We start from the raw sequence: 57,671 nt of genomic DNA, 5'->3' as shown, positions 1-57,671 counted from the left end.
GCGCGAGGTGCCGGCCAAGTTGTAATGCTCGCTGGCTTCATCGCCGGCAAGCCGGGCCCACAGAAAATGCGCAGGCCTTTGCATTTGTGGGGCCGCCTTGCCGGTGATGAGGCTTGAGAGGGCGCTACACCCCTTCCAGAAACCCCACGACCACGGTCTTGATGATAAAGGCCAGCACCCCCAGCCCCAGCACGAAGAACAGGATCATCGTGCCAAAGCGCCCGGCCTTGGATTTCTTTGCCAAGTCCCAGACGATGAAGCCCATGAAACCGATCAGCACGGTGACCAGGATGATCATCATCCATTCTTCAAATACAGCCGGATCCATCTGTGTGTTCTCCAGGCAAGCTCAGCAGCCAATCAACGAAGGTGGGTCAGGGGCAGTTCGGTACTCGCCAGCACCTGATTGAGCACGAAGCTCGAGCGCACGCTGGTGACGCCTTCGATGCGGGTCAGGCTGCCCAATAGCAGTTTCTGGTAGTGATCCATGTCCGGTACCACCACCTTGAGCTGATAGTCGGCATCCATGCCGGTTACAAGGCTGCATTCAAGCACCTGTGGCAAGTTGCGGATGGCTGCCTCGAAGGTCTCGAAGCGCTCCGGGGTGTGCCGGTCCATGCCGATCAGCACGTAAGCCGTCAGGCTCAGGCCAAGCTTTTTGCGGTCGAGCAGGGCGACTTGCCGTGAGATATAGCCGTCGTCTTCCAGTTGCTTGACCCGACGAGAGCAGGGTGAGGGCGACAGGCCAATGCGTTCGGCCAGCTCCTGGTTGGAAATGCGCGCATCGCGCTGCAATTCGGCGAGGATGCTCAGGTCGTAGCGGTCAAGCTTGCTCATGGAAAAGGCCTTTTCTGATCAGATTGCGGTGAATTATCGATCCAGGGTTAAAAATTGCGCAAGTGCTATTTATCTGAGCAATCTTCGCAATCCGCTGCCGCCCCCTGTCCCGTATCTTTATCAACAGAATCACTGCCCGGACATCAGTCCACGGCGACGCGCCCTAGGCGGGCGGTCGCGGCCAGCCATCCAACAGGATCCGCCAGGCCCCCGGGCTACGTACCTCCACAAGAGCGTATGAGGTGAGCCGGCGCCACAAGTGCCGAGCACGGACGACAATTCTCAAAGGGAGGCCTCAAGGCCTCCCTTTTTTCATGGCCGCGATTTCATCTGTTTGTCCGTTACAGGCACGGTAGACTGGCAGCGTGCCGTTATCTTGACCGTGAGGAACAACATGAAGTCGCGCATCTGGCAGTTGGCAGGTGTTGGTTTGCTTGGCGTGAGCATCTGCCTGGGGGCGATGGCCCAGGGCCCTGAAGACGGGCATGGTGGCAATGGCCGGCAGGATCCCAACGGTAGTTACGAAGGCCGTTCGCCGCTCAACTCGCGCGATGAAGTGCACCAGACCCAGCCCGCCCGCCAGGGCTACTACCAGGATATTCCCCGGCGCAATGCCGATTACCGGCACTGGGAGGCTGGCGGCCCTGGTCAACGGCCTGGTGGCGACTGGCAGGGGCGGCCGGATGGCCATGGCAATGGCTGGGGGCCGGGGCCGCAGTATCGCCCCGGGCACAGCATCGACCATTTCCCGGACCGCTACTGGAAAGTGCCCTACCGTGGGCAGGACTATTTTTACTCAGGTGGTTACTGGTACCGGCCGCATGGCGGCAGCTACATCGTGGTAGCCCCGCCGTACGGGGTGCGGGTCGGCTACCTGCCATCCTATGCACGTGAAGTGTGGGTGGGGGGTGCCTTGCTCTTCCTGGTGGCCGATACGTATTACCAGTACCTGGCAGACAGCCAGGAGTACGTGGTGGTCAGCCCGCCTGCGGTTGCACCGGCACCGGTGCCCGTGGCGCAAGCCCCTTCAGGCAACGCATACGATGTGGTGGCCTACCCGATGCATGGGCAAGGCCAGGAGCAGCAGGACCAGGACCGCTACCAGTGCCACCGTTGGGCGGTGAGCCAGTCCAACTTCGACCCCGCAACCGCCCCCAGCGCACCGCCGGCCAATGTTGCAGACAACTACCGGCGGGCGCTGGGGGCGTGTTTCAGTGGCCGGGGCTACAGTATCAATTGAGCCTCAGACGGGGTCGGCATGCACCATCACATCGGCCTGTGGATAACGCTGGCGGATGACTTCAGAGGCCTGAACGCACAGGGCATGTGCTTCGTGCAACGGCAACTGCCCCGGCAGCTCCAGATGCAGTTGCACGAACCACTGATTGCCCGACACCCTGGTGCGCAGGTCATGCACACCTTTGACCCCGGCAATGCCCAGCACCAGTTCGACCATGCCCTCGCCGATGTCGCCGGGCAGTTCCTTGTCCATCAGGATTGCCGTGCTTTCCCGGGCGATCTGCAGTGCACTCCACAGGATGTACAGCGCGATACCCAGGCCAAACAGCGCATCCAGCTGCGGCCAGCCGTAGCGCGCCAGCAGCAAGGCCAGCAGGATGCTGCCATTTAGCAGCAGGTCAGAGCGATAATGCAGCGAGTCGGCACGCACCGCCGTTGAGCCTGTCACACGTACCACCTTGCGTTGCAGCGCCAGCAAGGCCAGCGTCAGCACCAGCGACAGCAGCATCACGCCGATACCGATTGCAGTATCACCCAAGGGCTGTGGCGATTGCAGGCGCTCGGCGGCCTGAACCCCGATCAGTACCGCACTCACGCCGATGAACACTGCCTGGGCCATGCCTGCCAAGGCTTCTGCCTTGCCGTGGCCGAAGCGATGGTCATCATCAGCCGGGCGTAGCGCATAGTGCACTGCGAGCAGGTTGAGGAACGAGGCGACCGCGTCCAGCGCCGAATCGGTCAGCCCGGCCAGCAGGCTGACCGAGCCACTCAGCCACCAGGCCACGGCCTTGCTCAGCACGAGGATGCTGGCCACCGCGAGCGAGGCGCGGGTGGCCAGGCGTAGCAGGCGCTGGTGTTCAGCCGAGGTGATCATGCCGAGGGTGGTTTCCTTGCAGGTTTCAGGCTGCCGGCACCAGGCCGAACGCTGCCAGTTGCTCGACGCTGCCGCGATGCTGGATCAACCGCGGGTCGTCCAGCGGCAGGCGCTGGCCCAGTTCGCTTTCGAGAATGGCCTGCAGCTTGAGGTTGTCGACCTTGCCATCGGGCTTGATGGCCTCGCGCAGTTTTTCTGGCGCTACTTGTGCCGTGGTGCCCCCAGGGTAGTAGATGGCACCTGTGGCGAAGTCGACGCCAAAGGCAATCAGGCCAGGGATCACGTAGAACAGGATGCCGATGGCATCGAGGGCGACGATTACCGGGTCGACCTTGCCCTCGATCTGCCCGCGGCGTTCGGGGTAGAACAGCGTGCCGCAGGCCGTCAGCTGGGTCAGCAAGGTGGCGATGAGGGCGCCACCGATGACGCGGGATGGGATGCGCATTTGAATCTCCGAAGAAAGTTGCCACAAGGTGGGGCGATACGCCGGCACCTGATGCTAAGACCATGATAGAGCAGGCTGGGTTCGCCGTTATACTCGCCAGACTGTTCGAGGACCACCATGATTTCCTTACCGATCGATGCTGCCCTGCCGGCTTTGCGCCATGCCTTGGAAAACCGTCACGAAGCGGTGCTCGAGGCGCCGCCCGGCGCAGGCAAGACCACCCGTGTACCGCTGGCACTGTTGAATGAAGCCTGGCTGGCCGGGCAGACCATCGTGATGCTGGAGCCGCGCAGGTTGGCGGCGCGTGCGGCGGCCGAACGGCTGGCCAGCGAGCTGGGCGAAAAAGTCGGCGAAACCGTGGGTTACCGCATTCGTTTGGACAGCAAGGTCGGGCCCAATACCCGTATCGAAGTAGTCACCGAAGGCATCCTGACCCGCCGGTTGCAGGCAGACCCTGCGCTGGAGGGGGTAGGGCTGCTGATCTTCGATGAGTTTCACGAGCGCAGCCTGGATGCCGACCTGGCCCTGGCGCTGAGTCTCAATGGCCGGGAACTGCTGCGCGACGACCCGCCGCTGAAAATTTTGCTGATGTCCGCAACCCTGGAGGGCGAGCGCCTGTCCCGGCTGCTCGACGACGCGCCGGTGATCAGCAGCGAAGGCCGCATGTACCCGGTTGATATTCGTTGGGGCCGGCCGTTCCACCCTGGGGAATTCATCGAGCCACGGGTGGTGGACAGCGTGCTGCAGGCCTTGGCCGATCAACCCGGCAGTGTGCTGGTGTTCCTCCCAGGCCAGGCTGAGATCCGTAGGGTTCACCAACGTTTGCAGGAATCATTGGCCGAGCGCCCGGGCATTCTGCTGTGCCCCTTGCATGGCGAACTCGACCTCAATGCCCAGCGTGCCGCCATCGATCCGGCGCCCCAGGGCCTGCGCAAGGTCGTGCTGGCCACAAACATCGCCGAGACCAGCCTGACCATCGACGGCGTGCGCGTGGTCATCGATGCCGGCCTTGCCCGGGTACCGCGTTTCGACCCCGGCAGCGGCATGACGCGCCTGGACACCCAACGCATCTCCCGTGCCAGCGCCACCCAGCGGGCTGGCCGTGCCGGGCGCCTGGAGCCGGGCGTGTGCTACCGCTTGTGGTCAGAGGCGCAGCACGACCAGCTGGCAGCGCATGGCAGTGCCGAAATCCTCCAGGCAGACCTTGCTGGCCTGGCGCTGCAACTTGGCCGATGGGGTGTTGCGCCTGACCAGTTGCGTTGGCTGGACCAGCCTCCAGCGGCGGCATTTTCCCAGGCGCAGGACCTGCTGGCGCGGCTTGGCGCTTTCAAGCTGGGCAGCCGCGACAACCTCAGTGAACACGGCCAGGCCATGGCCGAGCTTCCGGCTCACCCGCGAATCGCTCACCTGCTGCTGCGCGGCCAGGACCTGGGCTTGGCCGCGATGGCTTGCGATGTTGCCGCCTTGTTGGGCGAGCGCGACATCCAGCGCGCAGGTGGCGCCGACCTGCATGACCGGCTGGCGCTGATCAGCGGTGACAGCAAGACCAGCCGTGGCGGCCAGGGCGGTGTGCAGCGTGCCCGGCAGTTGGCCCGCCAGTATCGGGGGCTGCTGCGCGGCAAGGCCGGTGCGGCGGTTGCCGATCCCGAGCATCCACGCTGGCTCGGCGCCCTGCTGGCGTTGGCCTATCCCGACCGGGTTGCCCAGCAGCGTCGCGAGGGCGGGGCCGAGTATCGCCTGGCCAACGGCCGTGCCGCCTTGTTCGCCGAGGCCGATGCACTGATGAAATGCCCGTGGTTGGTCATCGCCGACCTGGGCAGCCGCCAGGGGCAGCGGGAAGAGCGGATTTACCTGGCTGCCGAATTCGACCCGGCGCTGCTCGACGATGTGCTGGCCGAACAGGTCGAGCGCGTCGACATTCTCGACTGGGACGAGCGCGAGCAGGTGTTGCGTGCCGAGCGTCAGACCAAGGTCGGCGAACTGGTACTCAGCCGTGAACCGTTGCCTGGGCTGGATGATGACGCCCGCGCCAGGGCACTGCTAGGCCTGGTGCGGCGCAAAGGCCTGAACCTGCTGAACTGGACGCCAGAGTTGCGCCAGTGGCAGGCGCGAATAGCGCTGTTGCGCCAGCTCGACCTGGAAAAAGACGGCCACAGCGAGTGGCCCGACCTGGGCGACGAGGCGCTGCTGGCCAGCCTGGAGCACTGGCTGCAGCCTTATCTGGGCAAAGTCTCCCGCCTGAGCCATTTCGCCGCCCTGGACCTGCCTTCGATCTTGCGTAATCTGTTGCCCTGGCCGCTGCCCCAGCGCCTGGACGAATGGGCGCCAGCGCACCTGGCTGTGCCGTCGGGCTCCAGTATCCGCCTCGACTACAGTGAAAACCCGCCGATCCTCGCCGTGCGCCTGCAAGAGCTGTTCGGCCTGGCTGACACGCCGCGCATCGCCCAAGGTCGCCAGCAGGTCAAGCTGCACCTGCTGTCGCCAGCGCGGCGGCCAGTGCAGGTGACGCAGGATTTGGCCAACTTCTGGCGCACCACCTATGCAGAGGTGAAGAAGGACCTCAAGGGTAGATACCCCAAGCATTACTGGCCGGACGACCCGCTGGTGGCGGAGGCCACCGCGCGGGCCAAACCGCGCGGTACCTGACTGGGAGACAGTTCAGGCGTCGTTCTTGCTCTCCAGCAGCATGAACAGGCGATACAGCACCACGGTGCTGAACAACTGCAGGAAGCCGAGCAGGCTGGCCATGGCCAGCTCCAGGGCGGGGGCAGGCTCGGGGAAGGCGATCAGCAGCAGCCCGTCAATCAGCCAGATCGGTGCGAGCACGGCAAGTACGCAGAGCATGATGCGCATGAAGTGCCCGGTGGTCATGCGTGCGCTTTCGCGCATCGACTGCACCACCGGCAGGCCGCGCAGCACCAGCAGATACTCGGCGAACACCAGGTTGATCATGATCCATACCCCCGGGAAGACCAGCAGCGCCAGCCCGGCCATGATCAGCAGCGAACTGATCATGATCAGCAGCGCCAATTGCGGCCATAGCTGCATGGCGCGGGCAAACAGCTCGCGTTTGGGGATCTCCTGGCCGTTGCTGCGGGTGTCGAGGTAAAGAATCAGCGCTGCACTGTAAAGCGGGTAGAACAGCAGGCTCACCAGCATGCTGTAGGCCGGTGATGCCTGGTCGCCCAACTGCTGGTACAACAGTTGGGTTACCAGGGCTTCGAGTACGACCAGCGGCAAGCACAGCGGGATGATGTTTGCCAGGTGGCGGCGGAAGAAGTAGAGGGAGTCGCGCAAAACGCTCAGCGGATTCATCGGTCAACATCGCATGGCAGTAAAAGCAGGGGCCTAACTTTAGCCCAGAGCAGTCAATTGCTGAAAAAAGTTTCACCAGGCCAGTGATTGAATCCGCCGCCTGCGCGCCCCATCTTTGACACGTCCGATGTCCCGCTTCCCACGAGGTAGCCCATGAACACTGAAGAACAAACCCTGATCGATGGCCTGTTTGGCCGCATCAAACAAGCCGAAGACCCCAGCCAGCCGCGTGATGCACAGGCCCAGGCGCGCATCGAGGAACACCTGCGCGAGCAGCCGGCGGCGCCTTACTACATGGCCCAGGCAATCCTGGTACAGGAGGCTGCGCTCAAGCGCCTGGACGAACAGAACAAGCAACTGGAAGCAGAGCTCAAACAGGCTCGTGCCCAGGTCGAGGCTTCCCGCACCAGCAGCACCAGCAGTGGTGGCTTCCTCTCCAGCATCTTTGGCGCCAGTGGGCGTAATCCGCAGCCTGCCCAACCATCACAGCAGCCCCAGCGGCCTGCCACGCCGGTCGCTTCGGCAGGCGGTTGGCGTGAGCCGAGTGCCCCGGGCTTCTCCCAGCCGCAGGCGGCGCAACCTGGTTTCGGCGCCGCGCCGGCTCGGGGTGGGGCGAGCAGCTTCCTGGGTGGTGCGATGCAGACCGCTGCCGGTGTGGCCGGTGGTGTGTTGCTGGCACAAGGCATCAGCAGCCTGTTCAACCACCACTCGCAGCCGGAAGAGGTGGTCGAGGTGATCAAGGAAGAACCGGCCCCGGCCAGTGATACCGGGGGTTGGAACGACGAGGGCGCGCAGCCGCAGGTGGCCGACAATGGTGGCTGGGGCGCTGATCAGGGTGGTTTCGCTGACAGTGATTATGGCAGCGATGATGGCGGCTTCTTCTCGGACGACGACACCTTCGTCTGATCGGTCTGGCATACTGCTGGCATTTTCGGGGGCGCATTGCGCCCCTTCAGCCGAGGGTATGTAGTGAAGAAAATCGCACTGTTCGCCGATGTGCAGAACCTCTACTACACCGTGCGCCAGGCCCATGGCTGTCACTTCAACTACACCGCGCTGTGGTCTGAAGTCAGCCGCGAGGGTGAGATCGTCGAGGCCGTGGCGTATGCCATCGACCGTGGGGACAGCAAACAGCAGCAGTTCCAGCAGATCCTGCGCAACCTTGGTTTCGATGTGCGCCTCAAGCCGTTCATCCAGCGCAGCGATGGTTCGGCCAAAGGTGACTGGGATGTGGGGATAACCCTGGATGTGATCGATGCAGCCAGCCGTGTCGATCAGGTAGTACTGGCTTCGGGCGATGGTGATTTCGACCTGCTGCTGGAGCGGGTGATACAGCGTCATGGCGCCGAGGCGGTGGTCTACGGTGTGCCGGGGTTGACCGCCATGTCGCTGATACGAGCGGCCAGCCGCTATGTGCCGATCGAAGGGCGTCTGTTGTTGAAGCATTGAAGCTCGGCGGCGCTTGGCCGCCATTGCGCCGGATACCCCAGCCATTCCGCAAATTGTGCCGCCCAATTAATCCGGTTTTGTAACTTAATCTTGGCGGCGAGGCTCCCTAAACTCATTCCCCCGTAAACGGATTTCGAGTTTTGCCATGCCTGCCTCCCGCCGCTTCCCGTTATTGCTGATTGGTGCCTTTCTGGCCTTGTACCTGGTCTGGGGCTCCACCTACCTGTTCATTCGCATCGGTGTGGAGTCCTGGCCACCGATGCTGATGGCCGGGGTGCGGTTCCTTATCGCCGGGGGCCTGCTCTACGGGTTTTTGCGCTGGCGCGGGGTGCCGGCGCCGACCTGGCCGCAATGGCGTGCAGCAGGGGCCGTGGGTTTTCTGCTGCTCAGTTGCGGCAATGGCGGCGTGACGGTTGCAGAGCATGCTGGCGTTGCCTCCGGCGTCGCTGCGCTGGCGGTGGCTACGGTGCCGCTGTTTACCTTGGTGTTTGGCCTGCTGTTCGGCCATCGCAATTCGCGCCTGGAGTGGGCGGGCATCTTCCTTGGGCTGGTTGGCATCGGCCTGCTCAACCTCGGCTCTAACCTGCAGGCCAGCCCCATCGGTGCGGCGCTGATCCTGTTTGCGGCTGCCGCGTGGGCGTTCGGGTCGGTCTGGAGCAAGAGCCTGCCGTTACCCCAAGGCCCCATGGCCAGTGCGGCCGAGATGCTGGTCGGTGGTGCGGTATTGCTGCTGGGCAGCGCCCTGTCGGGTGAGCGTATGACTCAGATGCCCACTGCGGCAGGCTGGGGCGCGTTGGCTTATCTGGTCTTGTTCGGCTCGATCCTGGCATTCAGCGCCTATATGTACCTGCTCAAGCATGTGCGCCCGGCGGCGGCCACCAGCTACGCCTATGTCAACCCGGCGGTCGCAGTGTTGCTTGGTATCGTCTTTGCCGGCGAGCAGATCGGTGCAGAGGAATGCCTGGCGATGGCGGTGATCATCAGTGCCGTGGTGCTGATCGGCCTGCCGCAGTGGCGCAGGCCGGCGCAGCCCACTGCATCGCTTGAGGGCGAAACCTGCAAGTAGGCCGGGGTGTTGCGGTAAACTTGCCGCCTTCGCTGAACCCCCTGACGGTATTGCCATGAATTTCGCCAAACTCGGCCTGATCGAACCGTTGCTGCGTACCCTGCAGCAGCTGGACTACACCACCCCAACCCCGGTCCAGGCCCAGGCCATCCCCGCCGTGCTGGCCGGCCGCGACCTGATGGCCGCAGCCCAGACCGGCACCGGCAAGACTGCCGGTTTTGCGCTGCCTGTGCTGCAGCGCCTGGCCTTGGAAGGGGAAAAGGTCGCCAGCAACTCGATCCGTGCCCTGGTGTTGGTACCGACCCGCGAATTGGCCGAGCAGGTGCACAACAACGTGCGCGAATACGCCGAAAACCTGCCGCTCAGCACTTACGCGGTGTATGGCGGGGTCAGCATCAACCCGCAAATGATGCGCCTGCGTCGTGGCGTCGACCTGCTGGTGGCCACCCCGGGGCGCTTGCTCGACCTGTTCCGCCAGAACGCGGTGAAGTTCAACCAGGTGCAGACCCTGGTGCTCGACGAAGCCGACCGCATGCTCGACCTGGGTTTTGCCGAAGAGCTGCAGTCGGTATACGCGGCCCTGCCGCGCAAGCGCCAGACGCTGCTGTTTTCCGCTACTTTCTCCGACCAGATCCGCATGCTGGCAGGGCTGGCGCTCAATGACCCGCTGAGCATCGAGGTCAGCCCGCGCAACGCGGCTGCCACCACGGTCAAGCAGTGGCTGGTGCCGGTGGACAAGAAGCGCAAGGTCGACCTGTTCTGCCACCTGCTGCGCAAGCAGCGCTGGAAGCAGGTACTGGTTTTTGCCAAGACTCGCAATGGCGTAGACCAGTTGGTCGAGCGGCTGCTGGGCGAGGGCGTGAACGCCGATGGCATTCACGGTGACCGCCCGCAAGCCACGCGCCAGCGCGCGCTGGACAGCTTCAAGGCCCGGGAGATCCAGGTACTGGTCGCCACCGACGTTGCCGCCCGCGGCCTGGACATCGACGACCTGCCGTTGGTGGTCAACCTCGACCTGCCGATCGTGGCCGAGGATTATGTGCACCGTATTGGTCGCACGGGCCGTGCCGGCAATAAAGGCGAGGCGATCTCGCTGGTATGCGCCGATGAAGTGCAGCAGTTGGCCACGATCGAGACGCTGATTCGCCAGACCTTGCCGCGCCACGAGGAACCGGACTTCATTCCCGATCACCGGGTGCCGATGACCGATGCCAGTGGCCAGGTGATCAAGAAGCCGAAAAAGCCCAAGAAGCCGAAAGAGAACAGTGCCAAGCGCGGGCTGGGGCGCTGGATGGACAGTGGCGACGAGGCTCCGGTCAAGTCGGTGCGCAAAGTGCCCAGCTTCAATACCGGGCCGAAGAAGCGCAAGCCTTGAGGTTTTGGGGCTGCTTTGCAGCCCTTTCGCGACACAAGGCCGCTCCTACGGACAGTCGCGAAAGGGTCGCAAAGCGGCCCCCGCATCCTGTCAGGAAGACCGCGCCAGCCAATCCGCCGCCGCCCGCCCGGCCCGCAACCCACTGGCAAAGCACGCCGTCAACAGATACCCCCCCGTCGGCGCCTCCCAGTCCAGCATCTCGCCGGCACAGAACACCCCAGGCATGCCCTTGAGCATCAACCCCTCATCCAGCCCCTCGAAGCGCACACCACCGGCACTGCTGATCGCCTCGTCCAGCGGCCGGGTGCGTACCAGCGTGATCGGCAGCGCCTTGATCGCTCGCGCCAGGGCGGGCATGTCGGCAAACGTCGCCTGATCCGTCAGTTCACGCAGCAGTGCCGCCTTCACCCCGTCGATGCCCAGCTGGCTGTGCAGGTGCTTGGCCATCGACCGTGAACCACGCGGCTTGGCCAGGGCCTGGGCAATCTTGTCCACAGGCTTGTCCGGCAGCAGGTCGAGCAGCAGCGTTGCCTGGCCGTCGCGGTTGATGGCCTCGCGCAACGGTGCAGACCAGGCATACACCAGGCTGCCCTCGACACCCTGGGCGGTAAGGATGAACTCACCTTTGCGCGTTGCCGTGCCTGGCATGCCCAAGGCGATGTTCTTCAGTGGCGCGCCGGCGAACTTGTCCTTGAGCAGCGCACTCCAGCCTGCGACTTCAAACCCGCAGTTGCTCGCTTGCAAGGGGGAGATATCCACAGCCCGTTCGGCCAGCACAGGTTGCCAGGCACCGTCGGAGCCCAGCCTGGCCCAACTGCCGCCACCCAAGGCCAACACGACAACATCAGCCTTTACCTGCAGTTCGCCCTGTGGATAAGCGATTTGCAAGGCACCGTCGGCACCCCAGCCCAGCCAGCGATGGCGGGTGTGGATAACTACGCCGCTGTCGCGCAGGCGTTTGAGCCAGGCGCGTAGCAACGGCGCGGCTTTCATGTCGGTAGGGAAGACTCGGCCCGAAGTGCCCACGAAGGTTTCGATGCCCAAGCCGTGAATCCACTGGCGCAGGGCATCGGCATCGAAGTCGCCCAGCAGCCGCTTTATCTCGCTTTCGCGTTCGGCATAGCGCGCCACGAACTGGGGATAGGGCTCGGAATGGGTAATGTTCATGCCGCCGACGCCCGCCAGCAGAAACTTGCGGCCCACCGACGGCATGGCGTCGAACACCTGCACTGCCAGGCCCGCCTGGGCCAGGGCTTCGGCGGCCATCAGGCCGGCGGGGCCGGCGCCGATGACGACAGCCAGGGGAGGGGATGCGGGGCGTAGATCGGACATGGTGGTCAGCAGGCTGTGGAAAAGACCGCGCATTCTAACGCAGCAGGGGCCATGCAAGCACTGAGCAAAAAATGATCAGTATGCTGCAGGGCACGGTGGTAAAGGGCTGTAGCGGCTTTCCAGCAGGTTATCCACAGGCGGTTCCACAGTCATTGTGAACAACTGATGACCTTCGCCGCGCTGTGGTGGAGGATGCCGTGGCGCCGCGCCAAGGCTTCCCTGTCCTTGCTGTAGCCGCCGCCGATCACGCCGACCACCGGGATATCCCGCCCCAGGCAGTGGCGCATGACATGCTCGTCGCGCGCAGCCAAGCCGGCATCGGTCAGTTGCAGGTAGCCGAGGGCATCGTCCTTATGTACGTCCACACCGGCGTCGTACAGCACCAGGTCGGGTTGATACAGCGGCAACAGGTAGTTGAGCGCGTCTTCCACCACCTTCAGGTAGGCGGCGTCACCCATGCCCCGCGGTAGCGGAATATCCCAGTCACTGTGGGCCTTGCGCGCCGGGAAGTTCTGTTCGCAGTGCAACGATACGGTGATGGCGTCCGGGGTGTCCTGCAGGATGCGCGCGGTGCCATCGCCCTGGTGCACGTCGCAATCGAAGATCAGCACCCGGTGCACCCGCCCGGCTTCAAGCAGGTAGCGGCTGATCACGGCCAGGTCGTTGAAGATGCAGAAACCGGCTGGGTGGTCATAGTGGGCGTGGTGGGTACCGCCGGCCAGGTGGCAGGCCAGGCCGTGCTGCAGCGCCATTTCGGCAGCCAGCAGCGAGCCGCCCACCGCCCGCACGGTGCGCCGCGCCAAGGCCTCGCTCCAGGGCAAGCCCAGGCGGCGCTGGTCCTCGCGCGACAGCTCGCCGTGCATGTAGCGCGCGATGTAGTCGCGGTCGTGGGCCAGGGCGAGGATGTCGTTGGGGCAGATTTGCGGGCGCAGCAAAGCCTGGTCGGTGGTCAGCCCGCTCTCGACCAGGTGGTCGCGCAGCAGGCGGAACTTGTCCATGGGGAAACGATGCTCGGGTGGGAACTCCGGGCTGTAGTCATCGTGGTAGATCAGCGGCAACGGCATGGTGGGTTCGCAATCGGGGCCAGTGCTGATCTTGCCAGTTGTTGGGTTGTGGGTAAAAGTACTGCGCCGCGCCTACGCTGAACCTGTAGCACGGCAAAACCGGAGCACGCCCCATGACCCCCATCCTTGAACTGGAAAGCGCCCGCCTGGTGTTACGCCAATGGCATGACGACGACCTGCGCGAGTTCGCCGCCATGAGCGCCGACCCGCAGGTGATGCGTTACTTTCCAGCCCCCATGACGCGGCTGGAGGCGGCGGCACTGATCGGCAGGATCCGCGGCCATTTCAACGAATACGGTTTCGGCCTGTGGGCCCTGGAGCGCAAGGACAGCGGCGCCTTCATCGGCATGACCGGCCTGCTCAACGTCAACTTCGATGCGCCGTTCGCGCCGGCCGTGGAAATCGGCTGGCGCCTTGCCCGGCGCCACTGGGGCCTGGGCTTTGCCAGCGAGGCGGCGTGGACCTGCCTGCGTTGTGCTTTCGCCCAATTGCGACTGGAGGAGGTGGTGTCGTTCACTACCGAGGCCAACCTGCCGTCGCAGAAGGTCATGCAGGCCATCGGCATGGAGCAGGACCTGCAAGGCAGTTTCGAGCACCCGCGCCTGCCCGCCGGGCACCCGCTGCGGCCCCACGTGCTGTACCGCATCGACCGGCCCCGCTGGGAGCAGACCTTGCGCGCTGAATGAGCGGTCATGCGCGGTGCCGATGACAAACCCTGTATCATTTGCCTTCATGAAAGCGCCGTAGAGCTGTGATGCCTTGCTAGGAGAACCCCCGATGAGTCATGTGTTGGACGACCTGGTCGACCTGTTGAGCCTCGAGTCGATCGAGGAGAACCTGTTCCGTGGGCGCAGCCAGGACCTGGGCTTCCGCCAGCTGTACGGTGGCCAGGTGCTGGGCCAGTCACTGTCGGCGGCCAGCCAGACGGTCGAAGACGCGCGCCATGTGCATTCGCTGCACGGTTACTTCCTGCGCCCTGGCGATGCCAGCCTGCCGGTGGTCTATTCGGTAGACCGTGTGCGCGATGGCGGCAGCTTCAGTACCCGGCGCGTGACGGCCATCCAGAAGGGCCAGACCATTTTCACTTGCAGTGCGTCGTTCCAGTACGACGAGGAAGGTTTCGAGCACCAGGCGCAGATGCCTGATGTGGTCGGGCCGGAGAACCTGCCGAGCGAGGTCGAACTGGCCCGCGCCATGGCCGACCACCTGCCTGAGCGCATTCGTGACAAGGTGCTATGTGCCAAGCCGATCGAGATACGCCCGGTCACCGAGCGTGACCCGTTCAACCCCAAGCCCGGCGACCCGGTGAAGTACACCTGGTTCCGCGCCGACGGCACCCTGCCGGACGTGCCCGCGCTGCACAAGTACCTGCTGGCCTACGCCTCGGACTTTGGCCTGCTGACCACCTCGCTGCTGCCCCATGGCAAATCGGTGTGGCAGCGCGACATGCAGATCGCCAGCCTCGACCACTCGTTGTGGTTCCACGGCAACCTGCGCGCCGATGAGTGGCTGCTGTACGCCACCGACAGTCCTTGGGCCGGCAATGCCCGTGGTTTCTGCCGGGGCAGTATCTACAACCGTGCCGGGCAACTGGTGGCGTCGTCTTCGCAGGAAGGCTTGATCCGTCACCGCAAGGACTGGGCATGAGCCTGGCCGATATCCGCAACTGGGTGTTCGACATGGACGGCACCCTTACCGTGGCGGTGCATGATTTTGCCGCCATTCGTGAGGCGCTGGAGATTCCGCCCGAGGACGACATCCTCACCCACCTGGCGGCATTACCTGCGGCGCAAGCGGCCGCCAAGCATGCGTGGCTGCTGGAGCACGAGCGCGACCTGGCGGTTGCCTCGACTGCTGCTACCGGTGCCGTGGAGCTGGTGCGGGAGCTGGCCGGGCGTGGCTGCCGGTTGGGCATCCTTACCCGCAATGCGCGTGAGCTGGCGCATGTCACGCTGGAGGCGATCGGCCTGGCGGATTGCTTTGCCGTCGAGCACGTGCTCGGTCGTGACGAGGCGGCGCCCAAGCCCAACCCCGATGGCCTGCTGAAGATCGCCAGTGCCTGGGGTGTGGCGCCGAGCGAACTGGTGATGGTGGGTGACTACCGCTTCGACCTGGATTGCGGCCGAGCGGCCGGGGCGCGCACGGTGCTGGTAAACCTGCCGGATAACCCATGGCCGGAACTGGTGGACTGGCATGCGGTGGACTGCCGGGCTTTGCGGGCGTTGCTGGGCTGAGTTTTCGGTAGCCTGCGCTTGCCCTGCCGCCGGCAAGTTGATCACCGCTGCTGAAGGCTGCCCGAGCACCTGAGGGAGCCGGCTTGCCGGCGATAGGGCCGTTACTGTCTATGCTCACCCCCAGTCTTTTCCCCAAATGGAGAACCAGCCATGACCCATAAAGCCATCTACGTGCAACCTGGCGGCGGCTACGACAAGGTCGAAGTCGGCACCTGCGAGGCGGCTGCGCCCAAGCCCGGCGAGATCACCGTTCGCCTGCACGCCAGCTCCCTCAACTACCACGACTTTGCCGTGGTCAGCGGCATGTGGGGGCCGAGCGAGCGGCGCATTCCCATGGCCGATGGCGCTGGCGAAGTGACCGCTGTCGGGGCGGGCGTCAGTGAGTTCAAGGTAGGCGACAGCGTGGTCAGCACCTTCTTCCCGGACTGGCTCGATGGCCAGGCACTGGTCGAAGGCTTCGCCAGCGTGCCGGGCGACGGCATCGACGGCTACGCCCGTGAACAGGTCACCGCCCGCGCCACCTCCTTCACGCTGGCACCCAAGGGCTACAGCCACGCCGAGGCCGCCACCCTGACCACCGCCGGCCTCACGGCCTGGCGTGCGCTGATGAGCGACGATCACCTCAAGCCCGGTGACACCGTACTTGTGCAGGGCACCGGCGGCGTGTCGATCTTCGCCCTGCAGTTCGCCAAGCTGGCAGGCGCCACGGTAATCGCCACCTCGTCCAGCGATGCCAAGCTCGAACGCCTCAAGGCCCTGGGCGCCGACCACCTGATCAACTACAAGAGCACCCCGGCCTGGGGCGAGAAGGTGCGTGAGCTCACCGGCAACCGTGGCGTCGATCATGTGATCGAGGTAGGCGGGCCGGCGACGCTGGAGCAGTCGATGATTGCCGCACGGATCGGTGGCCATGTGTCATTGATCGGCATCCTTACCGGTGTCGCCGGGCAGTTGCCGCTGGTTCAGGCGCTGGTGCGGCAGATCCGGCTGCAGGGTGTGCTGGTGGGTAGCCGCGCGCAGCAGCAGGCGATGGTCCGGGCGATCGACGCCAACGGCTTGCTGCCTGTGGTGGACAAGCATTTCGAACTGGAGCAGATCGTCGAAGCGTTCCGCTACCAGGAGAGCAACCGGCATTTCGGCAAGATCTGCCTGACCTGGTAATCGCCAGCCTCAGTCCGGCAACAAGCGGTCCCGGCTGTTGGACAGATGCAGGCAGATCGCCGCCCGTGCCGCATCCGGGTCCTGCCGGCCAATGGCGTTGAGAATCGCCTCATGCTCCAGGTTGGCCAGGTAGGCATGCCGGGCCAGGTTGGCCCCGGCGCGTTCGGCGATGGCCATGCGGTTGCGTGGAATCAGGCCATTGCCCAGCTGCGCCATCATCTCGCTGAAGTACAGGTTGCCGGTGGCCTCGGCGATCAGCAGGTGAAAGCGGCGGTCCGCTTCGATGCAACTGTCACCGGCGGCGGCGAGGTCCTGATAATCGTCCAGCGCCTGGCGCATGCGTGCCAGGTGGTGTTCGTTGCGGCGCACGGCGGCGAGGGCGGCTGCCTGGCCTTCGAGGCCGATGCGCAGTTCCAGCAGGTCACGCACGCTTGCGGCATTCTCCACACCCACCCGCAACCCGGCCTGCGCCGGGCGCGCCATCACGAACGTACCAATCCCATGGCGCGGTTCTACCAGGCCAGAGGCCTGCAGCTTCGACAGGGCTTCACGCACCACGGTGCGGCTGACACCGTGCTCGCGCACCAGGGTGTTTTCCGACGGCAGTTTGTCGCCCGGCTTGATGGTGCCCAGCAGGATTTGCTGGGTCAGGCTGGAGACCAGGTCGTGGGCACGGCTGTGGCCTGTTTTGCGGGGCTGCTGGGGCATGGGCCGCTCCGGTTGGCGAGTTAGCTTGTACGACAAGTTAGTCGATAAAAATATTTTCTGCCTGTTTTTTCGCAGCGCCGGGCAACCTGAAAAGTGAACTTATTAGCTTTATCGCCGCTTTTATACGATCTATAAGCTTGTATTTTGTGTTTTTAACGACAATCGCCATCTTGTCGTACAACTTCGCCGCGCATATGCTCTGCCCACTGTCATGTCAGACCACCTCGACCCGCACAAAAACAATTAGTGGGAGATACACAAGTGAACGACACCCTCGATCCGTCTGCCCGTAACGGCGGCGACGTGCTGGCCAGCGCCGTGGCCAAGGTCAAGCGCCACGTCCTGCCGCTGTTCGTGATCATGTTCATCGTCAACTACCTCGACCGCGTCAACATCGGCTTCGTCCGGCCACACCTGGAAAGCGACCTGGGCATCAGCGCTGCGGCCTATGGCTTTGGTGCCGGGTTGTTCTTCATCGGCTATGCGCTGTTCGAAGTGCCCTCGAACATGCTGTTGCAGCGCGTCGGCGCCCGCCTGTGGCTGACCCGCATCATGTTCACCTGGGGGCTGGTGGCCACGGCCATGGCCTTCGTGCAGAACGAAACCCAGTTCTACGTGCTGCGCTTTTTGCTCGGTGTTGCCGAGGCCGGCTTCTTCCCTGGGGTGATCTACTACTTCACCCGCTGGCTGCCAGGTGCCGAACGCGGCAAGGCGATTGCCATCTTCCTCAGCGGCTCGGCGCTGGCTTCGCTGATCTCCGGCCCACTGGCCGGCGCGCTGATGCAGATCCAGGGCCTGGGCATGCATGGCTGGCAGTGGATGTTGTTCATCGAGGGCATGGCCTCGGTCACGCTGTGCTTCTTCGTGTTCTTCTGGCTCGACTCCAAACCGCACGACGCCAAGTGGCTGAGCAAGGCCGAGCAGGACGCGTTGGTCGATACCATCGACCGCGAGCAACGTGAGCGCGAAGCCACCGGCGCCGTCAAGGTATCGTCCTGGAGCTTGCTCAAGGACCGCCAGATCGTGCTGTTCTGCCTGATCTACTTCTGCATCCAGCTGACCATCTACGCTGCGACCTTCTGGTTGCCCAGCATCATCAAACGCATGGGTGACCTGAGCGACCTGCAGGTCGGCTTCTTCAACTCCATCCCGTGGCTGATCTCGATTCTGGCCATGTATGCCTTCGCCGCTGGCTCCTCACGCTGGAAGTTCCAGCAGGCCTGGGTGGCTGCTGCCCTGGTGATCGCGGCCATCGGCATGTTCATGTCGACCACGGGCGGGCCGGTGTTCGCCTTTGTCGCGGTGTGCTTTGCCGCCATCGGTTTCAAGTCCGCTTCGTCACTGTTCTGGCCGATCCCCCAAGGCTATCTGGACGCGCGTATCGCTGCGGCGGTGATCGCCCTGATCAACTCGGTGGGCAACCTGGGCGGCTTCGTCGCGCCCACCACCTTCGGCCTGCTCGAGCAGCAGACCGGGTCGATCCAGGGTGGCCTGTACGGCCTGGCCGTGACCTCGGTGCTGGCGGCCATTGCGGTGTTCTTCGTGCGCACTCGCCCAAAGGGCGTCCCCTCCAATGACCTCAAGGCCCCTTCGGCCTTGGGCCAGACCCACTGATGACTGCGAGACAACAACCATGAACATGCAGACGACTCCCGCACTCCACACCAGCACCCCCGTGGTCACCGACCTGCGCGTGATCCCGGTAGCCGGCCATGACAGCATGCTGCTCAACCTCAGTGGCGCCCATGGCCCGTTCTTCACCCGTAACGTTGTGGTGCTGCGTGACAGCGCCGGCAACACGGGCCTGGGCGAAGTGCCCGGCGGCGAGAAGATCCGCCAGACCCTGGAAGATGCCCGCAGCCTGGTGGTCGGCCAGCCGATCGGTCACTACCAGCGTGTGCTCAATGCCATGCGCCAGACCTTCGCCAACCGCGATGCCGGCGGGCGTGGCCTGCAGACCTTCGACCTGCGCATTACCGTGCATGCGGTGACGGCCATCGAATCGGCGCTGCTGGACTTGCTCGGCCAGCACCTCAATGTGCCCATGGCCGCGCTGCTCGGTGAAGGCCAGCAGCGCGACGCGGTGAAAATGCTCGGCTACCTGTTCTATATCGGTGACCGCCAGCAGACTGACCTGGCTTACCGCAATGAGGCCGACGCCGATGATGACTGGTTCCGCCTGCGCCACGAGAAGGCACTGACCCCTGAGGCCGTGGTGCGCCTGGCTGAAGCCGCCAAGCAGCGCTATGGCTTCAGCGACTTCAAGCTCAAGGGCGGCGTGCTGCGTGGCGAAGAGGAGATGGAGGCGGTGACGGCGCTGGCCGAGCGCTTCCCCGAAGCGCGCATCACGCTTGACCCCAATGGCGCCTGGTCATTGCAAGAGGCCATCGCCCTGTGCCGTGACAAGCACCACGTGCTGGCCTACGCCGAAGACCCGTGCGGTGCCGAAAACGGCTATTCGGGCCGTGAGGTGATGGCCGAGTTCCGCCGTGCCACCGGCTTGCCCACCGCCACCAACATGATCGCCACCGACTGGCGCCAGATGGGCCATGCGATCCAGTTGCAATCGGTGGACATCCCCTTGGCCGACCCACACTTCTGGACCTTGCAGGGCTCGGTACGGGTGGCGCAGATGTGCAACGACTGGGGCCTGACCTGGGGTTCGCATTCGAACAACCACTTCGATATTTCATTGGCGATGTTCACCCAGGTGGCCGCGGCGGCGCCGGGTGAGATCACGGCGATCGACACCCACTGGATCTGGCAGGACGGCCAGCGCCTTACCCGCGAGCCGCTGCGCATCGTCGACGGCCATGTGCGCGTGCCAGAGCGCCCAGGGCTGGGGGTGGAGCTGGATGAAGACCAACTGGCCAAGGCCCATGAGTGCTACCGCAGCATGGGGCTGGGAGCGCGGGATGACGGTGTGGCGATGCAGTTCCTGATCCCCGGCTGGACGTTCGATAACAAGCGGCCTTGCCTGGTGCGTTGAAGCCCGGTGCCCTATCGCCGGCAAGCCGGCTCCCACTGGGTTTGCGCTGAGCTTGAGAGCAGCGGAGTACCTGTGGGAGTCGGCTTGCCGGCGATTGGGCTGCGCAGCAGCCCCCTCACCCCGCCTCAAAAAATGCCCGAGCCATCGCCACAAACGCGCCCAGCACTGGGTTCGGATTATCCCGGCAATACGCCAGAAAGATCTCCGCCTGCTGGTCCGTCCCCACCATTGGCTTGAACACCACCTGCTCCAGCCGCAGCGCCTGCGCCGATGCCGGCACCACCGCACAGCCCAGCCCGACATTCACCAACCCCAGAATCGAATGCGTCTGCCCCAGTTGGTGCAGATAACGCGGCTGCACCTCGTGGCGGGCAAACAGATTGGCGATGCGATCATGGAAGTAGCGCCCCTCGTTGGCGCTGTACATCACGAACGGCTGCTGATCGAAATCGATCGGCTTGAGCCGCTCGCGCGCTGCCAGTGCATGGCCGACGGGGAGGGCGGCGACGAAGGGCTCGCGGTGGATCGGCAGGTACTCCACGCGCGCGCTGGGCAGTACCTGGCGCACCAGACCGACATCGATCAGCCCAGCCTCCAGGTCATGCACCTGGGTTGCGGAGATGCGCTCGCTGAGCACCAGTTCGATGTCGGGTACGGTCTTGGCGGCGTGCACCAGCAGGCGCGGGATCATGCTGTAGGCCCCGACCGCTGTGAAGCCCAGCGTCAGTCGGCCAGCCTCGCCATGGGCAATGCGCCGGGCCGACTGGCTGGCCGATTCGGCAATCTGCAGTATGCGCCGGGCATCTTCCAGAAAGCTCTGCCCGGCGAGCGTGAGCCGCGCCTGGCGGTTGTTGCGCTCGAGCAGCAGCACCCCCAGCGAATGCTCCAACAGCTGGATCTGCCGGCTCAACGGCGGTTGGGTCATGTGCAGGCGGCTGGCGGCACGGCCAAATGCAGCTCCTCGGCAACCGCTACGAAGCAGCGCAACTGGTGCAGCTCCATGATTCAATTCCTGAATTATTCGATCCACCATCTATATTAGACCTGTATCGCATGCCGGCCTAGCATCGAGTCACACCTTTGAAGTTGCCGGATATCAACGATGAACAACGACAACACCGCAGCCGTCGAGCTGCTGCTGACCCAGCCGGTACCGGATGCCATCGATGCGCAACTGGTCAGTGCCTACCAGGTGCATCGGCTGTATCGACATGACAATCCTCAACAACTGCTCGATGACGTCGGCCCTCGTATTCGTGGGGTGGTCACCGGTGGCGCCAAAGGCTTGGCCAATGCGCTGATGGATCAACTGCCAGCGCTGCAGATCATCGCCATCAGTGGCATCGGCACCGACGCTGTCGACCTGCACCACGCGGCGAAGCGCGGCATACATGTCACCACGACCCCGGGGGTGCTCACCGATGACGTGGCCGATATGGCCATGGGGTTGATCATCAACACACTACGCCGCCTGGGCGAAGGTGAACGTCTGGTGCGTGATGGCTTGTGGGGCACGGTCAACCTGCCGTTGGCGCGCAAGGTCAGTGGTAGTGCGTTGGGCATCGTTGGCCTGGGGCAAGTCGGCAAGGCCATTGCCCGCCGCGCTGCCGCCTTCGACATGCACATTGCCTACAACGGCCGGCGCGAACAGCACGGCTGTGGCTACCGCTTCGTCGCTGACCTGGTCGAACTGGCGCGTGCGGTGGATGTGCTGGTGGTAGCGGCCTCGGCTGATGGCGGCAAGGTGCTGGTGAGCGCCGAAGTGCTCGACGCGCTGGGCCCGCAGGGCTACCTGATCAACGTGGCGCGCGGCAAGTTGGTGGATGAGGACGCACTGGTCGAGGCCTTGCGCGAACGGCGCATTGCCGGTGCGGGGCTGGATGTGTTCGTCGATGAACCCCATGTGCCACCGGCTTTGTGTGACCTCAACCAGGTCAGCCTGCAGCCGCACCGAGGCAGCGCCACCCTGCAGACCCGCCTGGAAATGGGGCAAATGGTGCTGGACAACCTCGCAGCCTGCTTCCGCGGCGAGGTGCCGCCGAACTGCGCGTAACCCCATCGCCGGCAAGCCGGCTCCCACTGGGAGCCCACTGCTTTACAGCCCGGTGATGTACCTGTAGGCGCCGGCTTGCCGGCGATAGGGCCACTAGCGACACCACAAGGCCACACCTTCTCTGCACAAGAACAATCGCTTCCATCGAGAAGCAAGAGGGTACACATGAACAGCAAATCCGCCGTCGCCGCACCGCAGGCCGTCGCCGCAATCGGCCGCCATCGCTTCCTTGTCCTGGCGCTGATCTTTGTCATCACGGTCATCAACTATGCCGACCGCGCCACCCTGTCGATCACTGGCACCGAGGTACTCAAAGACCTTGGCCTGGACCCGGTCATGCTCGGCATGATCTTTTCTGCCTTCGCCTGGGCCTATGCCCTCGGCCAGGTGCCAGGCGGCTGGTTGCTGGACCGCTTCGGTGCACGCCGCGTATATGGCATCAGCCTGATTCTCTGGTCGCTGTTCACCCTGCTGCAAGGCACAGTGGGCTGGCTGGGCCTGGCCGGTGTGTCGGCTGCGGTGGCGTTGTTCTCCATGCGTTTCATGCTCGGCCTGGTGGAGTCACCGGCATTCCCGGCCAACTCGCGCATCGTCAGTTGCTGGTTCCCCACCCGCGAGCGCGGTACCGCATCGGCGCTGTTCAACTCGGCGCAGTACATGGCAGTGGTGGTGTTCGCGCCGCTGATGGCGTGGATGACCCACACGATGAGCTGGGAGCAGGTATTCATCTGGATGGGCGTGCTCGGCCTGCTGCTGAGCGTGGTGTGGTTCCGCCTTTACCATGAGCCGCACAGCGCACCAGGGTTGAGCCGTGAAGAGTTCGATTACATGCGTGAAGGCGGAGCGCTGGTCGACCTGGAAAAAGAGCGCAAGACGGCCAAGAGCAAACCGACCCGCGCGGAGCTTGCGCAGCTGTTCACCAGCCGCAACCTGTGGGCGGTCTACCTGGGGCAGTACTGCATCACTGCGCTCACCTATTTCTTCATCACCTGGTTCCCGATCTACCTGATCAAGGGCCGTGGCATGACCATCATGGAGGCCGGCTGGGTGGCCGCGTTGCCGGCGATCTGCGGCTTTACCGGCGGCATCCTTGGGGGCTTCGTGTCCGACTGGCTGATCCGCCGTGGCGTGCACCCGTCCAGGGCGCGCAAGACGCCGTTCGTGATCGGCATGGCGTTGTCCACCACCTTGGTGCTGGCCAATTACGTGGATGGCAACGCGGCGGTAATTGCCCTGATGACCTTGGCATTCTTCGGCAAGGGCCTGGCAGCGGTGGGTTGGGCGGTGCTGTCGGATGTGGCACCGAAGAAAATGGTCGGCCTGTGCGGTGGCGTGTTCAACGGCATCGGCAACATTGCCGGCATCGTCACCCCGCTGGTGATCGGCTACGTAGTGGCCAGCACCGGCTCCTTCGACAACGCACTTTGGTTCGTGGCCGCCCACGGCGTGCTGGGGATCTTCGCTTACCTGTTGCTGGCCCGGCGCTTCGAACGGACGGGGCAGGCGTAGGCAGACGCCTGAGCAACAGAGGCCCCGGGAGACCGGGGCTTTTTTGTATTTGTTACGCATACCCAGATGAAAAACAAAACCCTCAAATGGCCATCAGGCGCGTCTGGACATGCCATCCACGACATCTGACGTTTATGGAAAAGCGCTGTCGTGATCGAACAGTTGCGAGGCGTTCTCGTGTAATTTCCTGCAGCCTCAGCCGGCTTAAATGAACCCCGAACCGCACTGGCGCCCTGCTTTGTGACGCGCGCCAAAGATCAACAACAGCGCGCCAGCAAGGTGTCGACTCATTGAATCCAAAGGAGATATTTTCGCCTACGCCTGCCCGTCCTTCCTTGTGTCAGCAAAAAGAGAACAACATCAATGAACACCGTGGGAACTGATGGCAACCTTGCACAAGGTTTCAAGCCACGTCATGTAACGATGCTGTCCATCGCGGGCATCATCGGCGCCGGTCTTTTCGTCGGCTCCGGGCACGCCATCGCGGCAGCCGGGCCAGCCACCATTGTTTCTTACTTCGTGGCCGGGACCCTGGTGGTGCTGGTCATGCGCATGCTCGGCGAAATGGCCGTGGCGCACCCCGACACCGGTTCGTTCTCCACCTATGCCGACCAGGCCATCGGCCGCTGGGCCGGCTACACCATCGGCTGGCTGTACTGGTGGTTCTGGGTGCTGGTGATCCCGATCGAAGCACTGGCCGCCGGGCATGTGCTCAACGCCTGGTTCCCACAGGTGGACAGCTGGATCTTCGCCCTCGCTTCGGTGCTGCTGCTGGCGTGCACCAACCTGTTCAGCGTGGCCAAGTACGGTGAGTTCGAGTTCTGGTTCGCCATTCTCAAAGTCACGGCAATCCTTTGCTTCATCGGCTTGGGCTTTGCGGCCCTGATGGGCTGGTTGCCCAACCGCGAAGTCAGCGGGTTGAGCGGGTTGATGAGCGCCTACGGCGGCTTTGCGCCCAACGGCTGGTCTGCCGTGATCGGTGCATTCATCACCGTGATGTTCAGCTTCATCGGCACTGAAGCGGTGACCATTGCCGCCTCCGAATCCAGCGACCCGTCGCGTAACATCGCCAAGGCCACGCGCTCGGTGATCTGGCGTATCAGTACCTTCTACATCCTGTCGATCTTCGTGATCATCTCGATCGTGCCGTGGAACGACCCGCAGCTTGCGGTGGTGGGTTCTTACCAGCGTGCGCTGGAAATCATGAACATCCCCAATGCCGCCTTCATGGTCGACCTGGTGGTGCTGGTGGCCGTGACCAGCTGCATGAACTCATCGATCTATATCGCTTCGCGGATGATGTACTCACTGGCCAAGCGTGGTGATGCACCGGCCTTCCTCAACAAGACCTCCAAGGTCGGCGTGCCACGCGCTGCCGTGTTCGGCAGCACCCTGATCGGCGCGGCCATCGCCATCCTCAACTACTTCGCACCCAAGGGTGTGTTCGAGTTCCTGCTGGCCAGCTCCGGCGCCATTGCGCTGCTGGTTTACATGGTCATCGCCATCTCCCAGCTGCGCATGCGCCGCCGCCTGGAGCGTGAAAACGCGGAACTGAAATTCCGCATGTGGCTGTTCCCTTGGCTGACCTGGGCGGTGATCATTTTCATTGGCGGGGCGCTGGCGGTGATGATGTATACGCCCGAGCACCGGGTGGAGGTGACCGCTACATTGAGCCTGGCAATCTTCATTTCCTTCCTTGGCATCGTCACCGCGCGCGGTCATGAACGACAGGCGGCGGGGGTGCGCTCGCTCGGTTGAGCGGCGGCGGTGATACCTCCATGGTGGCCGGGTTGATCGGCCACCATGGACCGATGGCGTGATGTATCCGTGCCATCACTTTTTTCGTACACTCCGGTCTCCTAGCTTGCAAGGGAGTGTGCAACATGTGTCGTGGGATTCGACTGGCCTTGGCCTTGAGTATGTTGCACCTGCCACTGGCGCTGGCCAATGAAGCACCAGGCGACCCGCTGCTGGACACGCCGAGCGTCGGTAACACGGGCGGCGAGCACAGCGCCCGTGGCGTGTTGCGCGCGCGTCACCAGGCAGTGCTGGCCAGTGAGCTGGCCGGGCGTATCGTCGAAATGCCTTATGCTGATGGCGAGGCCTTCAAGAAGGGCAGCACCCTGGCGCGCTTCGACTGCTCGGCCTACCAGGCCCAGCTCAATGCCGCTCAAGCGGCGGTGCGCGCAAGCCGCGAAGAGCTCAACCACAACCGTCAACTGGCCGCATTGAAATCGGTGGGGCAGTTCGAGGTATCGCTGGCTGAGGCCAAGCAAGCCCAGGCCCAGGCCGAAGCCCAGGTCTACCAAGTGCAGGTCAAGCGCTGTGTGGTCACTGCCCCGTTCGACGGGCGAGTGGTACAACGCCGTGCCCAGCCTCACGAAAGCGTCGCCAACGGCGCACCGCTGGTGGAGGTGGTGGACAATCGTTCGCTGGAAATCCAGCTGCTGGTGCCTTCGCGCTGGCTGGCCAGGCTCAAGCCTGGGCAAAGCTTTCAGTTCACCCCGGATGAAACCGGTCAGCCGCTGGGCGCCACGGTCAAGCGTGTGGGCGCGCGAATCGATGAAGGCAGCCAGACGCTGCTGCTGATCGGCGAACTGCCCGCAGATGCTCACGGTTTGCTGGCGGGCATGAGCGGTACGGCCAGCTTTGCGCAGCAGCCATGACCGCCGCTGCCCATGGTACGGCGGAGCGGGCCTTCGCCTTGTTTCTGGGGCTGCAGCGCCAGGCGCGCCAGGCCACCAGTACCGAGCAGCTGGCGTATGCCATGGTCAACGACGGCCAGGCGATGTTTGGTTTTCGCCATGCCGCGTTACTGATCGCCGGCAAGGTGCAGGCGCTGACAGGCATCAGCGTGGTGGAAGCCAATGCACCGTTCGTGGCCTTTGTCGAACGTGCCGTGGGCAAGTTGCAGGCAGCGGGTGTCGCAGGGCAAGCCGGCGAGGTGGAACCAAGCGTGCTGGATGCCCAGACCCTCGCCGACTGGCAGGCGTTGTCGGCAGGGCAAGCCTTCTGGTTGCCATTGCACGACCGCAAGGGTGAGGCCTTCGGCGGCTTGTGGCTGGCCCGCGAGCAGGCGTTCAACGCCGCCGAGCAGGCCTTGCTGGTGCAGTTGGGGGAAACTTATGCGCATGCCTGGCAGGCGCTGAACCCGGTGCGCCCTTGGCGCCTGCGCTGGCCGCGGCGGCGCTTGCTGGCGGTGCTGGCGGCCGCGCTGCTGTTGCTGTTGCTGCCGGTGCGCCAGTCGGTGCTGGCACCGGCCGAGGTGGTGCCGCGCGGTGGCTGGGTGGTGGCGGCGCCGCTGGACGGGGTGGTGGCCGAGTTCCTGGTCAAACCCAACCAGCGTGTGACGGCGGGGGATTTGCTGGTGCGCTTCGATGCCACCGCCCTCAAGGCCCAGGCCGATGTTGCCGCACGCACCTTGGGCGTGGCAGAGGCCGAACTCAAGGTCAGTACCCAGCGCGCCTTTACCGATGCCGACTCCAGCGCGCGCCTGGACTTGCTGGCCGCACGCGTGGAACAGAAACGCGCCGAACTCGACTATGCCCACCAGTTGCTGGCGCGCAGCGAGATCCGCGCCGAACGTGACGGCATCGCGGTGTTCGCCGATGCCGAGCGCTGGACTGGCAAACCGGTGCAGACCGGCGAGCGGCTGATGCAACTGGCCGACCCTGTGCACGCCGAACTGCGCCTGGAATTGCCGGTCGGCGATGCCATCGCCCTGCAGCCGGGGGCCGAGGTGGCGCTGTTCCTTGACAGTGACCCACTGCATCGGCACGTGGCGCAGCTTGAACGTGCCGCCTACGAGGCGCAAACCACCGCCGCCGGGCAGCTTGCCTACCGGCTGGATGCGACCTTCGTCGAGGCCTCACCACGCATCGGCCTGCGCGGTACGGCAAAGCTGTACGGCGAACGCGCGCCATTGGCCTATTACCTGCTGCGCCGGCCTCTGGCGGCCCTGCGCCAAGGGCTGGGCCTGTAATGTTGCCGGCGCTGCGTGCGGACCTGCAGCTCTCGCCAGCGGCACCGGCGTTGGACGGTGCCCCGCAATGGACCTTGGCCGACCCGTTGCGCGGCCGTTATTTCAAGCTCGGCGCGGCAGCGGTGCGTTTGCTCCGCCACTGGCCGCTGGGTGAGCCGCAACGGGTGCTGGCAGCTGCCAATGCCGAGCCGGGCCTGCCCCTGGATACTCAGGCGGTAGAGGACCTACTGGCGTTTCTCGGCCACCACGACCTGCTCAGCGCCAACGATCCCAAGCAGCGCCAGAGCTATGCCGTGAAGGCCGCCGCCAGCCAACAGGGCCTGTGGCACAAAGCGTTGCACCAGTACCTGTTCTTCCGCATCCCGCTGTGGCGCCCGGATGCCTTTCTCAACCGTACCTGGCCGCTGCTCGAGCGCCATGGTGGCTGGCTGCTGCGCGTTGGCCTGCCGGCGCTGCTGGTGCTTGGCCTGTTCCTGGTGATTCGTGACTGGTCGCGCTTCATCGCCACGTTCCCGCACCTGTTCAGCCTCGGCGGCATGCTCGCCTTTGGCCTGGCCCTGGCTTTCGCCAAGCTATGCCACGAGTTCGGCCATGCCTACATGGCCAAGCGCGCGGGCTGTCGTGTGCAGAGCATGGGGTTGGCGTTCATGGTGCTGCTGCCTATGTTCTACACCGATGTCAGCGATGCCTGGCGCGTCAGCGACCGGCGCTCACGGCTGCTGATAGATGCAGGTGGCGTATTCGCCGAGCTGGTACTGGCGGTGTTGGCACTGCTGGCCTGGTCGCTGCTGCCCGATGGGCCGCTACGCACAGCAGCGTTCATGCTGGCCAGTGCCACGTGGATCACTACCTTGCTGGTCAACCTCAACCCGTTCATGCGCTTTGACGGGTACTTTCTGGTCAGTGACCTGTTAGGCGTGGAAAACCTGCAGCAACGCGCGTTTGCCCTGTGCCGGTGGCGCTTGCGCGAGGCGTTGTTCGGCTATGGCGAGACGATGCCCGAGCCGTGGCCACCGGTAATGCGCCAGCGCCTGCTGATATGGGGCTATGGCGCCTGGGTCTGGCGGGCGCTGTTGTTCTTTGGTATCGCCCTGGCGGTGTATCACCTGTTCTTCAAGGTGCTGGGCATCTTCCTCATGCTGGTGGAACTGGTGTGGTTCATCGGCTTGCCGGTATGCAAGGAGCTGCAGCAGTGGTGGCTGCGCCGTGACCAGGCCCAGCCGCGCAAGGCGCTGGGGCTTGGCCTGGGGTTGATGCTGCTGCTGGCGCTGCTGGCCGTGCCTTGGCGCAGTGCAGTGGAGGTGCCGGCGATGCTCGAGGCGTCGCGGGTGAGTGCCTTGCATGCACCTGTGGCGGCGCGAGTGAAGCAGTTGCAGGTGCACGATGGCCAGACGCTCGCTCAGGGGCAGTTGCTGCTGGAGCTGGAATCGCCGGACCTGGATTCGCGCCTGAAGATCGTGCGCCGCGAAATAGAAATTCTGCAGTTGCTGTTACGCCGTCAGTCCGGGCGCAGCGCTACCGCCAGCGATGCCGGGGTGCTCGAGCAGCAACTGGCCGAGGCAGTGGCCGAGTACCGTGGCCTTGCCGCGCAGCGTGAACGCTTGCAATTGCGCGCGCCGGGTGCGGGAGTGTGGCGCGACATGCCCAGGGACCTGCAGGCGGGGCAGTGGGTCAATACAGGCCAGGCCCTGGGGCGGGTCGTCGAACCGGGGGTGCGCCTGCGTGGTTACTTGGGCGAGGCCGATTTGTGGCGCGTGGCGGCTGGCAGTGAAGGACGCTTCATTGCCGATGACCCGGCTCGGGCGGCGTTGCCCGTGCGTGTGGAGCAGGTGGATGCTACCGGGGTTGCCGCGCTGGAACTGCAGGCGCTGGCGTCTGACCGGCATGGCCCGGTGGCCGTGCGCCGCGACGGCCAACAGCGGGCCCAGCCGCTGCAGGCGCAGTACGGGGTGCGCCTGAGCCCGCTGACGGATGTGGCTGATGTGGCCCAGCCGTTGCGTGGGGTGGTGGTGCTCGAGGGTGCCCGCGAGTCGCTGCTGGGCGCTGCCTGGCGCCGGTTGGCAGCCTTGGGAGTGCGCGAGAGTGGTTTCTAGTGCGAATTCACTGCAAGGAGCAGCCATGAGCGAAGTCTCGCTGCCGCTATGTTCCCGACTGCCTCTTGCCATGGACCTGCCGGCATTGCTGCAGGCTTTGGCACGGGTGGAGGCAGGGGCCTGGCAGGCGCATTTCAACCGCGGTTATCACGAGGGCGACTGGAGCGGTGTGGCGCTGGTCAGTGCCGAGGATGCTCCTGTGCCGCTTGCACCGGGCCGGGGCGCGCCTGTGAGGCAGGACTGGTGGCGCCATGAGACGGCGTGGCAGGCCGCGCTGGGGCCATTTCGCGCATCCCTGCAGGCCGCACGTCTGCTGCGCCTGGGCGAGGGCGCGCGGATTCACGAGCACCGAGACCCGGACCTGGGGCGCCCTGGAGGCTGCCTGCGCCTGCATGTGCCATTGCTGAGCCCACCTGGTGTTGAATTTATCGTCGACGGCCTGCAGGTCCCCATGCAGGCTGGCGAGTGCTGGTTCGTTGACCTGTCGCGTGCGCATCGGGTGCACAACCCCGGCCCCGGTGAGCGTATCCACCTGGTGCTCGACTGCTTGGCCGACAACTGGCTGCTCGGGTTGATCGAACAGGGGCGGGCACTAACCCCGGCATTGAGCCCGGGGCGGGCAGTGCAGGCTTTCGAGCGCTTTCGTGAGCAAGTGGCGCATACCCCTGCACTGGCAGCCAGCCTGCAGACACTGGACGATCCACGGGCATTCGTGGCAGCGGCCATTGCCCTCGGTGCAACCATGGGCCTGGTCTTTTCCGAAGCCGAGGTGCTGAGTGCCATGCGCCAAGGCAAGCAAGCATGGAGCGATCAATGGCGAATCTGAATGCGTCAGGCGGTTTTGACGGCTGGATGCCCATTCGCCTGTGGCGTGACAAGGCTGAGTGGCGCCTGGACTGGTGCTGGTTTGGCCAACAGCCCCTGACCAGGCCGTTTTTCCGAGACGACGTCGATCAGGCCTTACGCCTGCCGTTCAACCAGGCCCTGCGCCGCGACACCAACTTGCAGGCACTGTTGGACTGGCAAGTGCGCAGCCCAGGCCTGGCACCTTCGGTGCTGGTGTTCCATGCCTCGCGATGTGGCTCCACGCTGATCGCACAACTGTTGGCCAGCCAGGCGCGCAACATCGTGCTCAGTGAGCCGCCACCCCTGGACAACCTGCTGAGGGCATCGCTGCAGGACCCAGGCGCCAAGGACTGGCAGGCCGAAGGCGTGCGCGCACTGCTTTCAGCCTACGGCCAGCGCCGCCAGGGCGATGAGCGCCAGTTGGTGATCAAGCTTGATGCCTGGAACGTGTTCGAGGCGCCCTTACTGGCCGAACTGTACCCCGAAGTGCCGAGGATCTTCCTCTATCGCGACCCACTGGAGATCGTTGTCTCGCAGTTGCGCCAGGCCGGCATGCACCGGGTGCCGGGCCTGCTTGGCGCCTCGCTGCTGGACACCTTGCTGGGCAGCGGCAAGGGCATGGACACGGTGCAATACACCTGCCGGGTGGTAGGCGAGATCCTCAAGGCCGGCCTGCAGCTATGCCGGGAACACGGCGGCATTGCCGTCAACTACAGTGAACTGCCTGAGGCCATCTGGGGGCGCCTGGCCCCAGTGTTCGGGGTGATGCCCAGCGATGTGCCGAGGTTGCGTGAAGTGGCAGCGTTCGATGCCAAGCAACCGAGCATGAACTTCAGTGCTGACAGCCAGCGCAAGCGAGCACAAGCCAGCGAGCAAGTAATTGAAAATGTGCGTCAATGGGCGCTAGAGCCCTATAAGTGCTTGGAATTCATACGCTTGCATAACGCCTGAAAACTGGCGCCAAAAGGCTTCGAACACCTGTTTGAGGAAACTGTGTAAATCGCCCGACACAGTGGTGGCGATTTGCCTCGTCAATCGACTACGCTCTACGCCATCGTGTAGGACAATCCACTTGGAAGTGCTCCCCCACCATGGGGTAACTACAGCAGGGAAGCGTGACCCGATGTCGACCTCTGAAGTGCTTCTCCGTCCCGTGGTGGACGCTGACCAAGTGTTTCTGCGCGCCTTGTACGGTACCACCCGGGCCGCCGAAATGGCCGCGCTGGCTTGGGACCAGGCAACGATCGAGCATTTTCTCGACCAGCAGTGGCGTGCCCAGCACCTCCATTACCAGGCGCAGTACCCCGAAGCCTGCTTTCTGATCATCGAAACCGCCAACGAACGTATCGGTCGTGCTTCCCTGCAATGGGCCGACAGCCACCTGCAGATCATTGATATGGCAATTTTGCCCGCCTGGCAGGGCCAGGGTATCGGCTCTCGTCTGCTGCGCCAGTGGCTGGCACAGGCTGACCGCCAGGGCCTGAGCGCCGGTTTGCACGTCACTTCGCACAGCCCGGCAGTGCGCCTGTATCGGCGCAGTGGCTTCGCGGTTGTCGAGGACAATGGCCTGTACCTGAAGATGCATCGTTCCTGAACCCATTTCGCGGGCCACCTGGTCCGCCTTGCAGGTAGTCATAGGAGAGCAGCAAATGGATCCGTTTCTCGGTGAGATCAAGATGTTTGCAGGCAACTTCGCGCCTCGCGGTTGGGCATTCTGCCAAGGTCAGCTGATGAGCATTGCCCAGAACAACGCGTTGTTCGCACTGCTTGGCACCACGTATGGCGGTGATGGCCGGACCACCTTCGCCCTGCCAGACCTGCGCGGTCGCGGGCCAATCGGTTTCGGCACCGGGCCAGGCCTGGCCGATGTGGTGCAGGGCGAAGCTGGCGGTGTCAACGATGTCACGCTGTTGCAGTCGAACATGCCGATGCAGCAGGCGGTGATCCCTGCCCAGACCGTTTCGGTGGCCATACCGGCGGTGGAAGGCGATGCCAACGCTGCGGCACCTTCGTCTGGCAACGTGCTGGCCAAGTCTTTTGACAGTTCGGGGGCAGGGGCGGCGGCGGATATCTATTCCAGTGACGTGCCCAACACCAGCCTCAAGCCGTTCAACGTCACGGTGCCTCAAACCAGCGTCAACTTGGGTGGTGCCTCGCTGCCTGTTTCTGTGCAAAACCCCTACCTGGGCATGAACTTCATCATCGCCCTGGAAGGCATCTTCCCGAGCCGTAACTGAGTCAAGGCAGTGCAGTTCATCGCGGGGAGCATGTCGGCTCCCCGCGGTGCGTCAGGATTTTTCGACAAGGATGCGCCTTTGCCTGGCGCAGTTACAGGATCAACCAGCCCAAGGGCTGAATGAGGTTGGCATGGCATTCTGGAAGCGAAACAAGAAGAACCAAAACCCCAGCGTTTCCATGAGCCGGCCGAGCCTGATTCAGGCCTTGGAACCCCGCATGATGTTCGATGCTTCGGTGGCCGTGGTCGCCGACCAGGGCGCCCAGGCCGCTGAGGTAGCCGCTGCCACGGCCACCAGCAAGGACACCGCTACCGCCAGCGATACGTCCAGTACCCAGGACAGCGCGAGCCATGAAAGCGCGCAGCAGGCCGCACCCGCTACGGCGCCGGCTACCCTGGCTGCCGAGCGCCACGAAGTGGTGTTCGTCGACTCCGCCGTCAGTGACTATCAAAAGCTCATCGCCGGCCTGCCCGCCGGCGTCGAGGTGGTGGTGCTGGAGAACGGCAAGGACGGTTTCAAGCAGATCGCTGATTACCTCGACGGCCGTACCGATGTCACTTCCATCGATATCATCAGCCACGGTGACAGCGGCTATGTGTACCTGGCCGGCAACGCCATTTGGGCCAATCAGCTGGCCAGCCATCAGGCCGACCTGGCGCGCATCGGTGCCAGCCTGGCCGAGGGGGGCGACATCCGCTTTTTCGCCTGCAACACCGGCGAGGGCAGTGATGGTCAGCTGTTCGTCGATGAGGTGGCACGGCTGAGCGGTGCCGATGTAGGCGCGTCTTCCGACTCGACCGGCAACCGCGCGGGCGAGGACTGGGAACTGGAAACCGTCTCCGGCGTGGTCGCTACGGGCGTTGGTGTGCAGCGTGGTGACCTGACGGCATTCAACACGTCGCTGGCGACCATCACGGTGACCGACACCAATGCCTCGTCCACTGCGGTTGATAGCTTTGTCTCGCTGGCCGAGGCGATCCAGGCCGCCAACACCGACACATCGGTGAACGGCTCCGCCGCCGGCAGTGGCAGCGACATCATCGTGTTCCATCAATCGCTGAGTGGCCAGACCATCCGCTGGTCCACCGCTTCGGCCTTGCTGGTCACCAGCAACATCACCATCAACGGTGATGTGGATGGCGACGGCCGAGGCGACATCATCCTCAGTGGCGACGTCAACAACAACGGCGTGCGTGATGCGCTCGAGGCGTCGGGGCTGCAGAGCAACAACGGCGGCGTGCTGACGGTGCGCAACCTTGATTTCCGTGACTTCTCGGGCAACCTCACCGGTGGCGCGATCCGTGCCAACGGTGGCTCGATCACCGTTGAAGATTCGAACTTCCAGAACAACGCCGGTGCGGTGATCAACTCGGCGACTACTGCCGGCTCGACGGTAGTGGTGCGCAACACCACCATTCATGACAACAGCGCCAGTATCGTCGGAGGCACCGCGATGTCATCGCTGGTGCGCCTAGGTGGCGCCAACAACCATGTGTTGGAAAACGTAGCGATCTACAACAACACCGGCACCTACAGTGCGACCGGCACCGTCGCCGGGGGGGCGGTGATCGTCCTGAGCAACGTGGGTGGCTCGGTCAACATCGTCAACAGCACCATTGCCAATAACGTGTTTCTCAACACCAGTACCGGTAGCATCACCTCCGCGGGCCTTGGCTGGGCCGTTGGCCAGGTCGGCACTATCACGGTGCAGAACTCCATCCTCACCGGCAACACCGTCAACGGCGCTGCGGCCGATGCCATCACCGGCAGCAGCTACACCAGCATCACCAACCTGATCGGCACCACGGTCAACTTCGTCAATGCTGCCGGGGGTGATTACCGCCTGGCTTCCACGGCCAGCAACGCCATCGACCAGGGCACCAGCGGTGGCGCGCCGGCCACCGACCTGCGCGGTTTCGAGCGGCCTCGCGGTGGCGGTGTGGATATCGGTGCTTACGAGGTACTGTACTCGGCACCACCGGTGGTCGATCTGGACACCGGTACTGGCGGCAACGACAGCACGGTCAACTTCACCGGCACCGCAGTGGCGATCGTGCCGAACATCTCCCTGACCCAGACTGACGGCGACACCCAGGTGAGCGGTGCCTCGCTGGCATTGAGCGGTGTGGCCGATGGTGCCAACGAAACCTTGTCGCTCAGCGCAGCGCAGATCGCCACGGCCGCCGGGTTCGGCATCACGGTAAGCGGCTCGGGCAGCGCCGTGCTTACCCTGAGCGGTGTCGCCACCCTGGCCCAGTACCGGGCGATTCTTGCATCGGTGGCCTATGGCAACGCGGCGGCTGCCTATACCACTGGCACGCGCAGCGTGACCGTCAGCGTCAACGATGACATGGGCAGTACTACGCGTACCGCTTCGGTGGTCGTGCTGGCGCAGAACAGCGCACCGGTGATCGGCAACCTCAACGGCGACAGCACGGCATTCACCCAGGGCAATGGCGCGATACTGATCGACGCGAACGGCAATGCCACGGTCAGCGACAGTGACTCGGCCGACTTCGGCGGTGGCAACCTAACGGCCTCGGTCAGCGCCAATGGCGTAGCCGGGGAAGATACCCTGGGCATCCTCAGCGTGGGTAACGGCGCCGGGCAGATCAGCCTCAGCGGCAATACGGTGAGTTACGGCGGGGTGGCCATCGGCACCGTTGCCGGCGGCACCGGCGGCGCCAGCCTGGTGGTGACGTTCAACGCCAATGCCACGGCCGCGTCGGTACAGGCGCTGGTGCGCAGTATCACGTATGACAACGGTAATGCCGGCAATGGCATCGGCCAGGCCAGCCGATCAGTTTCGGTAACCGTCAGCGACGGCGATGGCGCTACCTCCAGTACCGCCACGGTGCAGGTCAGTGTCCGCGAGACGGTGCCGCCGACCGCTACCATCAGCCTCAGTGACACCGCACTGAGAGTCGGCGACACATCGAACGTGACCATCACCTTCAGCGAAGCGGTGGCTGGCTTCAGCAATGCTGACCTCACGGTGATGGGCGGTACGTTGTCGGCAGTGAGCAGCAGTGATGGTGGCCTCACTTGGAGTGCGACCTTTACCCCCTCCGCCAACACCACTGTCGCCAGTGCGACGATTACCCTGAACAATGCCGGCGTCTCTGACCTGGCGGGCAATGCTGGCAGTGGCGCCACAGTGTCGCCGAGCTACAGCATCGACACGCAGCGCCCCACCGCCACTATCGTGGTCGCCGACAATGCCTTGCGCATCGGCGAAACCAGCCTGGTGACGATCACGTTCAGCGAGGCAGTGACCGGCTTGAGCAATGCCGACCTGACCGTGGCCAACGGTACTATGAGCGCGATAAGCAGCAGCGATGGCGGCATCACCTGGACCGGGACGTTCACGCCGACCAGCAACATTACCGATGCGACCAACCTCATCACCCTGGACAACACGGGGGTGACTGACAGTGCTGGCAACGCCGGCTCCGGCACTACCAACTCGAACAACTACAGCCTCGATACCCAACGCCCGGTAGCGACAATCGTCGTCGCTGACACCGCCTTGCGCATTGGCGAAACCAGCCTGGTGACCATCACCTTCAGCGAGGCGGTGAGCGGCTTCAGCAATGCCGACCTGACCGTGGCCAATGGAACCCTCAGCGCGGTGAGCAGCAGCGATGGCGGCATTACCTGGACCGCCACCTTCACGCCCGCCAGCACTGTCACTGACGCCACCAACCTGATCACCCTGGATAACGCCGGCGTGGCCGACGCTGCCGGCAATAGCGGTAGCGGCACCACCGACTCCAATAATTACGCTGTTGACACCGTACGGCCGACCGCGACCATCGTGGTCGCCGACAGCAGCCTGGCCATTGGCGAAACCAGCACCGTCACCATCGTTTTCAACGAACCCGTCACCGGCCTGACCCTGGCCGACTTCACGGTACAGAACGGCACGCTCAGCGGCCTGAGCACCAGCGACAACATCAACTGGACCGCCACCTTCACGCCCGCTACCAATGTCACCGATACCAGCAACCTGATCACCTTGGACAATACCGGCGTGATGGACACGGCTGGCAACGCCGGCACCGGTAGCACCGACTCGAACAATTACGCCATCGACAGCCAGCGGCCAACTGCGGCCATCGTGATGGCCAACACGACGCTGACCGTGGGTGAAACCACCACGGTGACCATCACCTTCAGCGAAGCGGTGACCGGCTTCACCCTGGCCGACCTGTCGGTGCCGAACGGCAGCCTGAGCGGGCTGACCAGCAGCGACGGCGGCATCACCTGGACGGCCACCTTCACGCCGTCGATCAACGTGCAGGACGCCAGCAATGTCATTTCCCTGGCCAACACGGGCATCGCCGACCTTGCCGGCAACGTTGGCAGCGGCAGCACCGACTCCAGCAACTACACGGTCAACACCCTGCAACCCACGGCGACGATCGTGATGAGCGATGCGGCCCTGCGTATCGGCGAGACCAGTCAGGTGACCATTACCTTCAGCGAGGCGGTGGCCGGCTTCACCACTGCTGACCTGACAGTGGCCAACGGCACCCTGAGTACGCTTGCCAGTGCAGACGGCGGCATCACCTGGACCGCCACCTTCACACCCACCAGCAATGTCACCGATGCCTCCAACCTGATCATCCTCGACAACAGCGGTGTGGTGGGCCAGAGCAGTGGCAACGCGGGCTCCGGCACCACCAGTTCGAACAACTACGCCATCGACACCCAGCGCCCGACGGCAACCATCGTGGTGGCTGACAACCAACTGGCGATTGGCGAGACGTCGCTGGTGACCATCACCTTCAGCGAGGCGGTGGTCGGCCTCAGCAATGCCGACCTGAGCGTGGCCAACGGTACCCTCAGCGCGCTCTCCAGCGGTGACGGCGGCGTGACCTGGACTGCGACACTGACGCCCACAGTTGGCATCAGCGATACCAGCAACCTGATCACCTTGGACAATACCGGCGTGATGGACACGGCTGGCAACGCCGGCACCGGTAGTACCGACTCGAACAATTACGCCATCGACAGCCTGCGCCCGACCGCCACCATCGTGGTCGCTGACAGCAACCTGACCGTGGGCGAAACCAGCCTGGTGACCATCACCTTCAGCGAAGCGGTGGCCGGCTTCACCCTGGCCGACCTGTCGGCGCCGAACGGCAGCCTGAGCGGGCTGACCAGCAGCGACGGCGGCATCACCTGGACGGCCACTTTCACGCCGTCGAGCAACGTGCAGGATGCCAGCAACGTCATCACCTTGAGCAACACAGGGGTGGCTGATCTGGCCGGCAACACTGGCAGCGGCACCACTTCCTCGGGTAACTACGTGGTCGATACCATCGTCCCCACAGCAACCATCGTGGTGGCCGACACTGCGTTGCGCCTTGGTGAGACGTCGCTGGTGACCATTACCTTCAGTGAGGCGGTGTCCGGCTTCAGCAATGCCGACCTGACCGTGGCCAACGGAACCCTCAGCGCGGTGAGCAGCAGCGATGGCGGCATCACCTGGACCGCCACCTTCACGCCCACCGGCAATATCACCGATGCCTCCAACCTGATCACCCTGGACAATACCGGCGTGGTCGGCCAGGGCGGCAACGCCGGTGTCGGCACCACCGATTCGAACACCTACGCCATCGACACCCAGCGCCCGACAGCAACCATCGCGGTGGCCGACAGCCAACTGGCGGCAGGCGAGACATCGCTGGTGACCATCACCTTCAACGAGGCGGTGGTCGGCCTCAGCCTGGCCGACCTGAGCGTGGCCAACGGTACCCTCAGCGGGCTCGCCAGCGGTGACGGCGGTTTGACCTGGACTGCGACACTGACGCCCACAGTTGGCATCAGCGATACCAGCAACCTGATCACTCTGGACAACACCGGCGTGGCGGACCTGGCGGGCAACGCCGGCACCGGCAGCACCGACTCGAACAATTACGCCATCGACAGCCAACGCCCGACCGCTACGATCGTGGTCGCCGACAGCAACCTGACCGTGGGCGAAACCAGCCAGGTGACCATCACCTTCAGCGAAGCGGTGACGGGCTTGAGCAATGCCGACCTGACGGTGGCCAACGGCACCTTGAGCGCGCTTTCCAGTGCCGACGGCGGCATCACCTGGACAGCCACCTTCACCCCGGCCGTCGGTGTGCGCGACACCACCAATGTCATCACCCTGGCCAACACGGGCATCGCCGACCTTGCCGGCAACACTGGCAGCGGCACCACCGCGTCGGGCAACTTCTCGGTCGACACCATTGTCCCCACGGCAACCATCGTGGTGGCCGACACTGCGTTGCGCCTTGGTGAGACGTCGCTGGTGACCATTACCTTCAGCGAGGCGGTGTCCGGCTTCAACAATGCCGACCTGACGGTGAATAACGGCACCCTGAGCATGGTTTCCAGTACCGATGGCGGCATCACCTGGACCGCCACCTTCACGCCCACCAGCAATGTCACCGATGCCACCAACCTGATCAGCCTGGACAATACCGGCGTGGTCGGCCAGGGCGGCAACGCCGGTGTCGGCACCACCGATTCGAACACCTACGCCATCGACACCCAGCGCCCGACAGCAACCATCGTGGTGGCCGACAGCCAACTGGCGGCAGGCGAGACATCGCTGGTGACCATCACCTTCAACGAGGCGGTGGTCGGCTTCAGCCTGGCCGACCTGAGCGTGGCCAACGGTACCCTCAGCGGGCTCGCCAGCGGTGACGGCGGTTTGACCTGGACTGCGACACTGACACCCACAGTTGGCATCAGCGACACCAGCAACCTGGTCACCCTGGACAACACCGGCGTGGCGGACTTGGCTGGCAACGCCGGCACTGGTAGCACCGACTCGAACAATTACGCCATCGATAGCCAGCGCCCGACCGCCACCATCGTGGTCACCGACAGCAACCTGACCGTGGGCGAAACCAGCCAGGTGACCATCACCTTCAGCGAAGCGGTGACGGGCTTGAGCAATGCCGACCTGACTGTTGCCAATGGCACCTTGAGCGCGCTTTCCAGTGCCGACGGCGGCATCACCTGGACAGCCACCTTCACCCCGGCCGTGGGTGTGCGCGATACCAGCAATGTCATCACCCTGGCCAACACGGGCACCGCCGACCTTGCCGGCAACACTGGCAGCGGCACTACCTCGTCGGGCAACTACGCGGTCGACACCATCGTCCCCACCGCAACCATCGTGGTGGCCGACAACGCGTTGCGGGCGGGCGAGTCTAGCCTGGTGACCATCACGTTCAGCGAAGCGGTCAGCGGTTTTACCTTGGCTGACATGAGCGCCGCCAATGGTGTGCTGACCAATCTGAGCAGCCTGGACGGTGGCATCACCTGGACCGCAACGCTGACACCGACCAGCAATGTCGAAGACACCAGTAACCTTGTTTCTCTGGACAACAGTGGCGTAGTTGCCACGGCCTCTGGCAACGCCGGTGTGGGTAGCAGCATTTCCAACAACTACACCCTCGACACACGCGTCCCTAGCGTGACCAGTGTCGGTGGGCCGGCGGGCGTTTCCTACAACGCCGGCGATGCGCTGGTGTTCGTGGTCAATGCCAGTGAAGCAGTGCAGGTGGCCGGTTCGCCACGCCTGGCCCTGGACGTCGGCGGGCGCACGGTGTTCGCCGAGTTGATGGCCGGTGCTGGCACGCCGACGCTGGTGTTCCAGTACATCGTCCAGGCCGGCGACAATGACAGCGACGGCATCCGCGTGACCGGCCTGTCGGCCAATGGAGCCACCCTGAGCGATGCCCAGGGTAATGCAATGAACCTGGCCTTGAATGGCGTCGCCGACACTAGCAAGGTGCTGGTCGATACGCTGGCACCTGCAGCCGTCGGCATCGTCACCCTCGACCCATCCCCGAGCAACGCGCAGAGCGTACGCTTCACCGTCACCTTCAGCGAACGCGTCAACGGCGTTGACCTGGCCGACTTCAGCCTGGTCGCCAGCGGTACCGCCAGCGCTACGCTCAGTGGCCTGCGCCAGATAAGCGATGGTGTCTACGAGATCACCGCCAGCGGTGTCAGCGGCACCGGTACCCTGGGCTTGAACCTGAAGGCCGCTGGCACCGCGATCAGCGATGTGGCCGGCAACCAGCTGACGGGCGGCCTGACCGGCGCGGTGTACAACATCGACCATGACGCCCCCACGGTGAATAGCGTCAGCGTGCCGGTGGGGGTGCACTACAACACCGGCGATACGCTGACCTTCGTGGTCGATACCAGCGAAGCGGTGATCGTCGATGGCGCCCCGCAACTGGCACTGGATGTGGGTGGGCGTACGGTGTATGCCGATTTCGTCGCTGGCTCCGGCACGCCGACGCTGGTGTTCCAGTACCGCATCCAGGCTGGCGACAACGATGCCGACGGCATTCAGGTAGTGGGGCTGACAGCCAATGGCGCGACCTTGCACGACGCTGCCGGCAATGCCTTGCAGCCAGGGCTGGGGGCGGTTGGCGACAGCACTGGAATCATCGTCGATACACGCTTGCCGAGTGTCGAGTCGATCGTGCCGACGCCAGTCAATGGCAGCGGTAGCCAGGGCTTCATCGTGACCTTCAGTGAAGAGGTTCGCGGCGTTGATTTGAGTGACTTCCAACTGGTATCGAGCGGCAACGCCAGCGGCACCCTGCAATCACTGGTGCAGATCGACAGCCGCACCTGGCAGGTGAATGTCGCCGGGGTTGCCGGCAGCGGCAGCCTGGCATTGGCCTTGAGTAACAGCGGCACTGGTATCAGTGACATGGCTGGCAACGGGCTGGAGGGCGGTTTCGTCGGCCAGGGCAGTGTGCTGCAGAGCACGGGCGGTGACCCGCAGTTCCTGGCCTACCCGGCCGCGCCGCCAAGTCTGGCCGGCCAGCCTTTACCCCTGCCCGGCACACCTGCACCAGCGTTCTCGGCGTTCCAGTCACCTTTGCTGCCAGTACCGTTGTTCGAAGTGCCCAGTGCTGGCGGTGGGCTGCCGCCGCTGGGCAGCATCTTTATCCGCGAGGGGGCCCTGGCGCCTAGCTACCTTGCCCAGGTGTTCGCAGGTCAGCAGGGCGGCTCCGCCATCGGCAACGGCACCGGGGCAGGTTTCCTCGGCTTTGGCGGTGGTGATGCCAGCGTGTTCGGCGCTAGCAGCCTGGCCAATATTTTCGACAAGACGCTGCCGGACGATGGCGGCCAGTATGAGCTCAGCGGTGGCAAACCCTGGCGCCAGGGTGGCGAAGGGCAGTCAGGTGCGCCGACGCTGGGGCAGCAGTTGCAGGCTTTCAAGGAGAGCGAGCAGCGCCAGGTCAGGGAGCTGGCGCTGGCGCTCGGGCAGATCAATACACCCGTGCCCGAGGCGTGAGCCGGAGCCATGGCGGATAACAACACAATGGATATCAAAAAGCAGTACCAGGGGGCGGTGGGGATGAGCAAGGCATCAAGGATATTTGCGATCAGCATGTTGGCACTGACAGTGACCGGTTGTGCGGTCAAGACCCAGCCGATCGAGCGCAGCGTCAGCGAACAGCGCGCGCGTGACGACCTGGCCAGCATGTTCAAGGGCCAGGAGGCACTGCAAGGTCCGCTGACCCTGCACCAGGCAATGGCCCGCGCGGTCAAGTACAACCTGGAGGCGCGCCTGAAGGTGATGGAAGAAGCCTTGGCCCAGCGCCAGGTAGACCTGGCCACGTTCGACATGCTGCCACGCATGGCGATGTCGGCGGGTTATGCAGGGCGCAGCAACACCAGCGCCGCCAGCAGCCGCAGCGTGCTGACCAACACCCAGTCGCTGGAACCCTCCACCTCCCAGGACCGCGACCGCGACGTGGCGGACCTGACCATGGTGTGGAACGTGCTGGACTTCGGTGTCAGCTATGTCAGCGCCAAACAGCAGGGCGACCAGCGCCTGATCGTGCAGGAACGCCGGCGCAAGGTGGTGCAGACCATCATCCAGGACGTGCGCTCGGCCTACTGGCGGGCGGTTGCCGCTGAACGCCTGCTCAAGCAGATCGATGCGTTGATGGTGCGGGTTGAGCAGGCGCGGGGCAACAGCGAGCGTATGGGCGAGCAGCGCATTGGCGACCAGATCCAGGCGCTCAACTACCAGCGTTCGCTGATAGAAGCCACACGCCAGCTGGAGGAACAGCGCCGCGCCTTGTCGCTGGCCAAGACCGAATTGGGCGCGCTGATCAACTTGCCGCCGGGCACCGAGCTGACCCTGGCGGCCAGCGACGACTACAGCGTGCCCGAACTCAAGGTCGGGCTGGACAGCCTTGAGCAGCAGGCGCTTGCCTCACGCCCGGAACTGCGCGAACAGGACTACCAGGCACGCATCAGTGCCGCCGAGGTGCGCAAGGCGATGCTGCGCATGTTGCCGGGCCTGGAGTTCTCCGCTGGCGGCCATTACGACAGCAACAGCTTCCTGACCAACCAGCACTGGGCCGACTACGGCGTGAAGGTCACCTGGAACCTGTTCAATGTGTTATCTGGCCCTGCCTCGATCGATGTGGCCAAGGCCGGTGAGCAGGTGGTAGAGGCACGCCGCCAGGCCATGTCGATGGCCATTCTGGCCCAACTTTACGTGGCCAACGCCAACTACAGCGAGGCCCGTCGCCAGTTCGCCACCAGCCAGCAGATGGTCGCCCTTGATCAGCAGATCGTCGAACAGCTGCGCAACCGCCACCAGGCCCAGGGTATTGGCGAGCTGGAACTGATCCAAGGTGAGCTCAACGCCTTGCAGGCAGACTTGCGCCGCGACCTGGCCTACGCCGAGTTGCGCAACAGCTACGGCCAACTGTTCGCCAGTGCCGGCCTTGATCCGCTGCCGGCAACCTTGCCGTCCGACAAGCTGTCCGACATCGCCCAGGCGCTGGGCAACAGCGAGGCCCGCTGGCAGCGTGGCGAGATCACGCCGGAGTCATGAGACCTTGGGGCGCCAGGACCTGCTTGAGGACATAACCCAACAGCAGGTCCTGCGCCGTTTGCAGCGTGGTGCCAGCGGTATCCACTACCAGTTCGGGGTGCTGCGGCGCTTCATAGGGTGCATCGATGCCGGTGAACCCCTTCAGCTCACCCGCCCGTGCCCGGCGGTATAGCCCCTTGGGGTCGCGCGCTTCGCAGGTGGCCAGGTCCGCTTTGACATGCACTTCATGGAACCCGGCCTTGCACGCCCGGCGCGCGGCTGCGCGGTCGGCGCGGTAAGGCGAAATGAGTGCGGCGATGCAGATCAGCCCGGCATCGGCGAACAGCGCTGCCACCTCGCCGGTACGGCGGTTGTTTTCATGACGGTCGGCGGGGGAGAAGCCAAGGTCGGCGTTCAGGCCGTTGCGCAGGGCGTCGCCGTCGAGAACGTAGCAGGGGTGTCCTAATTGGTTAAGGCGTAGTGCTAGGGCGTTGGCCAAGGAAGATTTGCCCGCGCCGGACAGGCCGGTTAGCCAGATTACTGCGCCGGGGCGGTGGGGGTCGCATCCTGCGTTGGGCACGTTTAGTTCTCCAGGGCGTGAGGTTGGGTTTGCTGGCTTGGATAGTCAGGATAGTTAGGGATGGGGTTGGGAATACGCCAAAGGCTTAGGCTCGGACAAAAAACATGGATCGAAGGCAACCAAAAAAGACTTCCGGGGACGCGTGGATTGATTGTTTGTTGGGCCGGGGTAATCTGAAACAAGTCGGTATCTAGTTGTTTTGTCTAATTAATAATCGATTGGTTAACTTGCTTGGAATACCAGTTGGAACGCTGCGTGGTCTGGATTCCGATGGACGGTGCGTTTTGAGAACCGCCTCCAAAAACGAATCGGGGCCGAATCTATCAAGCAAATGGACGCGCTGCTGATTGTTGCTCCTGGGCTCGCAGGTCTGGGGCTCCTAGCGTGGTGTTTCAGAAAACCCCTGGAAATCAGGCCACCGCTTTACCCGTGCTCTGCCAGCCGATAAGGTGGCGCGCATTGTAAAATGATGGCAGCTTGCGTGGTCCAGGGATGGCTCTCTGAATGAAGCGGTGCATTAAAGCGCTGTTTTGAGGCTATCTCAGGTTCCCTCTCGTTTGTTAATTGCCCGTTTGAGTATTGGCCGGCCCATCTGATTGTGGACGGTATGGGAGTGTTGTGCATGAGTGAATTGGCCCAGGCGTTGCTGGCTGCAGTACCGGAAGATGGCGGCAGCATCGGCAATCAGGCCCTTTATGAGCGACTCAAGAGCCAGTTCACCGGCCTGAGTGAAGAGCAATTCTGGGAATCGCGCGACGTGCTGATCGGTGAGGGTGTGCTGGTCAAAGGCCGCGGGCGTGGCGGCTCCGTGCTGCGCGCCCAGGCCGCAGGTGCCAGCCTGGCGGCGCAGGCGCTGAGCAAGGCGCGTGAGCGTTTCGAGCCGGCAGTGGCCGAAGCATCCGCCAGCTATGTTGTCGAAGCGACAACCAGTAGGGCCAAGGCGGTCAAAGTACAGGCTGCCACCAGTATCGAGGCCATGGAGAAAACCCTCTGGGCCACAGCCGACAAGCTGCGCGCCAATATGGATGCCGCCGAGTACAAGCACATCGTTCTGGGGCTGATCTTCCTCAAGTACGTCTCCGACAGCTTCGCCGGCCGCCGTGCTGAGTTGGAGCGCAAACTCACCGATGAAAACGACGACTACTATCTGGGCGATGACGATCCCGAGGCGCTCAACGCCGAGCTGGAAGACCGCGACTACTACCGCGAGGTCAACGTGTTCTGGGTGCCGGAAGTGGCTCGCTGGGAGTCGATCCGCGCGGCTGCCAAGCAGGTGGATATCGGCAAGCGCATCGACGAGGCCCTGGCCGCCATCGAGGCGGAAAACCCCAAGCTGAAGAACATCCTCGACAAGCGCTACGCCCGCGCTCAGTTGCCGGATGGCAAGCTCGGCGAGCTGGTGGACCTGATCTCCACCGTCGGCTTTGGTGACGACGCTGGCAAGGCCCGCGACCTGCTCGGCCAGGTGTATGAATACTTCCTCGGCCAGTTCGCCAGCGCCGAAGGCAAAAAGGGCGGGCAGTTCTACACCCCGGCCAGCATTGTCAAAACCCTGGTGGCGGTGCTCAATCCGCACCACGGCAAGGTGTATGACCCCTGTTGCGGCTCGGGTGGCATGTTCGTGCAGTCGGAGAAGTTTATCGAAGCCCACGGCGGCAAGCTGGGCGATGTGTCCATCTACGGCCAGGAGTCCAACCCCACCACCTGGCGCCTGGCGGCGATGAACCTGGCGATTCGCGGTATCGACTTCAACCTGGGCAAAGAGCCGGCGGATACCTTTATCCGCAACCAGCACTCTGATCTGCGCGCTGACTTCGTGTTAGCCAACCCGCCGTTCAATATCAGTGACTGGTGGCACGGCAGCCTGGAGGGCGACCCGCGCTGGGTGTATGGCACACCGCCGCAAGGCAACGCCAACTACGCCTGGCTGCAACATATGCTTTACCACCTCAAGCCCAATGGCCGCGCCGGCATCGTGCTGGCCAACGGCTCCATGAGCTCCAGCCAGAACAGTGAAGGCGATATTCGCCGCGCCATGGTCGAGGCCGACGTGGTGGAAGTGATGGTCGCTTTGCCCGGCCAGCTGTTCTTTAACACCCAGATTCCCGCCTGCCTGTGGTTCCTCGCCAAGGACAAGCGCCATGCCCTGAGCACCGCTGGTATCGACCGTAGCGGCCAGGTGCTGTTTATCGATGCGCGCAAGTTGGGTACCAGCGTTAGCCGGGTGCAGATCGAACTCACCGATGCCGATATCGAGCGCATCTCCAGCACCGTGGCGGCTTGGCGTGGCGAAGCACTGGACGAGGGCGGGCAGGTCGGCGAGTACGCCGACATTCCCGGCTTCTGTCGCAGTGTCACCCTCAAGGAGGTCGCCGAGCACGGCCATGTGCTGACGCCGGGGCGCTATGTCGGCGCCGAAGAGGTCGAGGACGACGACGAAGCCTTTGCCGAGAAGATGCAGCGGCTTACCCAGCAGCTGGGTGAGCAGATGCAGAAGGGCGCAGAACTGGATCAGTTGATCCGGCAGAAGCTGGGGGGGCTGGGGTATGAGCTCTGAATGGCCAGTCGTTCCTGTTGAGGACGTTTGCGAACTCATTGTCGATTGCGTCAACAAGACAGCGCCCGTTGTTTCGTACGAAACGCCGTTTCGCATGATTCGGACGACGAACATTCGTGACGGCAGAGTAAGTCTTGATAGCTGCCGTTTCGTCGATGGAGCAACCTATGAGAAGTGGACTCGTCGAGCAAAATTGCAATACGGCGATGTTTTACTGACTCGTGAGGCTCCAATTGGGGAAGTTGGTTTTGTGGACTTGCCAGAGGGTTTGTTTCTTGGGCAGAGGATCATGCAATACCGAGCTAACTCCAAAGTCCTGCATCCTCGATTCTTGCATTACGTTTTCCAATCACCGTCGCTGAAACATCAATTTGGTAGTCATGAAGGCTCGGGGTCTGTTGTAAGCCATATAAGAGTAGGGGACTGTTTCAGATTCAAAATTCCGTTGCCTCCGATTGATGTTCAGGACGGGGTGGCTGAGCTTCTTGGTGCCCTCGACGACCGCATTACCCTGCTACGCGAAACCAACGCCACCCTGGAAGCCATCGCCCAGGCGTTGTTCAAATCCTGGTTCGTCGATTTCGACCCCGTGCGCGCCAAGGCCGAAGGCCGACAGCCTGAAGGCATGGACGCCACCACCGCCGCGCTTTTCCCCGATAGCTTCGAAGATTCCGGACTGGGTTTGGTGCCGAAGGGGTGGGCGGTTGGGAGCTTGGGAGTCATTGCGCAGACTGCAAGGCGGCAAATTCAAGTTTCTGAGTTACATGCTGATGTGCGCTACGTTGGGCTAGAGCACATTCCTCGAAAGTCGCTGAGCTTAAGCAGTTGGGGTAATGCCGACGGCTTGGAGAGCACAAAGGCTGCATTTTCCGAGGGGGACATACTGTTCGGCAAGCTTCGCCCATATTTCCACAAGGTGGTCCTCGCCCCGTTCTCTGGGGTCTGCTCGACGGATATTTTGGTCTGTCAGCCCAAGGAGAGAGAGTATTTTGGCGTGGTAGCAATGCACTTGTTTAGTGAGACTTTGATCAGCTATGCGGACCGTCTCTCGAATGGTGCAAAGATGCCCCGCGTGAATTGGAAAGATTTGGCAGAATATCCAATTGTCGTTCCGTCATCAGACATCGCAGCAAAGTTGAATGAGGCGATACATCCACTTTTGGCACGAATGACTGATGGCATTCATCGAGCTCAAACACTCACCCAGCTCCGCGACACCCTCTTACCCCGTCTGATCTCCGGCCAACTGCGCTTGCCTGAGGCCGAAGCGCTGATCGAGGAGGCGGTATGAGTCTGAGTGTTAATGCTGATTTCTCTCGGCTGCTGGACTACCTGAAGGCGCAAGGCGCTGCTGTACAAAAGCGCACTGAGGATTCCCAGCAGTACCAGGACTTTCTGCTGGCCTTTCCTCTGAGCCGCCTGAACCAGTTAACGCTGGATGAATACTGCGTGGGCAAGGGCGATGGGAAGTCCTTCTGCTGGTGGATCGAGCGCGGCCTGGTACCGGTGCTGGGTCGCTATATGCCCGGCACCGCTAAGGGCCATCTCCTGTATTTTCAGGAGGATGGCAGCCTGTACAAGAATCGCCGTCTGCTGGATCTCGGTGATGAAGAGGCGCTGCGCTACACGCTGAGCATCCAAAGCACCATCGCTGCAGCCGATCCCGCTGATCTGCTCTGGGTGGATGACGACAAGGAAATCTACCGCCGGGCCGGCTTAGAACCGCGTGTCACGGTCGGCGCAGGACGCAAGCTACGCTTGTTGGCCTGTTATCACACGGCTCAGACATTGCCGATTTCCTCCAGCGATCATCTGGGGCATTTCCTGCAGATGCTGGGTTGCCCACCAGCGCTTATCCCGTCGCCCAAGCTGCCGGTGGCGCGCATGCTGAAGTTGCGCGAGTACTACCAGCTTGCTAGTGAGTCGGTGCCAGGTCTTAGCCCTTATGGATTTATGCGCGGGCTGTACAGCGAGGAACTGGGGTTAAGACCTGCTAAGCCTGAGTCTGAGGAGGATATTCAGCCAGGGGGAGCAAGCTACCTGCTCACCTGGAATCCAGCTCATTTCAAACTGGGTGGAGACGCCGGCGTAGAGTTGGGGCAGGAGATTGATTGGAGCTGCCATTCGAAACAGCCGCAACCGGGCGATGTGGTTTATCTGGTGCGGTTGGGGCAGGAACCACGGGGCATCGTAGCGCGCGGCCTAGTGACGGAGGGGGCGCATGACGGACCCGACTGGAAGGATTCGAGCAAAGCCCGCAACTACATCCGCTTTCGCATCGATGAGCATCGTCCTGACTGTGCTCGCGGCTTGTTGCCCATGTTGCTGCTCAACAAGGCCATGCCTACCCAGCGCTGGAACCCACAGAGTTCGGGCGTCGAGATTGCCCCGGCCATCGCGGTCCGACTGGAGCTGCTCTGGCAGGCGGGCGAAGGGCTGCATAGCCTGAGACAGTACGTGTCCTGGAGTTCGGCGGATCGTAAGGAGTCCTGCCCTGGATGGCTGAAGATTTATCAGGAGGTCACATCGCTGGCCAAGGTCCTGTGCACTGGTCAGACGCCTCTGGATCATTCCGCTCTTGTACGTTTGTGGATTGAGCGCGAGAACGGGATTTCCAGCTTGAAGCTGGGGCTGTTCTCTCGAGATGAATTCAATGAACAACAAGCCGTTATTCGGGAAATCACGCAGCGCATCATGGATGCGCCTACGGCGCAGACTCACGCACAGGTGATGAAGGATTGGCGTCTGGCGGTTGAGAGCAAGCAGTTCAGCGCCAATCGACCTGCCATGGTCAATCGTGTGTTTGCCGCTTTTGCGCCGGAGCGGTTCACCACACTGCTCAAGCCTGAAGATTGCCAGCGACTCTTGCAGGGTTTGCGTGAGCTTTTTCAGTTGGATGTGACTCACGAAAAGCAGGACTGGTGTGCGCTGAATGAGCAGATCATGGCGTGCATGAGTCTGGCTGGGCTGGATACAGATACCGTACTGCCAAACAACATTGCCATGTGGCAGTTGCTAGAGGCCCTGCAGGGTGCGAAAGGCGATGTACTTGAAGACGCTCAAGGGGGAGATGCCAGGGTGGCCGCCAAAGATATTCCGCTGAATCAGATTCTTTTCGGTCCACCGGGAACGGGCAAGACGTTTTCCGTCGTGGAGGAGGCTCTGAAGATTCTGGCACCAGAGGTGCTGGAGACGCCCACGCGCGAGACTTGGAAGAACGCTTTCGATCAGTTGGTGCTGGACGGTCGAGTGCGTTTCGTCACTTTCCACCAAAGCTTCAGCTATGAAGATTTCGTTGAAGGTTTGCGAGCCGTATCAGAGGGCGGGCAGCTGCATTACAAGGTTGAACCTGGTGTTTTCAAACTGCTGTGTGACGACGCACGGCACCAGGAAGGAGCGCAGACAGAAGATGATGTGCTCAATGCGTTTCTGGAAGAGGTCACCGAGGCCCCCGTCACGCTTACTACGGTGCGTGGCAAGTCCTTTGATGTTCGCTACAGGCCCGGCAATGGGACTTTCACCTGTCAGCCCAAGGCTTCGGAAAATGCGCTGGAGCTGCCGGCCAACATCGAGCATGTGCGCTTGTTCATGCGTGGCGAGAAGCCTGCGTCGGTCTATTGCGAAAGCTATGTGAGAGGGATCGCCGAGCACTTGCGCGGCAAGCTGGAGAACGACGGAGCTGGGCAGTCGAATGGCGAGAGGCTGCCTTATGTGCTGGTGATCGATGAGATCAATCGGGGCAATGTTTCGCGCATCTTTGGTGAGCTGATCACATTGATTGAAACCTCTAAGCGAGATGGTGCGACGGAGAGTTTGTCTGTCACCTTGCCGTACTCGAAGGAGCGTTTCACGGTGCCGGATAATGTCTATCTGATCGGCACCATGAACACTGCAGACCGTTCGCTGGCTGGGCTGGATATCGCCTTGCGTCGCCGTTTTATCTTCAAGGAAATGATGCCCAATCCCTCTTTGCTCAATGGCGTGGTGTTGGAGGGCATCGACATTGGTCAGCTTTTGGCGGTAATGAACCAGCGTATCGAGGTGCTGCTCGATCGTGATCATTGCCTCGGACATGCCTATTTCATGTCGCTCAAGAGTGGAGACTCGTTGCCGCAGCTGGAGGTGATTTTCCGCAATCAGATACTGCCGCTGCTGCAGGAGTATTTCTTCGAGGATTGGCAGCGTATCCAGTGGGTGCTTAATGACCACCGCAAGCCTGCGGCAGACCGTTTCGTGGAGCAGGACAAGCAAGATGTGGGTGCTTTGTTTGGCAACATTAGCGTGCCGGCGCAAGGTGGGGTTTGGCGGATCAATGCGGCTGCATTCCAGCGAGTTTCTGCGTATGCCGGTGTGATTGCAGTGCAGGCCAAGGCTGAGGTTCCAGTAGAAGAGGCGGGTGCGTGAGCGTATTCGTTACCGTGCGTGAATATGCGCGTCTGACCACGGCAGCGGTTGCGTCCGGCAACCTCGATTGTGCGCAGATTTCCGAAAGTGCCTTCGACTGGTTGTGTGAGCTGAGCGCTAGCTTCAATCGCAGCGGTGCGACTCTGCTGCAGGTTGAAGGTCGGCGTGCTCTTAAGTGGGATTCCTACGTGGGCGTATTGGAAACGCCTTGTGGCACGCGGCTGGAGATTCTGCCCAAGCACCATGAGCAGGACGATTGCCTGGTCAAGAGCCGCCTGTTGCTGCGCAAGCTCATTCAGCAGGCTCTGCAACTCAAGCCTCGTGAAGGTTCGGTAGCCAGCCTTGAGCTGTTCGATGCGCCACTCAGCGAGTGGGTGATGGGGCAGTTCCTGGCGGAGCTGGATTTGTTGGTGAAGCGTGGAGTGCGCTTCGACTATCAGCGAATCGAGGAGGAGCAGCGCTTTCTCCGTGGCCAGCTCAATGTGGTGGCACAGATGCGCCAGCCGCCTGGGCGGCAGCATCACTTCCAGATTCGCCACGATGTATTCCTGCCGGATCGGGCAGAGAATCGCTTGCTCAAGTTGGCGTTGGAGCAGGTGGCAAAAAGCACACAGGATGCCGCCAATTGGCGCCTGGCCAATGAGTTACGCGCCATGCTGGCGGAGGTGTCTGCCAGCCGGCAGGTGAGCCAGGATTTGCGCGCCTGGAGCCGCGACCGGCTGATGGCGCATTACCAGGCGATCAAGCCCTGGTGTGAGTTGATCCTCAATCAGCAGATGCCGATAGCCGTGAGAGGTGAGTGGCGCGGCGTGAGCCTGCTGTTCCCGATGGAAAAGCTGTTCGAGCAGTATGTGGAAGGCTGGTTGCATCAGAAACTGCTGCCCAGCGCTCGTTTGAAAGCGCAGTCAGCTAGCCAGTACTTGTGTGCACATAGCAGTGATCGGATGTTCTGCTTGAAGCCTGATTTGCTGATCGATACAGCGGAGCAGCGCTGGATTCTTGATACCAAGTGGAAGCGTATCGATGCCGGTAAACCTGAGAAGAACTATGACCTGAGTCAGAGCGATTTCTATCAGCTGTTTGCCTATGGACACAAATACCAAAGAGGCGATGAGGTGCCGCGGCTGGTGCTGATTTATCCGTATTGGTCTGGACTCCAGAAAGCGCTACCGCTGTTTGATTACGGCAAGGGTATGCAGTTATGGGTGTTGCCTTTTGATCTGGATGCTGAGTCCTTGGTAGATGTGGAGAAAGCGACTTTGCCTTTGAGCCTTGACTCATTTGCTTACGCCAGCTAGGTACATCTTTCTATACATGAATCGCGATTAAAGAGATTTCTATGAGCTCAGGGATCAGCCAGAAGCTACAGAGCAGCCGCAAAGAGCTGCTGGATATCGGGCTTCGCAACAACATGCTCAACTTCCGCAAGACAGCCAAGACCCTGATGGTGGTCGATGAGTTGTCCGAGGAGGTGTTCAACATCCTCTATCGACAGCAAAAGGGCATGACCTTTGCGCCGATGGCGCGCAAGAAGCTGGCTGAGCTGGCAAAGGCTGCGAAGCCGGAGGAGGCAGAGGCTGACACTGCCAGTGACGCAGAGTTGCTGCATGAACTGGATAGCCTGGACTGGTCCAGCGTCGCTGACGAGGGCGATGAGGATGAATCAGGCAGGGCCCGTCGCCATATGGATACCCGCTTGCAGACGGCCATCGATGATGAGCGTCTGTTCCTGCAGCTGTTGAAGATCCACACCGAGGCTAAAGGCTTTATCGAGGAGCAGGGGGTGAACACGCTGTTCCTGGCCCTGGGCTTTTTGCATTGGTACGAAGCGGATAGCTCGGAAAATCTGCGCAAGGCACCCCTGATACTGCTGCCGGTCAGCCTTGAGCGCAGCGGCGCCAAAGATGCCTTCAAGCTGGCATACTCGGGTGACGAGCTGATGGCGAACCTTTCTCTGGTTGCCAAGCTAAAGACTGACTTTGGCCTGGATATGGCCGCCTGCGGATTTGACGAGGACAACTTCGCGACCGATGAGCGCAGTCTTGAGCGCTTCTATCGTGAAGTGGCCGATGTGATCAGCAAGCAGTCACGCTGGAAGGTCGCCAGCAACGAGATCGCCCTGGGCTTCTTTTCCTTCGGCAAGTTTTTGATGTTCAAGGACCTCGACCCGAAGAGCTGGCCGGAAGAGAAGCAACCGGACGCCAACGGCGTGATGAAACGTCTGCTTGGCTCAGGCTTCGGGGATAGGCCCGCAGCGTATGCAGAAGATGTAAACATCGACTCGGTGATCAAACCGGGCGATGTGCGTTTTGTGAAGGATGCCGACAGTAGCCAGACCGAGGCGATTCTGGAGGTGCGCGAGGGTTCCAATCTGGTGATCCAGGGGCCTCCCGGCACAGGCAAGTCGCAGACGATCACCAACATCATCGCGGAGCTGATTGGCCAGAAGAAATCGGTGCTGTTCGTTGCCGAGAAGATGGCGGCGCTCGAGGTGGTCAAGCGTCGTCTGGATGAGAGTCATCTGGGTGATGCCGTCCTTGAACTGCATAGCCACAAGGCTACCAAGCAATCTGTGCTTAAGGAGTTGGGGCGGACTCTGGATCAGGGGCGGCCACTGACCAAGGTCGGTGAGGAGGATCTTGCGAGCTTGAAAGAGCTGCAAGATGCTCTTAATCAGTATTGCGAGGCTGTGAGCTCCTCTGCAGGAGCAAGCGGTCTGCCCTTTGTTGATGTGCTCGGCCGTTACCTGCAACTGAAACGAGTTCATGAAGGGCTGCCGGTTATTTCTTTTGCGCCTATGGTGGCATGGAGTTTTGCCGAGCAGCAAAAGCGGCGAGCGTTGGTTGAGGAGCTGGTGCTGCACCTTGAGGAGATGGGGCGCCCCGACAAGAGCGTCTTCTGGGGAAGTCAGCGCACCTTCTTCTCGCCTATCGAGCAGAGCAGTGCAAATGATGCACTACAGTTGGCGAGCTCCCATCTCAGCGCATTGCAATTGGCTGTTGCCGCACTTTCTGAGCGGTTAATGCTGACTCAGCCCGCCACCCTGGCAGATGTGGATGTGGTTTGCCGGGCTGCTCGTCGTGCTGCCGAGGCTCCGCGACTCGAAGGTGTCCAGCTATCTACAGGGGAGTGGCAGTCAAGGCGTGATGTCATTCGCGAACTGCTGGAAGCAGGAGAGCGTATGACGGCGTGCCGCACTCGGCATGACAGCCAGTTGATCGACGCTGCTTGGGAGCAGGATCTGCTGGAGGTTCGGCAGAGCCTTCAGGCGTACGGCGATAAATGGTGGAGGATCTTCTCGGGGCGCTTCCGTGCAGCCCGGGCCCGTCTGCAGGGGCTCGCTCGGGAAGCGTTGCCCAAGACCAATGCGGGTATGTTGGAACTGGTGGACTCGGTACTGACCTATCAGCAGTGCAAGAAGGTGTATGACCAGCACGAGGCATTGGGTAGCGCGCTGTTCGGTGCCCAATGGCAGCGCCAGAAAACGGATTGGGCAGTGCTCGAGCGCTTGAGCGCCTGGGTAGTCAGGCTGCATGACGATCTGGGAAATGGACAGATTCCCCAAGGCATCATCGCCTTTCTGGCCGGGCATGCCGATGCCAGTGGCCTGGGGGATGCGGTAAGCGGAATAGAGCAACATGTTGCCGGGTTGGACAAGGCGCTACTCAGTGCGCTTGAGGTGACCGGCATGCAGGCGGAAAACGCTAACGCTGACTTCAGAAAGCTGGGCCTGGCGGCTCTCGGCGAGCGTTTGCAACAGTGGCAGGGAGGACTGACCGCGCTTTACCAGATGGCGCGGTTCAATGTTCTGGCGCAGCAGATACGCGACATTAAGCTCGACGAGTTGCTCGAGATTGCCATCAGCAGTGATAAACCCAGGCAGCTAACTGCCATTTTGGACTTCTCCTGGTATTCGGGGCTGGTGCAGCGGGTCTATGCCGAGAAACCAGCTTTGCAGCAGTTCGACCGCATTAAACACGAGCACCAGATCGCGCGGTTCAAATCCCTCGATCTGGCTTCGCTCAATCATGCGCAAACGCATTTGGCTAAACAGGTCTGGGAGGGGATGCCCAACATTAATCAGCCTGGTGAAATGGCCGTACTGCGCGCTGAATTGAACAAGAAGCGCCGGCATATTCCGATCAGGCAGCTGATTGAGAAGGCGGGGCGGGCGATTCAGCAGATCAAGCCTGTTTTCATGATGAGCCCCATGTCGATCGCGAACTTTCTACCTCCTGGAAAGCTGGAGTTCGATGTGGTGGTATTCGACGAAGCCTCCCAGGTGAAGGCTATCGATGCATTCGGCGCCATCATGCGCGGTAAACAGGTGGTTGTGGTCGGGGATACCCGGCAGATGCCCCCTACCGATTTCTTCAGCCGTGATGTCGAGTTGGATGACGAGGATGCGGCGACCGCCGACATTGAAAGCATCTTGAGCATGTTTAAGGCCGCCGGTAGCCAGGAGCGCTATCTCCGCTGGCACTACAGAAGCCGGCATGAGTCGTTGATCGCGGTTTCCAACGTCGAGTTCTACGACAGCAAGCTGGTGGTGTTCCCCTCTGCGGGCCAGCATCCGCATGCCAGTGGAGTGAGCTTCGACTATCTGCCAGATGCGCTATATGACCGGGGGCGAACCCGTACCAACAAAGGTGAGGCCAAGGCTGTCGCGCAGGCCGTTATGCAGCACGCGATCCAAACGCCAGAGCTATCGCTGGGGGTTGCCGCATTCAGTGTGGCGCAGCGAGATCTGATCCAGGTCGAGATCGAGTTGCTGCGCCGGCAGATGCCTGAGGCTGAGGCGTTTTTCACCTCGCAAGGGAGCGAGCCCTTCTTCGTCAAGAACTTGGAGAATATCCAGGGGGATGAGCGGGACAAGATCTTCATCAGCATCGGCTATGGGCGTAACGAGTCTGGCCGAATTGCCAGGGAGTTTGGCCCATTGAACCGCGAGGGCGGGCACCGCCGACTCAATGTTCTGATTACGCGCGCTAAATTGGCGATGCGTGTTTTCTGCAACTTCAGGGCTGACGAGCTTGAGCTCGATGCGGGGGCCAGCCTCGGAGTGAGAGCGTTAAAAAACTTCCTCAAGTACGCCGAGACGGGTGTGCTTGAAGTCGCACGAGAGACAGGCAAGGCGGCAGATTCGCCGTTTGAGCTGGAGGTGATAGAGGCGTTGCGGGAAAGGAACTACGAGGTGGAGCCGCAGGTAGGCACCGCGGGCTACTTTATCGATATCGCAGTCAAGGATCCTGACTATCCGGGGCGTTACGTTCTTGCTATCGAGTGCGATGGCGCTGCATATCACAGCTCACGGTCTGCACGTGATCGAGATCGTTTGCGCCAGGGCGTGTTGGAAGGGTTAGGCTGGAACTTCCACCGGATCTGGAGCACGGATTGGTTCCGCAATCCTCAACAGGAAATCATTCGCGCCGTAGCGGCCATTGAGGCGGCTCGCGCGAGGATAGCGGAGGGGCGTCATGTACTTCCTCAGGTGGCGACAGAACCGAAGCATGAGATTGTTCGAGGAGCACCGGCAGAAGAGACAGTACCGAGTTCAAGCCAACCATACGTGAAGGCTCGACTAACTCCAGTGGCATCGAAGACCGAGTTGCATCAGGAAAAGCCAGAACGATTGATGCAGATGATCCGGACTGTGGTTGAGGTTGAGGCACCAGTGCATGCCAGTGAGGTCACGCGGCGAATTATGGAGGCCTACGGTGTGGCTCGGGCAGGTGCAAGGATTACCAGCGTTGTGGACGAAGCCATTCGCCTCGGTGTTCGGCAGGGCGTGTACCGCGGCCATGGCAGCTTTGTGTATTGCGCGGATAACCGGTCTGTCCCGATTCGCAGTCGTGCTCATTTGGAATCTGCAGAGCGAAAAATTGAGTGGGTTGCTCCGGAGGAGTTGGATCAGGCATTACTGGAAACAGTAACCCTCGGTTTCTCTATGGGGCGCGAAGATGCCATTTCTGGTGCACTCGGGCTGTTGGGCTTCGGGCGAGCGACATCGAAGATTGCGGGCATCCTTGAGGAGAGAGTAGGTGCGCTTGCTGCTCAAGGGCGATTGCAAGTGGTTGATGGGGTAGTCACGGCAGCCGCTGATTTAGGGTAGATAGCCCATTATCGCGACTGTAATCGACTAAGTGGATCCCATTGAGCTTGCAGAGGTGCCAGGTAAGGCACGCTAAGGACGGATATGACCGAAGACCAACTGGAACAGGAAACCCTCGGCTGGCTCACTGAGCTGGGTTACGCGCACCTTTATGGGCCGGACATTGCCCACGACGGCGATAACCCCGAGCGCGAGAGCTATCGCGACGTGCTGTTGACCATGCGCCTGCGCACGGCCATTTCCCGGCTCAACCCGCAGATCCCACTGGCGGCGCGTGAGGACGCCTTACGCCAGGTGCTGGAGCTGGGCGTGCCGGTGCAACTGTCGGCCAATCGCCTGC

41 protein-coding genes (2 of these 41 cut by a window edge) are annotated in these 57,671 nt (G+C 62.6%); 31 read left to right on the top strand and 10 right to left on the bottom strand.

Going from position 1 to position 57,671, the window contains the following annotated elements:
• Positions 1–25 carry the end of a pseudouridine synthase gene (locus tag NGJ21_RS09175; protein WP_251962042.1) on the top strand. The gene continues 605 nt to the left of window position 1, outside the view, so the window shows 25 of its 630 coding nt (coding positions 606–630); the start codon falls outside the window, past its left edge; it ends in the stop codon at positions 23–25.
• Between the two features lie 99 nt (positions 26–124).
• Here NGJ21_RS09175 and NGJ21_RS09170 read toward each other — a convergent pair whose 3' ends face one another.
• Both NGJ21_RS09170 and NGJ21_RS09165 read right to left on the bottom strand, forming a co-directional pair.
• Positions 125–328, bottom strand: a complete 204-nt coding sequence (locus tag NGJ21_RS09170; protein ID WP_012312580.1) for a DUF2788 domain-containing protein — start codon at positions 326–328, stop codon at positions 125–127.
• 32 nt (positions 329–360) lie between these two features.
• A complete protein-coding gene (locus NGJ21_RS09165; RefSeq protein ID WP_003249795.1) occupies positions 361–837 on the bottom strand; it encodes an Lrp/AsnC family transcriptional regulator in 477 nt (158 codons plus the stop codon).
• A 394-nt stretch (positions 838–1,231) separates the two neighbouring features.
• Between NGJ21_RS09165 and NGJ21_RS09160 the strand changes: the two genes are divergently transcribed.
• Positions 1,232–2,077, top strand: coding sequence for a DUF6515 family protein (locus NGJ21_RS09160; RefSeq protein ID WP_115273502.1), 846 nt, complete (start codon positions 1,232–1,234; stop codon positions 2,075–2,077).
• Positions 2,078–2,080: 3 nt separating this feature from the next.
• Here NGJ21_RS09160 and NGJ21_RS09155 read toward each other — a convergent pair whose 3' ends face one another.
• The gene (locus NGJ21_RS09155) at positions 2,081–2,950 is read right to left on the bottom strand and encodes a cation diffusion facilitator family transporter (protein WP_012312582.1); all 870 of its coding nucleotides are present in this window, start codon (positions 2,948–2,950) and stop codon (positions 2,081–2,083) included.
• A 25-nt stretch (positions 2,951–2,975) separates the two neighbouring features.
• The gene (gene pmcY / locus NGJ21_RS09150) at positions 2,976–3,395 is read right to left on the bottom strand and encodes a periplasmic Zn2+ metallochaperone PmcY (protein WP_204919525.1); all 420 of its coding nucleotides are present in this window, start codon (positions 3,393–3,395) and stop codon (positions 2,976–2,978) included.
• Between the two features lie 117 nt (positions 3,396–3,512).
• Between pmcY and hrpB the strand changes: the two genes are divergently transcribed.
• Complete coding sequence (gene hrpB, locus NGJ21_RS09145) at positions 3,513–6,041, top strand: ATP-dependent helicase HrpB (protein ID WP_251962041.1); 2,529 nt, start codon at positions 3,513–3,515, stop codon at positions 6,039–6,041.
• Positions 6,042–6,053: 12 nt separating this feature from the next.
• Here hrpB and NGJ21_RS09140 read toward each other — a convergent pair whose 3' ends face one another.
• Complete coding sequence (locus NGJ21_RS09140; protein WP_012312586.1) at positions 6,054–6,710, bottom strand: YciC family protein; 657 nt, start codon at positions 6,708–6,710, stop codon at positions 6,054–6,056.
• Between the two features lie 153 nt (positions 6,711–6,863).
• On the opposite strand from NGJ21_RS09140, the gene NGJ21_RS09135 reads away from it, so the two are divergent.
• The 4 genes from NGJ21_RS09135 (at position 6,864) to rhlE1 (ending at position 10,600) form a co-directional block, all read left to right on the top strand.
• Positions 6,864–7,616: a DUF2076 domain-containing protein gene (locus NGJ21_RS09135; protein ID WP_196997424.1), complete on the top strand. Its 753-nt coding sequence runs from the start codon at positions 6,864–6,866 to the stop codon at positions 7,614–7,616.
• Positions 7,617–7,679: 63 nt separating this feature from the next.
• The gene (locus NGJ21_RS09130; RefSeq protein WP_012312588.1) at positions 7,680–8,159 is read left to right on the top strand and encodes an NYN domain-containing protein; all 480 of its coding nucleotides are present in this window, start codon (positions 7,680–7,682) and stop codon (positions 8,157–8,159) included.
• A 145-nt stretch (positions 8,160–8,304) separates the two neighbouring features.
• Positions 8,305–9,225, top strand: coding sequence for a drug/metabolite exporter YedA (yedA, locus tag NGJ21_RS09125; protein WP_115273506.1), 921 nt, complete (start codon positions 8,305–8,307; stop codon positions 9,223–9,225).
• Between the two features lie 55 nt (positions 9,226–9,280).
• Entirely contained in the window at positions 9,281–10,600 is a 1,320-nt protein-coding gene (gene rhlE1, locus NGJ21_RS09120; RefSeq protein WP_012312590.1) for an RNA helicase RhlE1, read from the top strand.
• Positions 10,601–10,690: 90 nt separating this feature from the next.
• On the opposite strand, the gene NGJ21_RS09115 is transcribed toward rhlE1, so the two are convergent.
• Positions 10,691–11,932: a TIGR03862 family flavoprotein gene (locus NGJ21_RS09115; protein ID WP_251962040.1), complete on the bottom strand. Its 1,242-nt coding sequence runs from the start codon at positions 11,930–11,932 to the stop codon at positions 10,691–10,693.
• Between the two features lie 149 nt (positions 11,933–12,081).
• Positions 12,082–12,996, bottom strand: a complete 915-nt coding sequence (locus NGJ21_RS09110) for a histone deacetylase family protein (protein ID WP_046785151.1) — start codon at positions 12,994–12,996, stop codon at positions 12,082–12,084.
• Positions 12,997–13,109: 113 nt separating this feature from the next.
• Here NGJ21_RS09110 and NGJ21_RS09105 point away from each other — a divergent pair, with 113 nt between their 5' ends.
• The 4 genes from NGJ21_RS09105 (at position 13,110) to NGJ21_RS09090 (ending at position 16,391) form a co-directional block, all read left to right on the top strand.
• Positions 13,110–13,682: a GNAT family N-acetyltransferase gene (locus NGJ21_RS09105; protein WP_046785152.1), complete on the top strand. Its 573-nt coding sequence runs from the start codon at positions 13,110–13,112 to the stop codon at positions 13,680–13,682.
• Between the two features lie 91 nt (positions 13,683–13,773).
• Complete coding sequence (gene tesB / locus NGJ21_RS09100) at positions 13,774–14,643, top strand: acyl-CoA thioesterase II (protein ID WP_012312594.1); 870 nt, start codon at positions 13,774–13,776, stop codon at positions 14,641–14,643.
• On the top strand, positions 14,640–15,230 hold the full coding sequence (locus NGJ21_RS09095; protein ID WP_012312595.1) for an HAD family hydrolase: 591 nt from the start codon (positions 14,640–14,642) through the stop codon (positions 15,228–15,230). The genes tesB and NGJ21_RS09095 overlap by 4 nt, the downstream gene beginning before the upstream one ends.
• A 150-nt stretch (positions 15,231–15,380) precedes the next feature.
• Positions 15,381–16,391, top strand: a complete 1,011-nt coding sequence (locus NGJ21_RS09090) for a zinc-dependent alcohol dehydrogenase family protein (RefSeq protein WP_039603560.1) — start codon at positions 15,381–15,383, stop codon at positions 16,389–16,391.
• A gap of 9 nt (positions 16,392–16,400) precedes the next feature.
• Here NGJ21_RS09090 and NGJ21_RS09085 read toward each other — a convergent pair whose 3' ends face one another.
• Complete coding sequence (locus tag NGJ21_RS09085; RefSeq protein WP_046785154.1) at positions 16,401–17,099, bottom strand: FadR/GntR family transcriptional regulator; 699 nt, start codon at positions 17,097–17,099, stop codon at positions 16,401–16,403.
• A 261-nt stretch (positions 17,100–17,360) separates the two neighbouring features.
• On the opposite strand from NGJ21_RS09085, the gene NGJ21_RS09080 reads away from it, so the two are divergent.
• On the top strand, positions 17,361–18,713 hold the full coding sequence (locus NGJ21_RS09080) for an MFS transporter (RefSeq protein WP_046785155.1): 1,353 nt from the start codon (positions 17,361–17,363) through the stop codon (positions 18,711–18,713).
• Between the two features lie 19 nt (positions 18,714–18,732).
• Positions 18,733–20,088: a glucarate dehydratase gene (gudD, locus tag NGJ21_RS09075; RefSeq protein ID WP_012312599.1), complete on the top strand. Its 1,356-nt coding sequence runs from the start codon at positions 18,733–18,735 to the stop codon at positions 20,086–20,088.
• Positions 20,089–20,203: 115 nt separating this feature from the next.
• Here gudD and NGJ21_RS09070 read toward each other — a convergent pair whose 3' ends face one another.
• Positions 20,204–21,013 (bottom strand): LysR substrate-binding domain-containing protein, encoded by an 810-nt coding sequence (locus tag NGJ21_RS09070; protein ID WP_502943510.1) that lies wholly within the window; start codon positions 21,011–21,013, stop codon positions 20,204–20,206.
• A gap of 177 nt (positions 21,014–21,190) precedes the next feature.
• Here NGJ21_RS09070 and NGJ21_RS09065 point away from each other — a divergent pair, with 177 nt between their 5' ends.
• The 12 genes from NGJ21_RS09065 to NGJ21_RS09010 all read left to right on the top strand — a co-directional run bounded on the left by NGJ21_RS09065 (position 21,191) and on the right by NGJ21_RS09010 (position 43,699).
• Complete coding sequence (locus tag NGJ21_RS09065) at positions 21,191–22,141, top strand: 2-hydroxyacid dehydrogenase (protein ID WP_251962039.1); 951 nt, start codon at positions 21,191–21,193, stop codon at positions 22,139–22,141.
• Between the two features lie 165 nt (positions 22,142–22,306).
• Complete coding sequence (locus tag NGJ21_RS09060) at positions 22,307–23,650, top strand: MFS transporter (protein ID WP_046785158.1); 1,344 nt, start codon at positions 22,307–22,309, stop codon at positions 23,648–23,650.
• Between the two features lie 363 nt (positions 23,651–24,013).
• Positions 24,014–25,408: a GABA permease gene (gene gabP / locus NGJ21_RS09055; RefSeq protein WP_012312603.1), complete on the top strand. Its 1,395-nt coding sequence runs from the start codon at positions 24,014–24,016 to the stop codon at positions 25,406–25,408.
• Between the two features lie 161 nt (positions 25,409–25,569).
• Positions 25,570–26,316 (top strand): efflux RND transporter periplasmic adaptor subunit, encoded by a 747-nt coding sequence (locus NGJ21_RS09050; protein WP_502943530.1) that lies wholly within the window; start codon positions 25,570–25,572, stop codon positions 26,314–26,316.
• Positions 26,313–27,632: an efflux RND transporter periplasmic adaptor subunit gene (locus tag NGJ21_RS09045; RefSeq protein WP_204919534.1), complete on the top strand. Its 1,320-nt coding sequence runs from the start codon at positions 26,313–26,315 to the stop codon at positions 27,630–27,632. Before NGJ21_RS09050 ends, NGJ21_RS09045 begins: the two co-directional genes overlap by 4 nt.
• Positions 27,632–29,725 (top strand): biotin/lipoyl-binding protein, encoded by a 2,094-nt coding sequence (locus tag NGJ21_RS09040; RefSeq protein WP_251962037.1) that lies wholly within the window; start codon positions 27,632–27,634, stop codon positions 29,723–29,725. The genes NGJ21_RS09045 and NGJ21_RS09040 overlap by 1 nt, the downstream gene beginning before the upstream one ends.
• A gap of 25 nt (positions 29,726–29,750) precedes the next feature.
• The gene (locus NGJ21_RS09035) at positions 29,751–30,551 is read left to right on the top strand and encodes an aspartyl/asparaginyl beta-hydroxylase domain-containing protein (protein WP_251962036.1); all 801 of its coding nucleotides are present in this window, start codon (positions 29,751–29,753) and stop codon (positions 30,549–30,551) included.
• Positions 30,539–31,522, top strand: coding sequence for a sulfotransferase family protein (locus NGJ21_RS09030; RefSeq protein WP_251962035.1), 984 nt, complete (start codon positions 30,539–30,541; stop codon positions 31,520–31,522). The genes NGJ21_RS09035 and NGJ21_RS09030 overlap by 13 nt, the downstream gene beginning before the upstream one ends.
• 172 nt (positions 31,523–31,694) lie before the next feature.
• Complete coding sequence (locus NGJ21_RS09025) at positions 31,695–32,165, top strand: GNAT family N-acetyltransferase (RefSeq protein ID WP_251962034.1); 471 nt, start codon at positions 31,695–31,697, stop codon at positions 32,163–32,165.
• A gap of 55 nt (positions 32,166–32,220) precedes the next feature.
• The gene (locus NGJ21_RS09020; RefSeq protein ID WP_196997434.1) at positions 32,221–32,808 is read left to right on the top strand and encodes a phage tail protein; all 588 of its coding nucleotides are present in this window, start codon (positions 32,221–32,223) and stop codon (positions 32,806–32,808) included.
• Between the two features lie 130 nt (positions 32,809–32,938).
• Positions 32,939–42,139, top strand: coding sequence for an Ig-like domain-containing protein (locus NGJ21_RS09015; RefSeq protein ID WP_251962033.1), 9,201 nt, complete (start codon positions 32,939–32,941; stop codon positions 42,137–42,139).
• 63 nt (positions 42,140–42,202) lie between these two features.
• On the top strand, positions 42,203–43,699 hold the full coding sequence (locus NGJ21_RS09010) for a TolC family protein (protein WP_251962180.1): 1,497 nt from the start codon (positions 42,203–42,205) through the stop codon (positions 43,697–43,699).
• Here the strand turns inward: NGJ21_RS09010 and cysC are convergent.
• Positions 43,683–44,258: an adenylyl-sulfate kinase gene (gene cysC / locus NGJ21_RS09005; RefSeq protein ID WP_251962032.1), complete on the bottom strand. Its 576-nt coding sequence runs from the start codon at positions 44,256–44,258 to the stop codon at positions 43,683–43,685. The two genes, NGJ21_RS09010 and cysC, sit on opposite strands and share 17 nt — an antisense overlap.
• Positions 44,259–44,880: 622 nt before the next feature.
• On the opposite strand from cysC, the gene NGJ21_RS09000 reads away from it, so the two are divergent.
• The 6 genes from NGJ21_RS09000 to NGJ21_RS08975 form a co-directional block, all read left to right on the top strand.
• Complete coding sequence (locus NGJ21_RS09000) at positions 44,881–46,815, top strand: class I SAM-dependent DNA methyltransferase (protein WP_251962031.1); 1,935 nt, start codon at positions 44,881–44,883, stop codon at positions 46,813–46,815.
• Between the two features lie 94 nt (positions 46,816–46,909).
• Positions 46,910–48,106 carry a restriction endonuclease subunit S gene (locus NGJ21_RS08995; RefSeq protein ID WP_447869312.1) on the top strand — a complete coding sequence of 399 codons (1,197 nt, stop codon included), beginning with the start codon at positions 46,910–46,912 and terminating at the stop codon, positions 48,104–48,106.
• Positions 48,103–51,219, top strand: coding sequence for an McrB family protein (locus tag NGJ21_RS08990; protein WP_251962029.1), 3,117 nt, complete (start codon positions 48,103–48,105; stop codon positions 51,217–51,219). Before NGJ21_RS08995 ends, NGJ21_RS08990 begins: the two co-directional genes overlap by 4 nt.
• The gene (locus tag NGJ21_RS08985) at positions 51,216–52,517 is read left to right on the top strand and encodes an McrC family protein (RefSeq protein WP_251962028.1); all 1,302 of its coding nucleotides are present in this window, start codon (positions 51,216–51,218) and stop codon (positions 52,515–52,517) included. Before NGJ21_RS08990 ends, NGJ21_RS08985 begins: the two co-directional genes overlap by 4 nt.
• 41 nt (positions 52,518–52,558) lie before the next feature.
• Positions 52,559–57,331 carry a DUF3320 domain-containing protein gene (locus NGJ21_RS08980; RefSeq protein WP_251962027.1) on the top strand — a complete coding sequence of 1,591 codons (4,773 nt, stop codon included), beginning with the start codon at positions 52,559–52,561 and terminating at the stop codon, positions 57,329–57,331.
• Between the two features lie 84 nt (positions 57,332–57,415).
• Positions 57,416–57,671, top strand: partial view of a type I restriction endonuclease subunit R gene (locus NGJ21_RS08975; RefSeq protein WP_251962026.1) — the 5' end (the start) only. Its footprint extends 2,846 nt past the window's final position; only the first 256 of its 3,102 coding nucleotides appear in the window; it begins with the start codon at positions 57,416–57,418; its stop codon lies off the right edge, out of view.

It is taken from the genome of Pseudomonas sp. Marseille-Q5299 (assembly GCF_943737035.1).
GTDB lineage: Bacteria > Pseudomonadota > Gammaproteobacteria > Pseudomonadales > Pseudomonadaceae > Aquipseudomonas > Aquipseudomonas putida_E.
Note: the sequence above shows the minus strand (reverse complement) of the source record. Positions and strands in the feature narration are given on the sequence as shown.

What these genes read in the sequence shown, in the direction of transcription:
- NGJ21_RS09170 (WP_012312580.1), bottom strand. Translation starts at nt 328, where the DNA reads ATGGATCCGGCTGTATTTGAAGAATGGATGATGATCATCCTGGTCACC.
- NGJ21_RS09165 (WP_003249795.1), bottom strand. Translation starts at nt 837, where the DNA reads ATGAGCAAGCTTGACCGCTACGACCTGAGCATCCTCGCCGAATTGCAG.
- NGJ21_RS09160 (WP_115273502.1), top strand. Translation starts at nt 1,232, where the DNA reads ATGAAGTCGCGCATCTGGCAGTTGGCAGGTGTTGGTTTGCTTGGCGTG.
- NGJ21_RS09155 (WP_012312582.1), bottom strand. Translation starts at nt 2,950, where the DNA reads ATGATCACCTCGGCTGAACACCAGCGCCTGCTACGCCTGGCCACCCGC.
- pmcY (WP_204919525.1), bottom strand. Translation starts at nt 3,395, where the DNA reads ATGCGCATCCCATCCCGCGTCATCGGTGGCGCCCTCATCGCCACCTTG.
- hrpB (WP_251962041.1), top strand. Translation starts at nt 3,513, where the DNA reads ATGATTTCCTTACCGATCGATGCTGCCCTGCCGGCTTTGCGCCATGCC.
- NGJ21_RS09140 (WP_012312586.1), bottom strand. Translation starts at nt 6,710, where the DNA reads ATGAATCCGCTGAGCGTTTTGCGCGACTCCCTCTACTTCTTCCGCCGC.
- NGJ21_RS09135 (WP_196997424.1), top strand. Translation starts at nt 6,864, where the DNA reads ATGAACACTGAAGAACAAACCCTGATCGATGGCCTGTTTGGCCGCATC.
- yedA (WP_115273506.1), top strand. Translation starts at nt 8,305, where the DNA reads ATGCCTGCCTCCCGCCGCTTCCCGTTATTGCTGATTGGTGCCTTTCTG.
- rhlE1 (WP_012312590.1), top strand. Translation starts at nt 9,281, where the DNA reads ATGAATTTCGCCAAACTCGGCCTGATCGAACCGTTGCTGCGTACCCTG.
- NGJ21_RS09115 (WP_251962040.1), bottom strand. Translation starts at nt 11,932, where the DNA reads ATGTCCGATCTACGCCCCGCATCCCCTCCCCTGGCTGTCGTCATCGGC.
- NGJ21_RS09110 (WP_046785151.1), bottom strand. Translation starts at nt 12,996, where the DNA reads ATGCCGTTGCCGCTGATCTACCACGATGACTACAGCCCGGAGTTCCCA.
- NGJ21_RS09105 (WP_046785152.1), top strand. Translation starts at nt 13,110, where the DNA reads ATGACCCCCATCCTTGAACTGGAAAGCGCCCGCCTGGTGTTACGCCAA.
- tesB (WP_012312594.1), top strand. Translation starts at nt 13,774, where the DNA reads ATGAGTCATGTGTTGGACGACCTGGTCGACCTGTTGAGCCTCGAGTCG.
- NGJ21_RS09095 (WP_012312595.1), top strand. Translation starts at nt 14,640, where the DNA reads ATGAGCCTGGCCGATATCCGCAACTGGGTGTTCGACATGGACGGCACC.
- NGJ21_RS09090 (WP_039603560.1), top strand. Translation starts at nt 15,381, where the DNA reads ATGACCCATAAAGCCATCTACGTGCAACCTGGCGGCGGCTACGACAAG.
- NGJ21_RS09085 (WP_046785154.1), bottom strand. Translation starts at nt 17,099, where the DNA reads ATGCCCCAGCAGCCCCGCAAAACAGGCCACAGCCGTGCCCACGACCTG.
- gudD (WP_012312599.1), top strand. Translation starts at nt 18,733, where the DNA reads ATGAACATGCAGACGACTCCCGCACTCCACACCAGCACCCCCGTGGTC.
- NGJ21_RS09070 (WP_502943510.1), bottom strand. Translation starts at nt 21,013, where the DNA reads ATGACCCAACCGCCGTTGAGCCGGCAGATCCAGCTGTTGGAGCATTCG.
- NGJ21_RS09065 (WP_251962039.1), top strand. Translation starts at nt 21,191, where the DNA reads ATGAACAACGACAACACCGCAGCCGTCGAGCTGCTGCTGACCCAGCCG.
- NGJ21_RS09060 (WP_046785158.1), top strand. Translation starts at nt 22,307, where the DNA reads ATGAACAGCAAATCCGCCGTCGCCGCACCGCAGGCCGTCGCCGCAATC.
- gabP (WP_012312603.1), top strand. Translation starts at nt 24,014, where the DNA reads ATGAACACCGTGGGAACTGATGGCAACCTTGCACAAGGTTTCAAGCCA.
- NGJ21_RS09050 (WP_502943530.1), top strand. Translation starts at nt 25,570, where the DNA reads ATGTTGCACCTGCCACTGGCGCTGGCCAATGAAGCACCAGGCGACCCG.
- NGJ21_RS09045 (WP_204919534.1), top strand. Translation starts at nt 26,313, where the DNA reads ATGACCGCCGCTGCCCATGGTACGGCGGAGCGGGCCTTCGCCTTGTTT.
- NGJ21_RS09040 (WP_251962037.1), top strand. Translation starts at nt 27,632, where the DNA reads ATGTTGCCGGCGCTGCGTGCGGACCTGCAGCTCTCGCCAGCGGCACCG.
- NGJ21_RS09035 (WP_251962036.1), top strand. Translation starts at nt 29,751, where the DNA reads ATGAGCGAAGTCTCGCTGCCGCTATGTTCCCGACTGCCTCTTGCCATG.
- NGJ21_RS09030 (WP_251962035.1), top strand. Translation starts at nt 30,539, where the DNA reads ATGGCGAATCTGAATGCGTCAGGCGGTTTTGACGGCTGGATGCCCATT.
- NGJ21_RS09025 (WP_251962034.1), top strand. Translation starts at nt 31,695, where the DNA reads ATGTCGACCTCTGAAGTGCTTCTCCGTCCCGTGGTGGACGCTGACCAA.
- NGJ21_RS09020 (WP_196997434.1), top strand. Translation starts at nt 32,221, where the DNA reads ATGGATCCGTTTCTCGGTGAGATCAAGATGTTTGCAGGCAACTTCGCG.
- NGJ21_RS09015 (WP_251962033.1), top strand. Translation starts at nt 32,939, where the DNA reads ATGGCATTCTGGAAGCGAAACAAGAAGAACCAAAACCCCAGCGTTTCC.
- NGJ21_RS09010 (WP_251962180.1), top strand. Translation starts at nt 42,203, where the DNA reads ATGAGCAAGGCATCAAGGATATTTGCGATCAGCATGTTGGCACTGACA.
- NGJ21_RS09000 (WP_251962031.1), top strand. Translation starts at nt 44,881, where the DNA reads ATGAGTGAATTGGCCCAGGCGTTGCTGGCTGCAGTACCGGAAGATGGC.
- NGJ21_RS08995 (WP_447869312.1), top strand. Translation starts at nt 46,910, where the DNA reads ATGATTCGGACGACGAACATTCGTGACGGCAGAGTAAGTCTTGATAGC.
- NGJ21_RS08990 (WP_251962029.1), top strand. Translation starts at nt 48,103, where the DNA reads ATGAGTCTGAGTGTTAATGCTGATTTCTCTCGGCTGCTGGACTACCTG.
- NGJ21_RS08980 (WP_251962027.1), top strand. Translation starts at nt 52,559, where the DNA reads ATGAGCTCAGGGATCAGCCAGAAGCTACAGAGCAGCCGCAAAGAGCTG.